Annotated in this window: 46 protein-coding genes, 1 tRNA gene and 1 pseudogene (1 of these 48 cut by a window edge); 29 read left to right on the forward strand and 19 right to left on the reverse strand. The window is 68.1% G+C overall.

Annotated features, from left to right (window positions below):
* The 6 genes from CFP71_RS33045 to CFP71_RS33070 all read left to right on the forward strand — a co-directional run.
* A protein-coding gene (locus CFP71_RS33045) for a uracil-DNA glycosylase (RefSeq protein WP_093937859.1) crosses the window boundary here: on the forward strand, positions 1 to 92 show its final stretch. It extends 601 nt beyond the left edge of the window; only the last 92 of its 693 coding nucleotides appear in the window; its start codon lies beyond the left edge, outside the window; it ends in the stop codon at positions 90 to 92.
* 84 nt (positions 93 to 176) lie between these two features.
* A complete protein-coding gene (locus CFP71_RS33050; RefSeq protein WP_093937860.1) occupies positions 177 to 1,505 on the forward strand; it encodes an NAD(P)/FAD-dependent oxidoreductase in 1,329 nt (442 codons plus the stop codon).
* A 76-nt stretch (positions 1,506 to 1,581) separates the two neighbouring features.
* Positions 1,582 to 1,761, forward strand: coding sequence for a hypothetical protein (locus CFP71_RS33055; RefSeq protein ID WP_093937861.1), 180 nt, complete (start codon positions 1,582 to 1,584; stop codon positions 1,759 to 1,761).
* A 38-nt stretch (positions 1,762 to 1,799) separates the two neighbouring features.
* Positions 1,800 to 1,876: transfer RNA gene (locus CFP71_RS33060), tRNA-Leu, on the forward strand.
* A gap of 60 nt (positions 1,877 to 1,936) precedes the next feature.
* Positions 1,937 to 3,184 (forward strand): sulfite oxidase, encoded by a 1,248-nt coding sequence (locus tag CFP71_RS33065; protein ID WP_244199938.1) that lies wholly within the window; start codon positions 1,937 to 1,939, stop codon positions 3,182 to 3,184.
* A 1-nt stretch (position 3,185) separates the two neighbouring features.
* Entirely contained in the window at positions 3,186 to 3,710 is a 525-nt protein-coding gene (locus CFP71_RS33070) for a winged helix-turn-helix domain-containing protein (RefSeq protein WP_093937863.1), read from the forward strand.
* Positions 3,711 to 3,941: 231 nt separating this feature from the next.
* Here CFP71_RS33070 and CFP71_RS33075 read toward each other — a convergent pair whose 3' ends face one another.
* Positions 3,942 to 4,643: an NUDIX hydrolase gene (locus CFP71_RS33075; protein WP_093937864.1), complete on the reverse strand. Its 702-nt coding sequence runs from the start codon at positions 4,641 to 4,643 to the stop codon at positions 3,942 to 3,944.
* A 101-nt stretch (positions 4,644 to 4,744) separates the two neighbouring features.
* Here CFP71_RS33075 and CFP71_RS33080 point away from each other — a divergent pair, with 101 nt between their 5' ends.
* The 4 genes from CFP71_RS33080 (at position 4,745) to CFP71_RS33095 (ending at position 9,584) form a co-directional block, all read left to right on the forward strand.
* Positions 4,745 to 5,824: a 5'-methylthioadenosine/S-adenosylhomocysteine nucleosidase family protein gene (locus CFP71_RS33080; protein WP_244199939.1), complete on the forward strand. Its 1,080-nt coding sequence runs from the start codon at positions 4,745 to 4,747 to the stop codon at positions 5,822 to 5,824.
* Between the two features lie 347 nt (positions 5,825 to 6,171).
* Positions 6,172 to 8,019, forward strand: coding sequence for a hypothetical protein (locus CFP71_RS33085; RefSeq protein ID WP_208636084.1), 1,848 nt, complete (start codon positions 6,172 to 6,174; stop codon positions 8,017 to 8,019).
* A gap of 98 nt (positions 8,020 to 8,117) precedes the next feature.
* Entirely contained in the window at positions 8,118 to 8,954 is an 837-nt protein-coding gene (locus CFP71_RS33090) for an alpha/beta fold hydrolase (RefSeq protein WP_093937866.1), read from the forward strand.
* Positions 8,955 to 8,999: 45 nt separating this feature from the next.
* The gene (locus tag CFP71_RS33095; RefSeq protein WP_093937867.1) at positions 9,000 to 9,584 is read left to right on the forward strand and encodes a DUF7010 family protein; all 585 of its coding nucleotides are present in this window, start codon (positions 9,000 to 9,002) and stop codon (positions 9,582 to 9,584) included.
* On the opposite strand, the gene CFP71_RS33100 is transcribed toward CFP71_RS33095, so the two are convergent.
* Both CFP71_RS33100 and CFP71_RS33105 read right to left on the reverse strand, forming a co-directional pair.
* A complete protein-coding gene (locus CFP71_RS33100) occupies positions 9,557 to 10,204 on the reverse strand; it encodes a response regulator (RefSeq protein WP_093937868.1) in 648 nt (215 codons plus the stop codon). The two genes, CFP71_RS33095 and CFP71_RS33100, sit on opposite strands and share 28 nt — an antisense overlap.
* A 30-nt stretch (positions 10,205 to 10,234) precedes the next feature.
* Positions 10,235 to 11,434 (reverse strand): sensor histidine kinase, encoded by a 1,200-nt coding sequence (locus CFP71_RS33105; protein ID WP_208636085.1) that lies wholly within the window; start codon positions 11,432 to 11,434, stop codon positions 10,235 to 10,237.
* A gap of 221 nt (positions 11,435 to 11,655) precedes the next feature.
* On the opposite strand from CFP71_RS33105, the gene CFP71_RS33110 reads away from it, so the two are divergent.
* Positions 11,656 to 12,207, forward strand: coding sequence for a DUF4190 domain-containing protein (locus CFP71_RS33110; RefSeq protein WP_093937911.1), 552 nt, complete (start codon positions 11,656 to 11,658; stop codon positions 12,205 to 12,207).
* Positions 12,208 to 12,340: 133 nt separating this feature from the next.
* On the opposite strand, the gene CFP71_RS33115 is transcribed toward CFP71_RS33110, so the two are convergent.
* Positions 12,341 to 12,739, reverse strand: coding sequence for a heavy metal-responsive transcriptional regulator (locus CFP71_RS33115; RefSeq protein ID WP_244199940.1), 399 nt, complete (start codon positions 12,737 to 12,739; stop codon positions 12,341 to 12,343).
* A gap of 170 nt (positions 12,740 to 12,909) precedes the next feature.
* Between CFP71_RS33115 and CFP71_RS33120 the strand changes: the two genes are divergently transcribed.
* The gene (locus CFP71_RS33120) at positions 12,910 to 13,707 is read left to right on the forward strand and encodes a TIGR03084 family metal-binding protein (RefSeq protein ID WP_093937869.1); all 798 of its coding nucleotides are present in this window, start codon (positions 12,910 to 12,912) and stop codon (positions 13,705 to 13,707) included.
* A 99-nt stretch (positions 13,708 to 13,806) separates the two neighbouring features.
* Positions 13,807 to 14,448 (forward strand): histidine phosphatase family protein, encoded by a 642-nt coding sequence (locus CFP71_RS33125; RefSeq protein WP_093937870.1) that lies wholly within the window; start codon positions 13,807 to 13,809, stop codon positions 14,446 to 14,448.
* On the opposite strand, the gene CFP71_RS33130 is transcribed toward CFP71_RS33125, so the two are convergent.
* The 4 genes from CFP71_RS33130 to CFP71_RS33145 form a co-directional block, all read right to left on the reverse strand.
* Positions 14,445 to 15,650, reverse strand: coding sequence for a cytochrome P450 (locus tag CFP71_RS33130; RefSeq protein WP_093937871.1), 1,206 nt, complete (start codon positions 15,648 to 15,650; stop codon positions 14,445 to 14,447). The two genes, CFP71_RS33125 and CFP71_RS33130, sit on opposite strands and share 4 nt — an antisense overlap.
* A 37-nt stretch (positions 15,651 to 15,687) precedes the next feature.
* Complete coding sequence (locus tag CFP71_RS33135) at positions 15,688 to 16,392, reverse strand: TetR/AcrR family transcriptional regulator (protein ID WP_093937872.1); 705 nt, start codon at positions 16,390 to 16,392, stop codon at positions 15,688 to 15,690.
* Between the two features lie 108 nt (positions 16,393 to 16,500).
* Positions 16,501 to 17,439, reverse strand: a complete 939-nt coding sequence (locus CFP71_RS33140) for a CE1 family esterase (RefSeq protein ID WP_093937873.1) — start codon at positions 17,437 to 17,439, stop codon at positions 16,501 to 16,503.
* Positions 17,440 to 17,589: 150 nt separating this feature from the next.
* Entirely contained in the window at positions 17,590 to 18,831 is a 1,242-nt protein-coding gene (locus CFP71_RS33145) for a glycoside hydrolase family 3 N-terminal domain-containing protein (RefSeq protein WP_093937874.1), read from the reverse strand.
* A 243-nt stretch (positions 18,832 to 19,074) separates the two neighbouring features.
* Between CFP71_RS33145 and CFP71_RS33150 the strand changes: the two genes are divergently transcribed.
* The 3 genes from CFP71_RS33150 to CFP71_RS33160 are packed head-to-tail and all read left to right on the forward strand — an operon-like array spanning position 19,075 to position 20,521.
* Positions 19,075 to 19,425 carry an ArsR/SmtB family transcription factor gene (locus tag CFP71_RS33150; protein WP_093937875.1) on the forward strand — a complete coding sequence of 117 codons (351 nt, stop codon included), beginning with the start codon at positions 19,075 to 19,077 and terminating at the stop codon, positions 19,423 to 19,425.
* Positions 19,426 to 19,454: 29 nt separating this feature from the next.
* On the forward strand, positions 19,455 to 19,940 hold the full coding sequence (locus CFP71_RS33155; RefSeq protein ID WP_093937876.1) for an SRPBCC family protein: 486 nt from the start codon (positions 19,455 to 19,457) through the stop codon (positions 19,938 to 19,940).
* 5 nt (positions 19,941 to 19,945) lie between these two features.
* Positions 19,946 to 20,521 carry a TIGR03086 family metal-binding protein gene (locus CFP71_RS33160; protein WP_093937912.1) on the forward strand — a complete coding sequence of 192 codons (576 nt, stop codon included), beginning with the start codon at positions 19,946 to 19,948 and terminating at the stop codon, positions 20,519 to 20,521.
* A gap of 6 nt (positions 20,522 to 20,527) precedes the next feature.
* On the opposite strand, the gene CFP71_RS33165 is transcribed toward CFP71_RS33160, so the two are convergent.
* Complete coding sequence (locus tag CFP71_RS33165; protein WP_093937877.1) at positions 20,528 to 21,010, reverse strand: MerR family transcriptional regulator; 483 nt, start codon at positions 21,008 to 21,010, stop codon at positions 20,528 to 20,530.
* Between CFP71_RS33165 and CFP71_RS33170 the strand changes: the two genes are divergently transcribed.
* Entirely contained in the window at positions 21,009 to 22,103 is a 1,095-nt protein-coding gene (locus tag CFP71_RS33170) for an alkene reductase (protein ID WP_093937878.1), read from the forward strand. The two genes, CFP71_RS33165 and CFP71_RS33170, sit on opposite strands and share 2 nt — an antisense overlap.
* A gap of 28 nt (positions 22,104 to 22,131) precedes the next feature.
* The gene (locus CFP71_RS33175) at positions 22,132 to 23,457 is read left to right on the forward strand and encodes an amidase (protein WP_093937879.1); all 1,326 of its coding nucleotides are present in this window, start codon (positions 22,132 to 22,134) and stop codon (positions 23,455 to 23,457) included.
* Between the two features lie 85 nt (positions 23,458 to 23,542).
* On the opposite strand, the gene CFP71_RS33180 is transcribed toward CFP71_RS33175, so the two are convergent.
* The 4 genes from CFP71_RS33180 to CFP71_RS33195 form a co-directional block, all read right to left on the reverse strand.
* On the reverse strand, positions 23,543 to 24,682 hold the full coding sequence (locus CFP71_RS33180; RefSeq protein ID WP_093937880.1) for a coiled-coil domain-containing protein: 1,140 nt from the start codon (positions 24,680 to 24,682) through the stop codon (positions 23,543 to 23,545).
* A gap of 118 nt (positions 24,683 to 24,800) precedes the next feature.
* Entirely contained in the window at positions 24,801 to 26,792 is a 1,992-nt protein-coding gene (locus CFP71_RS33185) for an SDR family oxidoreductase (RefSeq protein ID WP_093937881.1), read from the reverse strand.
* Positions 26,793 to 26,892: 100 nt separating this feature from the next.
* Positions 26,893 to 27,576: a class F sortase gene (locus CFP71_RS33190; RefSeq protein WP_093937882.1), complete on the reverse strand. Its 684-nt coding sequence runs from the start codon at positions 27,574 to 27,576 to the stop codon at positions 26,893 to 26,895.
* A 13-nt stretch (positions 27,577 to 27,589) separates the two neighbouring features.
* Complete coding sequence (locus CFP71_RS33195; protein WP_093937883.1) at positions 27,590 to 29,059, reverse strand: SpaA isopeptide-forming pilin-related protein; 1,470 nt, start codon at positions 29,057 to 29,059, stop codon at positions 27,590 to 27,592.
* A gap of 313 nt (positions 29,060 to 29,372) precedes the next feature.
* On the opposite strand from CFP71_RS33195, the gene CFP71_RS33200 reads away from it, so the two are divergent.
* From CFP71_RS33200 to CFP71_RS33220, 5 genes are all read left to right on the forward strand, one after another.
* Positions 29,373 to 30,209 (forward strand): Bax inhibitor-1/YccA family protein, encoded by an 837-nt coding sequence (locus CFP71_RS33200; RefSeq protein ID WP_093937884.1) that lies wholly within the window; start codon positions 29,373 to 29,375, stop codon positions 30,207 to 30,209.
* Positions 30,210 to 30,282: 73 nt separating this feature from the next.
* Positions 30,283 to 30,816 (forward strand): LppU/SCO3897 family protein, encoded by a 534-nt coding sequence (locus CFP71_RS33205; RefSeq protein WP_093937885.1) that lies wholly within the window; start codon positions 30,283 to 30,285, stop codon positions 30,814 to 30,816.
* A gap of 144 nt (positions 30,817 to 30,960) precedes the next feature.
* Positions 30,961 to 31,521 carry an LppU/SCO3897 family protein gene (locus CFP71_RS33210; RefSeq protein WP_093937886.1) on the forward strand — a complete coding sequence of 187 codons (561 nt, stop codon included), beginning with the start codon at positions 30,961 to 30,963 and terminating at the stop codon, positions 31,519 to 31,521.
* Between the two features lie 221 nt (positions 31,522 to 31,742).
* Positions 31,743 to 33,011 (forward strand): YeeE/YedE family protein, encoded by a 1,269-nt coding sequence (locus tag CFP71_RS33215; protein ID WP_093937913.1) that lies wholly within the window; start codon positions 31,743 to 31,745, stop codon positions 33,009 to 33,011.
* A 223-nt stretch (positions 33,012 to 33,234) separates the two neighbouring features.
* Entirely contained in the window at positions 33,235 to 34,767 is a 1,533-nt protein-coding gene (locus CFP71_RS33220; protein ID WP_093937887.1) for a DHA2 family efflux MFS transporter permease subunit, read from the forward strand.
* A gap of 103 nt (positions 34,768 to 34,870) precedes the next feature.
* Here CFP71_RS33220 and CFP71_RS33225 read toward each other — a convergent pair whose 3' ends face one another.
* On the reverse strand, positions 34,871 to 36,091 hold the full coding sequence (locus CFP71_RS33225) for an acetyl-CoA C-acetyltransferase (RefSeq protein ID WP_093937888.1): 1,221 nt from the start codon (positions 36,089 to 36,091) through the stop codon (positions 34,871 to 34,873).
* 181 nt (positions 36,092 to 36,272) lie between these two features.
* Between CFP71_RS33225 and CFP71_RS33230 the strand changes: the two genes are divergently transcribed.
* The 6 genes from CFP71_RS33230 (at position 36,273) to CFP71_RS33255 (ending at position 42,344) form a co-directional block, all read left to right on the forward strand.
* Positions 36,273 to 37,643 carry a cystathionine beta-synthase gene (locus CFP71_RS33230; protein WP_093937889.1) on the forward strand — a complete coding sequence of 457 codons (1,371 nt, stop codon included), beginning with the start codon at positions 36,273 to 36,275 and terminating at the stop codon, positions 37,641 to 37,643.
* A 233-nt stretch (positions 37,644 to 37,876) separates the two neighbouring features.
* The gene (locus CFP71_RS33235; RefSeq protein ID WP_093937890.1) at positions 37,877 to 39,268 is read left to right on the forward strand and encodes a hypothetical protein; all 1,392 of its coding nucleotides are present in this window, start codon (positions 37,877 to 37,879) and stop codon (positions 39,266 to 39,268) included.
* Positions 39,269 to 39,420: 152 nt separating this feature from the next.
* Positions 39,421 to 39,978 (forward strand): hypothetical protein, encoded by a 558-nt coding sequence (locus CFP71_RS33240; protein WP_093937891.1) that lies wholly within the window; start codon positions 39,421 to 39,423, stop codon positions 39,976 to 39,978.
* A 35-nt stretch (positions 39,979 to 40,013) separates the two neighbouring features.
* On the forward strand, positions 40,014 to 40,484 hold the full coding sequence (locus CFP71_RS33245; RefSeq protein ID WP_167406357.1) for a hypothetical protein: 471 nt from the start codon (positions 40,014 to 40,016) through the stop codon (positions 40,482 to 40,484).
* Between the two features lie 42 nt (positions 40,485 to 40,526).
* Positions 40,527 to 41,135, forward strand: coding sequence for a hypothetical protein (locus CFP71_RS33250; protein ID WP_093937893.1), 609 nt, complete (start codon positions 40,527 to 40,529; stop codon positions 41,133 to 41,135).
* A gap of 51 nt (positions 41,136 to 41,186) precedes the next feature.
* The gene (locus CFP71_RS33255; RefSeq protein WP_093937894.1) at positions 41,187 to 42,344 is read left to right on the forward strand and encodes a cystathionine gamma-synthase; all 1,158 of its coding nucleotides are present in this window, start codon (positions 41,187 to 41,189) and stop codon (positions 42,342 to 42,344) included.
* A 128-nt stretch (positions 42,345 to 42,472) separates the two neighbouring features.
* On the opposite strand, the gene CFP71_RS33260 is transcribed toward CFP71_RS33255, so the two are convergent.
* The 5 genes and pseudogenes from CFP71_RS33260 to CFP71_RS33280 form a co-directional block, all read right to left on the reverse strand.
* Positions 42,473 to 42,751: a hypothetical protein gene (locus CFP71_RS33260; RefSeq protein ID WP_093937895.1), complete on the reverse strand. Its 279-nt coding sequence runs from the start codon at positions 42,749 to 42,751 to the stop codon at positions 42,473 to 42,475.
* Between the two features lie 130 nt (positions 42,752 to 42,881).
* The gene (locus CFP71_RS33265) at positions 42,882 to 43,748 is read right to left on the reverse strand and encodes a ferredoxin (protein WP_093937896.1); all 867 of its coding nucleotides are present in this window, start codon (positions 43,746 to 43,748) and stop codon (positions 42,882 to 42,884) included.
* Between the two features lie 20 nt (positions 43,749 to 43,768).
* Complete coding sequence (locus CFP71_RS33270) at positions 43,769 to 44,212, reverse strand: hypothetical protein (RefSeq protein WP_093937897.1); 444 nt, start codon at positions 44,210 to 44,212, stop codon at positions 43,769 to 43,771.
* Complete coding sequence (locus tag CFP71_RS33275; protein ID WP_244199941.1) at positions 44,212 to 44,658, reverse strand: hypothetical protein; 447 nt, start codon at positions 44,656 to 44,658, stop codon at positions 44,212 to 44,214. Before CFP71_RS33275 ends, CFP71_RS33270 begins: the two co-directional genes overlap by 1 nt.
* Positions 44,642 to 47,542, reverse strand: a pseudogene (locus CFP71_RS33280) (hypothetical protein); the annotation flags it as partial. The pseudogene CFP71_RS33280 and the gene CFP71_RS33275, both read right to left, overlap by 17 nt.

The raw sequence follows: 47,542 nt of genomic DNA on the forward strand, positions 1-47,542 counted from the left end.
TGTCGCAGCGCAATGTCCAGACCGGCAGGCTGACGCTTGACATGGTGTGCGACGTCCTGGCCTCCGCGACCTCGGCGGCTGGCCTGAACTGAATCGGTGCGGAAACCGTGGCGACGCTGGTCACAGCGGGATGGGGTACACGAGCGATCTCAGCTGATGGGTGCGACTATAGAAATATGGCTGGTGTTAAGTCGGAACCGACACGGATCCTCGTCCTCGGTGGTGGGTACGTCGGGCTCTACACGGCGTACGGGCTCCAAAAGATGCTCCGGGCCAACGAAGCGTCCGTGACGGTCGTTGATCCGCAGCCGCACATGACCTATGCCCCCTTCCTGCCCGAGGCGGCGGCCGGTGCGATCGAACCGCGGCACGTGGTCGTGCCGCTGAGGCGCGTGCTCAAGCGCTGCCACGTGCTCACCGCGCGCGTGACGAAGATCGAGCACGAGCGCAAGGCCATCACGGTCGAGGCCGCCGACGGGCACGTCGAGCAGCTGAACTACGACGTCCTCGTGGTCGCCCTCGGGGCCGTGGCGCGCATCCTGCCGATCCCGGGCCTGGTCGAGGAAGGCATCGCCTTCAAGACCATCGGTGAGGCGATCTACCTGCGCAACCACGTCATGACGAAGCTGGACGAGGCCGCCAGCACGCTCGACCCCGAGCAGCGCAAACGCCTGCTGACGTTCACCGTCGTCGGTGGTGGGTTCGCCGGTATCGAGGCGCTCGCCGAGCTCGAGGACATGACCCGGTTCGCGGTGGAGAACTACTACCCGAACCTCAAGGTCGAGGACATCCGCTGGGTGCTCGTCGAGGCGGCCGGGCGGATCCTCCCCGAGGTGCGCGAGACGCTCGGTGTGTACACCGTCGAGCAGCTCGAGAAGCGCGGCATCGAAGTCTATTTGTCGACAGCGGCGAAGTCGTTCGAGAACGGCCACGTCGTGCTCTCGGACGGCACCGAGTTCGACACCGACACGATCATCTGGACCGCCGGTGTGAAGGCGAACCCGGTGCTCGCCAGCTCGGACCTGCCGCTGGACAAGCGCGGCCGCGTCGAGGCCACCGCCGCGATGCAGGTCGTCGGGCACCCCGACGTCTGGACCGCCGGTGACAACGCCGCCGTGCCGGACCTCTCGCGGACCGAGCAGGACCCGACCGCGACCTGCCCGCCGAACGCGCAGCACGCCGTTCGCCAGGCGCGCCTGCTGTCGAAGAACATCATCAAGGTGATCCGCGGCGGCAAGCCGAAGGACTACTACCACAAGAACCTGGGTGCGGTGGCCAGCCTCGGTCTGCACAAGGGTGTCGCCGACGCGCTGAACCTGAAGATCAAGGGCTTCCCGGCCTGGCTCTTCCACCGCGCGTACCACCTCAAGGCGATGCCGACGTGGAACCGCAAGATCCGCATCCTGTTCGACTGGATGCTCGGTGGCCTGTTCCGGCGCGAGGTCATCTCGCTCGGCCAGATCAACAACCCGCGCGAGGAGTTCGACAGGCTGTCGAAGTCCTGAGGCGGTAGCTCCGTGAAGGCCTCCTTCCCTACCTTGAGCGTAGGGAAGGAGGCCTTCACCGCGTCTAGGGTGTTCGGTGCAGGCATTCCGGAAGCTGAAGCCGCCCATCCGATCCGCCCTGCCCCGGCCAGGACTGACCCCGCTCGAACTGGCCCACGATCTCGTGGAGCGGATCAGGTTCGACCAGTACCAGGCGATCTGGGACCTCGTCGGCAACAGCTGGCTGAAGTATCGCCAAGCCGGCAAAGCGAACTAGGTCATCACCGGTCGAGGGCATCGCCTAGGCTGACCCGTGCCCCGGTAGCCCAACTGGCAGAGGCAGTCGACTTAAAATCGACACAGTGCGGGTTCGATCCCCGTCCGGGGCACCACATGTTCCGCACTGTGGACGTGCTGGTCCGGGTGGACGGCCGCTGCCGACAATGACCGGCATGACCGACGAAGCCACCTATGACCGCACCCGGCTCGCGCAGTGGCGTGCGGGTGAAGCGCGAGCCGACGGGATATCGCGGCGCGGGATGCTTCGGCTGGCCGCCGGTGGCTCGCTCGCGCTGACGGCGCTCGGAACGTTCCCGGCCGGGACGGCGTCGGCCGCGACACCGATCGTGAAGCCGCTGCCGCCGGAGATCTTCGAGGTCTACGGCACCAACGCGGAGACGCGCTGGGAGGCGTTGAGCGGGCAGGGATACCTGACACCGGTCGAGCGGTTCTTCGTGCGGAACCACACCGCCACCCCGTCGATCGACACCGGCGCCTGGCGTTTGAAGCTGTTCGGAACCGGGTTGCGCGGTGCGCCGACAGCGGACAGGCCCGTCGAGTTCACCTATCACGATCTACGCCGATTGCCTGCGGAGACGATCACCTCCGCCATCGAATGCGCGGGCAACGGCCGGAGCTACTTCACCAGCCAACAAGGGCAGACGGTGTCCGGCACGGCCTGGAAGCTCGGCGCGATCGGGGTCGCGCGCTGGCGCGGTGTCCGGCTGTCCACGGTGCTGGCCAAGGCGGGACTGACCCGGCACGCGGTGGACGTCCTGCCCGAGGGCCTGGACGCCGACTACGTCACCGGCGGGGTCAACCTGGGGAAGGTACGGCGCCCGCTGCCGATCGCGAAAGCGCTTCAGGACGTCTTGCTGGCTTACGAGATGAACGGGCGCCCGCTCCCGCCGGACCACGGCCATCCGGTCCGGCTCGTCGTGCCGTCCTGGATCGGGATCTCGTCGATCAAATGGCTCGGACGGATCGAAGTCTCGGAGACGCCGCTGGTGTCGCCGTGGAACACGCAGTACTACCGGCTGCTCGGGCCGGACTATCCGGCGGAGGGCACGGTCGTGACCCGGCAGGTGGTCAAGAGCGCGTTCGAGCTGCCTTGGAACGCCGAGTTCGCGGCCGGTGGCAGGCACGTGCTGCGCGGCCGGTCGTGGTCGGGCAACGGCCGGATCCGACGGGTCGAAGTCGACGCGGGAGACGGCTGGCGGCAGGCGAAGTTCGTGGGCGCGGCAGCGGATCGCGGATGGCAGCGCTGGGAAATCCCTTGGCGCGCCGGTGTTCCCGGCGCCCGCACCCTGCGTGCGCGGGCCACGGACATCACCGGGGTCACCCAGCCTGAGGTCACTCCGCTCAACACCCAGGGCTACCTGTTCGACGCCGTCGTCCGGCATCCGGTCAGGGTGGTGTGAGATGACCCAGTCGGTCGCGGTGAGCGGGGAGCCGACCGTCGAGCTGACCCTGGCGTTACGGGTGAGCACCGACTCAGAGCACGCCGCCGCGATCGCCGCGCGCCTGCTCGAGTCCTTTGAGGACACCGTCGGGGTGACGCTGACGGCGCGGACTTTCCAGGCAGGTGAAGCGAATTCCGGTCAGGTCGTCGAACTCGCCGGCCGACGCCGCCGGCTCGGCGAGTCCGCGCAGCCACTGCGGATCGAGCCGGATTCGCGGCGAGTGCTGCTGCGCGGCGAGGTGCTGGAGTTCACCAGGCTGGAGTTCGACCTCCTGCTGTTCCTGAGCCGGAATCCGGACCGGGTCTTCGACCGCGTCACGTTGATGGCGCAGGTGTGGGGGCTGTCCGGCGGCAACGGCCGGACCGTGGACGTCCACATCCGGAAGATCCGGGGGAAGCTGGAGCCCGCGCTGACGCCGATCACGACGGTGCGCGGGGTCGGCTACCGGTTCGACGGGACGGCCGAGGTGTTCATCGCGGACTGAGTGTGGTCGTGGTTTTCTGGCGTGGAAGAGCTTCGGGCCTGGTCATGGCTGCAGCCGGACACAATCATGCCGCAGGCGATACCGCTGACGAACGTCAAGCCGACCACTCGTGCGGCAGATCTGAGTGTCGATCGAATCTCCATCGCAGCCCCTTTTCGTCAGAATGACGATTATGGCTCCCAGGGTATCGCCGACTGCAAGTTAACGTCAAGGTGACGGTAAAGGGGGTGATCAGGTTCGCAGCATTGCGGGATGGAGGATCGTGGCCGGTCCGCGGCGGTAGAGGGCGGCCGGGCGGCCCGCTTGCCTGGTGACACGTCCGCCGGTGGGGGTCAGGAAGCCCGGCACGCTGGTGATCTTGCGATGGAAGTTGCGGGGGTCGAGCCTCTCGCCCCAGACGATCTCGTAGACCTGCCTCAGGTCGGTGATCGTGAACTCCGGAGCGCAGAAGGTGGCGCCCAGTGTCGTGTACTCGAGCTTGTTCCGGGCGCGTTCCACGGCGTCGGCGACGATCTCCTTGTGGTCGAAGGCCATCGTCACCTGTGGTCGTAGCACGTCGTCGACAGGAGTCAAGATCACCTCGCGTGCATCGCCGCCGGCCGCGGGGGCGGGGAGGTTCGGGGTGAAGGCCACGTAGCACACGCTCACCACCCGGCCGCGTGGATCGCGACCCAGGCCTCCATAGGTTTTCAGCTGTTCCAGATGCAGGTCTTCCGCGCGCAGGCCGGTCTCTTCCGTGAGTTCACGGGCGGCCGCGGAGTCCAGGTCCTCGGCCGTGGATTCCAGGAAGCCGCCTGGCAGTGCGAGCTCGTCCTCGAACGGCGGGATGCCCCGTTTCACGAGCATGATCTGCAGGGAGCCTGCTTTCACCGTGAGGATCGCGAGGTCGACCGCCACTGTGATCTCGGGAATCGTCCAGTCGTCGTCGGTCATCCTGCCGCCTTCCGTCGGGGTTTCGGCGACGAGCGTGGGCGAGGTTTTGTGTCCACCTGGGACAGTCTAGCCTCGCCGTAGTAATCGTCTAATTGACGAGAATGACAGTACTCGGCTACCGTGCAGGCTGCACCAAGCACTCCCGCCTCACGGTCGCCCGCCCCGTCGTCTTGGCGGGCGACCGCGTCTTCGCCATGTCCGGCTACATCGCGTCGTTGTCATCGACGCGGCCTGTGAGAGGAAAGCATTGTGGTGAAAAGAATCGGCGTGGTCTCATGATCGTCATTCTGACCGCGTTGGAGACCGAGTACGCCGCGGTTCGTGTTCGGTTGAAAGGATTGGTACATCATCGGCATTCCGCCGGAACCCTGTTCGAAATCGGGGAACTTCCCGGTCGTCCCGGCAGCAAGGTCGCCACGGCCGTGGTGGGTATGGGCAACTTGTCGGCGGCCCCGCTTACCGAAAGGGCGATCGCGGAGTTCAAACCGTCGACCGTGATCTTCTCCGGTGTCGCGGGAGGACTGCGAGACTGGCTGCGACTGGGTGATGTCGTCGTGGCCACGAAGGTCTATGCCTACCAAGGGGGACGTAGCGAAGACGCGGAGTTTCTCGCGCGGCCACGTGCCTGGGAGATTCCGCACGGGGTGGATCAGATCGCCCGTTTCCTTGCCAGGGACGAACAGTGGATCCGATCGGAGGAAGGAAGAGGCGACGAATCATCGGTGCCGAAGGTCTGGTTCGAGCCGATTGCGGCGGGTGATGTCGTGCTCAACTCGCGAACCTCGGACCTGGCACACCAACTTAGGCGCAACTACAACGACGCGATCGCGATCGAGATGGAAAGCGCGGGGTTCGCCTCCGCCGGTCAACTGAACGAACGCGTTCCCACTGTCACGATTCGCGGTATCAGTGATCTCGCGGGTGGTGCCAAGGATCGGACGGATGCCGAAGGCTGGCAGGACGTCGCCGCGGCCAACGCGGCGGCATTCGCCATCGCCGTGGCCACCGAACTCGCCGATGGACATGAAGACGGCCAAGAGAAGCGGAATTCGTCGATGCGGCCGCAGGCGCCGTCATCACACAAGTTCGTCGCGCGTGACAACGCGAGAGTGGGGCAGCAGATCGGAACGAATCACGGCGACGTCACCATCGATCTAGGTGATTCCGGGAGGTCTCGATGACCCCGCCGCAGTGGCAGTACGGGCCGGGGCCGAACGGGCCACACCCCGAGTTCGTCGCGTCCGGCAACTCGACCGTCGGTCAGCAGATCGGCGTGAACTATGGATCGACGACCTTCCATCGACACGAGAACACCTATCACGTCACCCCGGAAGATCCTCCGGAACGAAAACTCAAAGTGGCGAAGAATCACCTCGAAGGCGGCAACGCCCGCATGGCGCAGGAGATCTTCCGTGACGTCATGAAGCAAGGCCAGATCACCTCCGCTGAATTCGCGTACTACTACGCACTGGCCGTGTTCAGCGGGCGTTCGCTCGGCGAGATGAACGACGAGGTGCACGACGCCTTCTTGGACGCGATCGCCTTGGCCGCAGGTTTCGGGTCCGGGGAATGGCGCAGCGCGCTCGATGTCGTGTCGGATCTTGTCACTTGCGTATGGGGACAGCAGATCGGGAGCACGTTCGACCCGCAGGCGATGAAGGTCGCGTTGAAGAACTTCGGTGATCTGCCGCCGCAACGTCAGCGGGAGATCACCCGCCATCTCAACATGATCCTCAGTGGCGCGGTCCAAGACAGCCTTGATGTCGTCTACGCGAAGACGGTCGCCGAGGACAGGTTGGCGCAGAACAGGGCCGGCCGCGCGTGGAAGTTCTTCGAGCCCGATCCCGCGCCACCGCGCATTCGGAAGATCGTGCCGACCCCGGCGGGTGCCGGCGCTTGGGTCAAACTTGTTTCGGGGGTTTTCGCTCTTCTTCTCGGTCTGTTCTCCGCCGTCGGAGGCTTCGTGGACGGGAGTGTCACCCTCGGCCTGCTCGGCCTGCTCTCGGTGGGCACAGGAGGTTTCGGCGCTTTCCGCTGGGGACTGGAGTTGGAAGTCGCGAAGAGGCGGCTGGCGAGCAAGAACCGCGAATACGGGATCCCGCCTCAAATCGTGCAGCCGATTTCACCCGGGCATTGGGTCTCGACTCGCTTCGTTGAGCGGATCCATCAGTTGGTCGACCTGAGCTTCGCCGAGGCGAGACCTCACATTCGAGGGAATTGGGATACCGAAACCTTCGGTATCCGCCAGTATCTCAAGACTCGTTTCGTCGCACTGTACGGGAACGCCCAGGTGGAACCGGACAGCGTCCTGTGGCTCATGCGCTGGCACGTGCGCCAGGTCGCGGATCAGTGGCGTGCAGGAACTCTGTTCGCCTACAGGGATTCGATGCGGCCGACAGGGAGTGTGCCCACCTTGTTCAAGGCCAGTGTGGGCGGTTGCGTCGCCGGATCGCTGTTCCTGCTCTTCGCAGGGGGCGGTTTCGTGGCCGTCGCGTTCTTCTTCGCGATCGGAGGCTTTCTAGCCGTCAAGGGCGCCGTCCATGTCCTGGCGACGCAAAAGGACGAGATTCTGGAGCGTGCCGCGGCGCAGGCGACCTACGACGCCGAGCAGCGGGCGTACTCGGAGTGGCGGCAATTTCTCGCTGACAGGCCGAGCGACGCGGAGATGGCGCGCTGGCTTGACCTCGACAAGAACCATCTCAAGACCGAGGCACTCAGACGGGCTTCCTTGGTGAACCGCGATCTCGTCGCCCACGTCGTCCTGACCGAAGGCACCCCCGACGCGCAGCGGGCACGCGTTCCACGTGGTCCGCTCAGGTACTCCAAGTACGCGGTGCTGGTCTTCATGCTGACGAAGAGCGGGGTGCGCGAGATCGAGGTCCAGCTGAACTTCCTCACCGGTGACGTGCACAACGAACAGCGAAAGTCGTTCCGCTACGACGCGCTGGCTTCCGCCCATGTCGTCGAGGTCGGTATCCGTTTCGCGGACAACCGGAGATACGTCGTTCGCGGTGACGATCCGGCACACCTCGGCGCTGTAAGTGTGCGGAGCCGTGAGTTCCGGTTGTCCCTGCTCAGTAGCGAGGACATCACCGTTCTGGTGGAGGGTGCGGGTGGCCTGACCGACGTGACCATGGAAGACGAGTCGGTGGTCCTTCAGACCTCGCTGATGGCGTCCGGCATAGCGGGTGCGTTGCATGTCCTGGAAGCGGTCGCGGCGGAGGGACGCGACTGGATCGTCCGCGAACAGGAACGCCGGCGTCGCCGTTCACAGGATTGGCGGACAGGCAGCCGTCAGATCGGCTTTCTCGAGAAGGGTGACATTTCCTTCCTCGGTCATGAGCCCGAATCTCATCCGGAGGGTGAGGAATCCTGAGCAGGGTGTCGCGAGCGGACGAGGGGGCCGCTCGCGACACCCTTCCGAACGCAATCCATGCCGGGTCCGGGCAAAGCCGGGATGTCAGGATACGAACCGTGACTCCCACCTACGTCTTCGTTCACGGCTCCAGCAGCAACTCGTTCACCTGGAACCCGCTGCAACGCGAACTCGCCCTGCTCGGCCACCGCACGCTGGCCGTCGACCTTCCCGGGCACGGGTTCGAAGCCGGTTTCCACGCGGCTTACCAGGCTCCTCAGGACCTGGGAGCGCTGGCCACGGCGCCGTCGAACCAGGCCGGTGTCACCTCCGCCGAAGTCGTCGAGCGGGTGGTGGACGTCGTGCGCAAGGCCGCCGCGCACGGGCCGGTCATCCTGGTCGGGCACAGCCGCGGCGGGGTCCCGCTCACCGGGGCGGGCAACGCCGTCCCGGACCTGATCGACCGGCTCGTCTACATCTCCGCGTGGTGCTGCGTCGACGCGACACTGGGCGAGTACATGCAGGCGCCCGAGAACGCGAGCAGTGCGCTCAACGACGTCGGCGGTGTCGTCCTCGCCGACCCCGCCGCGCTCGGCGCGCTCCGGATGAACTGGCGCACCGCTGATCCCGCGCTGCTGGCCGCGTTGAAGATCGCGATCCTCGACGACGGCACCGACCAGGAGTTCTTCGCCTACCTCAACACCCTCGAACCGGACGAGAGTCTCGACGTGGGCACCGAACGCGCCGAGGCCGCCACCTGGGGCCGGATTCCGCGCACCTACATCAGGCTCACGGGAGACCGGTCTATCCCGCTCGCGCTCCAGGACCGCTTCATCAAAGAGGCGGACGCGCTCACCCCGGAGAACCCGACCGACGTGCGTTCGCTCGAGAGCAGCCATGTCCGCTTCCTCATGCACCCGCAGGAGGCGGCCACCATCCTCGCCGGGCTCGCGTAGTCCCCGGGTACTGTTCCGCCGGGGGGAGGAGGAGACCCGGAAGCGATGACAGACGGACAGTTCACCAAGGGGCACTTGATCACGTTGCTGATCAGTTCCGCGATCGGAGTGGGATTCGGGGCCGCCTGGTGGTTCTTTGGCGCCTCCTCCGTCTCCGGCGGCTCGACGGCGCTGGTCGTCGTGGGTGTGGCCGCGGTGGTGGCGCTGGTGGCCTGGCTCGTGCTGACAGCCCGCCGAGGTGCCGGGCTGCCCGCGGGCGGCGGCCGGGAGGAAAGCCCGTTCGGCAAGCAGTACGGGATCGCGGTGCTGCTCATGCTGGTCGGGATCTTCGCCGGGGCGCGAGTGCTGTCGGCGGTCTTCGACCTTCCGGAGGCCGTGCCCGCGTGGGTGCTCTTCGTGGTCGGCCTGCACTTCCTGCCGTTCGCGAAGTTGTTCGGCTCGCGGCGTTTTCTGGTGCTGAGCGCCTTGCTGTGCGTCGTCGCCGTGCTGGCCGCCGTGCTCGCGGTCGCGGGCTGGACGGCGGCCTGGCAGCTCGTGCCGGGCTTCGGCGGTGCCGTCGTGCTCTGGGCGACTGTCGTCGCCGGGTTGCTCGGGACGGACCGTCAGGGAGCGACCAGCCCCGCTTCGTAGGCGAAAATCGTCAGCTGGACCCGGTTGGTCGCGTCGAGTTTCGCGAAGATCCGGGTGATATGGGTCTTCACCGTCGCTTCGCTCAGATGCAGTTCCGCGCCGATCTCGGCGTTGGTCCAGCCCTGGGCGACGGCGGTGACGATCTCCCGTTCCCGTTCGGTCAGGGTGCTCAGCCCGGCCCGTGCCCGATGACGCCGCGGGCTCACCCGGGCCGCGACGAAATGCCCGATGAGTTTCCGCGTCGTCCGCGGCGACAACATCGCCTCACCCGCCGCGACGACGCGCACCGCGTCGATGATCTCCTGCGGCGAGCCCTCCTTCAGCAGGAACCCGCTGGCGCCCGCGCCGAGCGCGTCGAAGACGTACTCGTCGAGGTCGTAGGTGGTCAGCACGAGGACCTTCGGCGGATTGGGCAGGGAGGTGACGGCCGCGGTCGCGGCGAGGCCGTTCATCCGCCGCATCCTTATGTCCATCAGCACGATGTCGGGAGCGTGCATGGTCACCTTCGGCACGGCTTCGTCCCCGTCGCCCGCTTCCGCGACGACCCGGATGTCGTCCGTGCTGGACAGGATCATCGACAGGCCGGTTCGCACGAGCGGGTCGTCGTCGACGAGCAGCACTCGCAGTGGGCGCTGGTTCACCCGGACAGGTTAGTGGTGTCCCCACGGTAGCCAAGCCCGGACGGCGAATGTGCGTTCTTCGGTGGGGCCGGTGCTGACGTTTCCGCCGATCAGGGTGACGCGTTCGCCGATTCCGGTCAGCCCGGTTCCCCCGCCTGGCGGCTTCCCCGCGGTGGGTGTCGCGGGCAGCGGATTGACGACTTCGACGGTCAGCCCGTTGCCCGGCCCGCCGCGGACCGAAACCTCGGCCGCCGCACCCGGCGCGTGTTTCAGGATGTTGGTCATCGACTCCTGGACGATCCGGTACGCGGTCGTGCCGAGCAGCACCGGGGCACCGCCCGCGTCGTCGAGCAGGATCGTCACGTTGACCCCCAGCCCGGCCCGGCGGGCGTTGGCGACCAGTTCGGGGATGTCCGCCAACGTCGGTTGCGGCGGTTCGGGATGGGTGCCGTTCTCGCCGTTTTCGCCGAAGCCCTGGCCGTCGCGGAGGACACCGATGACCTGCCGCAGGTCTTCCAAGGACTGGCGCGCGGTCGTCCGGACGGTCTTCGCCGCTTCCGTCGTCGCGGGTCCCTTGCTGACCTCGAGCGCGCCGGCTTGCAAGGACAGCAGGGAAAGCCGGTGCCCGAGGACGTCGTGCATCTCGCGCGCGATCCGGGTGCGTTCCGCCCGGCGGGTCATCTCGGCGCGGAGTTCCTCCTCCTTGGCCTCACGGATCGCGAGCGTGTCCTGCATCCCGCGGACCACCCCGACGGTGAGCGGCACGGCCGTCATCACGACGGCGACCGTCAGCGTCCCCATCAGTTGCACGGCGGAGAACTGCTTGCCGACGATCTGCCCCGCGACGGTCACGTCGGGATGGCGGTTGGCGTCACCGAACAACGCCCACGCCGTGGCGACGTAGACGAGCGCGGAACCGATCCACAAGAGACTGTCGCGCCGGCGCGCGGCCAAGGCGGCGAGGGCGACCAGCGCGGCCAGCGCGTCGGACCGGAAACAAAGCGGTGGCACGAGCGCGATGCCGAGGACGAGTTCCGGCCATTTGTGCCGCCAGCAGAGCATGACGGCCGCCGCGATCCCGGTGAAGAACCCGAGTGTCGACCACCAGGTCGGATCGAACGATTTCGTCGCCGGAAGGTAACCCTGGGCGCTGAAGACGAAAATGCTGCTGATCACGCACGCCGCGACCGCCACCACGGTGAGCACCACCCCGAGCACACGTCTTGCCATGCGCCGAGCGTACGCAAGCGGGCCAGGTCGTCCGCATCAGCGGAACCGATTCTTCGAAGAACGCGAATTACGACTTTCGTCGTAACGGGTTCACGCGCCGAGGACGACGCGGAGGCCTCGCGATCGCTGGTTGTATGCCGCGTCGTTCATCCCTTTGGAAAGGAAAACCCGTGACCCAGCAAACCCCCTACACGCCGGCCCCGCAAGCCCCCGGCGGCCCGATGCCACCCCGTAACGGCATCGGCGTCACGGGCTTCGTCCTCGGCCTGGTGGGGCTGGTCTTCTCCCCGATCCCGTTCATCGGCGTCATCGCCTGGCCGTTGGTGATCCTCGGCCTGATCTTCTCGATCATCGGGCTGATCCGCGTCAAGAACGGAAAAGCCTCGAACAAGGGGCTCTCCATCACCGGTATCGCGTTGTCCGCGCTCGGGCTCGTGGTCTGCGTGGTGTGGATCTTCGTGTTCAACGCGGCCGTCAACGAGGTCAACAACGAGCTCAACCGCACCGCGAAGGTGTCCTACGAGATCACCGGCGACGCCACGAACGTCGAGGTCATCTACGGCGAGGTGCTGAACCCCCTCACCGAAACGGTTCCGGCGCTGCCCTGGAACAAGGAAGTCGAAAACAAGGGCGTCTACAAGGGCGGGACGCTCACGGTCACGACGGGCGAGACCGGCGGATCCGTCACCTGCAAGATCACCGTCGACGGCGCGATGGTCTCCACCAAGACCGCTTCCGGGGAATTCGCCACGGCCGCCTGCACCGGAGTGTGACGGCGGGACGGTGAAAGGCCTCCTTCGCCATTCTCGGGGTGGCGGGGAGGCCTTCGCGACCCGGCGGGCGCGGCCCGCTCCCGCCGAAGCGGGTCAGCAGCAGCCAGTGCCGCAGCAGTCACAGTCACACATGTCATCCACCTCCTTCCCCAGGGGCACGGTCGGGTGGGCACCAGGTGCCGGGAAGCGGATCGGCGCAGTCCTCGCCGGACATCCCGGACAGCAGGGAAGTGAGCTCGGCGCGCAATTCGCCGAGTCGCGCCATTTCCGCGTCGATCTCGGCGAGATGGCGTTCCATCATGGTTTCGGCGGGTTCGCACGGGCACACCCCGGTATCGCGCACGCTCAGCAGGTCGGCGATCTCCGCCAACGTCAGCCCGAGCCGTTGGGTGCCGCGGATGAATCGCAGCCTTTCGATGACATCCTCGTCGTAGCGCCGGTGCGCCCCGCTCGTCCGCGCGGGGACGGGCAGGAGGCCGATGCGCTCGTAGTAGCGCACGGTGTCCGGCCGGACCCCGGCGCGCGAGGTCACCTAGAACATCGTCAACGCCGTCGTCGCCGCTTCGATTCGCATGTCCCGAGCGTAGAACTTGGACCCGGCTCCAGAATCAAGTCCGAATCCGACGGGACTCGCGAGGAGAAGACGACGGGCCGGCGCGTCCGCATCATTCGAGAGGGTGGAAACGGCGAGAGGACGGCACGGTGACTGACTTCCGGTACGTGATCAGGGACCTCACCACGGAGGGTGAACAGGTCGACGCCCTGGTGGCCGACCTGGACGACGCGGGTTGGGATCTGCCCACGCCCGCGGCCGGCTGGTCGATCAAGCACCAGATCGCTCACCTCTCCTTCATCTTCAAGATCGCCGGGTTGTCCGCGGCCGAGCCGCGGAAGTTCGCCGAACTCGCGAAGACGTCGATGGCGCGCGGTTTCGACGCCGCCGTCAACGCGGCCCTCGACGACTACCTCGGCGACCCCAACGAGGTGCTGCTGAGCCGATGGCGCGCCGAACGCGACGCCGGTATCAAGGCGCTCGCGGCGGTCCCGGCGGACCAGGTCGTGCCGTGGCTGGTCAACCCGCTGCCGCCGGCCATCCTCGCCTGCGCCGGGATGATGGAACTGTTCGCCCACGGCCAGGACGTCGCCGACGCGCTGGGCGTGCGGCCGGAGCGGACCGACCGGCTCGCGTACCTCGTCGGGTTCGCCGTCCGCGTGCGGGACTTCGGATACGAGGCACGGGGCCTGACCCCGCCGGAGCAGGAGTTCCGCTTCGAGGTCACCTCGCCCTCCGGTCAGCTGTGGACGTTCGGGCCCGAGGACTCACGGCAGCGGGTCACCGGCAGCGCGGAGGACTTCTGCCTCCTGGTCACGCGGCGCCGTCACCGCGACGACGTCGACGTCCGTGCCGAAGGCGCGCTCGCGGACCACTGGCTGGACATCGCGCAGGCGTACCGCGGTCCCGCGGGAGAGGGTCGCGCGCCGGGGCAGTTCGACAGCTGAGAACCGCGTCGCTTCCGTGACGAATCAGGGCATCCTGGAAGTCGCGATCAACTCCGCCCGGTGCGATCGTCGAGGGCACACGGGGTCTAGGAGGCGATCGTGGCACGGGTGTGGCTGATCAGGCACGGGGAAAGCGAGAGCAACGCGGGCCTTCCCGGCGGCGAGCCGGGGGCGTCGGCACTGACCGGACTGGGCAGACGGCAAGCCCTCGAAGTCGCGGGAGCACTGGCCGAACCACCCCGGTTGATCGTGACGTCGCCGTTCCTGAGGGCGAGGCAGACCGCTGAGCCGACGATCGAGCGGTATCCCGGCGCGGACTGTGAGGAGTGGCCTGTCCAGGAGTTCACCTTTCTCGGCGAACTCCATGGACAGGTCACCACCACCGCGATCCGTAAGCCGTATACGGAGGCCTACTGGGAGCGGGCCGATCCACACCACGCGGTGAACGGCGCGGAATCCTTCGCCGGTCTCTTCACCCGGACCCAGGAATTCCTGACCCGGCTGGGAGAACGGGAGCCCGGGCCGATCGCCGTCTTCACGCACGGGCTCTTCATCCGCGCGGTCATGTGGTCGCTGCTGACCGGGATCACCATCCCGGACAGCGAGGCCATGCGCGGTTTCCGCACGTTCGCCGACACCTACCTCGTGCCGAACGGCAACATCACCGAACTTCGGTACACGCCCGGGAAACGGATTCCGCGAGTGGTGGTCCCGCTCGCCTCCCGGTTCGCCGGCCGTTAGGGCTTCAGAAGCAGCTGGAGCCCGTTCACCCCGGTCATGTGCGGGCTGGGGATGAACGACGGCGGCACGGCCGGATCGGTGCGCAGATCAGGGAACCGGTCCAGCAGGATGTTGAGCGCCGTCTTGCCTTCCAGCCTGGCGAGCGGGGCGCCGATGCAGAAATGGATCCCGCGGCCGAAGGCCAGATGTGGGTTGTGCTTCCTCGCCGGGTCGAACTTGCCCGGATCCGTGAACGTGCGCGGATCCCGGTTCGCCGCCGCGACCCAGGTGAACAGCATGCTGTCCGCCGGGATCTTCTGTCCGCCCAGTTCGACCTCGGTCGTCGTGGCGCGGGCGACGAGTGCGAACGGGCTGAGGAAACGCAGTGATTCCTCGATGGTGGCGGGCAGCAGCGAACGGTCCTCGCGGACGCGCCGGTACTCGTCCGGGTGGGAATCCAGGCAGAGCACCGTGTTCCCGAGCAGCATCGTGGTGGTGATGTGCCCGGCCAGCAGCAGCACGTTCGCGAAATTGACGACTTCGTTCTGCGTGAGTTTCGTGCCGTCGACCTCGGCCTCGACGAGCTTGGTCAGCAGGTCCTCACGCGGGTTCTTCCGTCGATCCTCGACGTGTTCGCCCAGATAGCCGACGAGGTTGTTCAGCTGTTCCTGCGTCTCCTCGGCGGCCTTCCTGTCCTCCTCGGTCTGCTCGGTCAGCGACCGTTGCTGGCTGTTCCGCAGCAACGTGTCGACCCATTCCTTGAACAGGTCGCGGTCGCTCGCCGGGATGCCGAGCAGTTCCGCGATGACGATCACCGGCAGCGGATAAGCCAGGTGTGTCACCAATTCCATCGAGTCCGCGCCGTCGACGGCGTCGAGGAGTTCGTTCGTCAGCGTGGCGATCCGTGGTTCGAGGTCCGCGACGACCTTCGGCGTGAAGGCGTGGCTGACCAGCGTACGCAGCTTCTTGTGGTCCGGCGGATCCATCTGGAGCAAGTTGCCCTCGATGAACTGATCCTTTTTCGGCGACATCTCTTTGGGGATCAGGCGGGCGGTGTCGGAGGAGAACACCTTGGGATCACTCAAGGTTTGCAGTGCTTCGGCGTGACCGTAGACATTCCACGCGCCCGTCGCGGGTTCGAAACCGACCGGGTCGGCCGGGAATTCACCTCGAAGCCAGAACTGGGCTTCGTGGACGCCCCAGTTTTCGGCGATCGTGGTCATGGCTTGCCCCCTTCTTCTCGTGGTGGAGGAGCCCGGATCAGCCGGGCTCCCCGGTACCGTCCTTTCGGTAGATCCAGGCGCCATAGGACGAGATCAGATCCCGGAACGCTTCGATCACTTCGGCCGCTGCGTCGGCCAGATTCGCCGTGGACGGTGGCTCCGGCGGCTCGAAGGCCGTCCGGATGATGTGCGCGAGAGCGTCGGCCTTCTCCTCGGGTGTGAGGCCGGTGCCGTCGCCGGTGAAGCTGTCCATCAGGTAGAACCCCAACGCCGAGGCGCGCAGGGAAAAGAGCAGATTCGGGATGTCGTCGCGCAGCAGACCCCGGTCGGTCATCGTCTTCAGATACCGCTCGGTGACGACGGTGTCCTGATCCTGCAAGGGATGTCGCTTCAACCGGCCCAGCAGTTCGGTGTTGCCGGTGATGAGCGCGCCGAGCAACGGATTGCGCTGGGTGAACAGGAACGCGGCCCGCTGGAACCGATGCGGGACGACCTCCGCCGGATCCTTGTCCAACCGATCGAGAAGATTCGCGGCGGCCCGGAGGGATTCGCGCAGGAGCAACGCGTGGAAAAGGGTTTCCTTGGTGGGCCAGTGCAGGTAGATCGTGCCTTTCCCGATGCCCGCCTGACTCGCGATGTCCTCGATGGTCACCTTGCGATAGCCCAGCCGTGACAGCAGGACGCCGGCCGCGTCGAGGATGCGATCGGCGCGGCCGGCGGTGCGGTCCGGACGTTCTGCCACGTGCGCTCCCAGTCTCTGACTTCATGACCAGATTTGCTCATCTGGTCATCCGGTCAAGTTCGACGGTAGCGCCGGAGGGGCGGGTCCGGCAAGGAAATCGACGGGTTCTTAACGCAGACGGTGGGCGAGCAGGAAGTTCCAGATGACCGGCGTCGCGTTGATGACGGTCGGGGTGGCGGAGTCGTTGTTCGGCGCCGTGCTCGGCCAGACGTGCCCGGCGCCTTCGACCCGGTAGTGCTGGAGCGAGCAACCGAGCCAGCGCTGGACGGTGACGTCGGTCTTCGGCGAGTACTCGATCGGACGAGAGAAGCAGCCGTTCCGGTCCGCCCACGCGGCGAGCCAGTCCGGCAGCGTCGGCAAGCCCTTCGCGGGATTGCCGGTGTAGGGGATCGTCTTGTCGGCCGTTCCGTGGAAGTCGAGAATCGGAGCGGGGCGCGACGGGTGGCACTCGCCGCCTTGCGGATAGAACGCGCCGGCGACCGGGGCGAACGCCGCGATCCGGCCCGGCATCCGGCAGGCGAGAACGCCGACGAAACCGCCGCCGTTCGACTTGCCCGTCGCGTAGATCCGGCGGGAGTCGACGCACAGTTCCCGCTGGAGCGTGTTCAGCAGATCGCTGGTGAAGAGCACGTCGTCGGCGGCCGCCGAATACGGCGCGCCCGTCCACGCGGACTCGCCGTCGGTACCGACAAGTCCTTGCGGGTAGACGGAAATCGCGTCATACGCGGAAAACCCGGATAGTTCCTCCTGATACCCCGACGTCCGCTTGTGGCCGTGGAACGACAACACCAGCGGGTACGGCCGTGCGGGCTGGTAGCGCGCTGGAACGTGCACGGTGTACTCGCGGACCAGGCCGCCGGAGGTCAAAGTCCGCAGCGTCGTCGTCCCGGCGGGAACCGGGGACGGACGGTGACAGCCGGTGGTCCGCACCGGATGGTCGATCGACGACGGCGCGGCCGACGCCATCGGTACGGTGAGCAGGCTCAGTCCGGCAGTGGCGGCTGTCGCCAGGGCGAGACGGCGCAGGAACTTCGTGGGACCAGGCACGCGATCCTCCTTGATCGGGCGGCGGGGCGGTGATCAGGGTCACCCTCGGCTCGAGCCTGGTCAGCATTGTGTTCATTGAGTTTTCGGACCGCTTCTCCTGTCACCCCGCCGGGCGGCCCGTCCGGCCGCCTCGCCGGGGCTCGCCGTCGGTCAGCCGCAAGCCTGTTTCGCCGCGAGCACCCGGGCCAGGGCCTCATCGACCCGGGCGGTCGGGAGATCGCCGGACGCAAGCGCTTGCTCCAGTGTGTTCAGCACCGTGCCGACGTTGCCTCCGGAGGACCACAGCGCCTGATCCGCTCCTGCCTGCAAGGCCTTGAGTACCGCCGTCGGCAGCGGGTACTGCGACGTGATCGCCTTCATCGCCCCGAGATCGTCCGTGATCACCGGGCCGTCGAACGCGTAGTCCTTTCGCAGCAGCCGGTACGCCGGCGCCGACAGGGTCGACGGCGTACCGCCGGTCAGATCGGGCACGTCCAGATGCCCGACCATGACACCGACCTCGCCGTACTCGCCGAGGTCGCGGTACGGCACCAGGTCGACCTTCCGCAGCGATGCCAGCGGCGGCGTCCGCACCAGCCCCTTGTGGGAGTCCCCGGCGGCGTGCCCGTGGCCGGGGAAATGCTTCAGCACCGGCTGCACCCCGGCGTCCCGCAGTCCCTGCGCGAACGCCAGGACGTACTTGCGCGCGACCTCGGGGTCCGCGCTGAACGACCGGTCACCGACGATGTCGCGATCCGGCTGGTCGGTGATGTCGGCGTCGGGCGCGTAGTCCACGGTGACGCCGCGAGCCCGCATCTGCCGACCTCGGTCGGCGGCCTTCGCGCGCACCTGGTCCGGGGTCATGGTCTTGGCCATCTTCCGGGCGCTGGGCATTTCGCCGTCGAGGGCGTCGATCCGCTGGACGCGGCCGCCTTCCTCGTCGATCGCCACCGACACGGGCACCTTCGCGGCCTTCTGTACTTCGTCCAGCGCGCGGTTCTGCAGCAGGGCCGTCTCGTTGCCGCCGAGGAAGATCCCGCCGACCTGCTGATCGCGCACCAGCTTCACCGCCGCTTGCGGATCGCCGGCGTTCACGCCGACCACCACGAGCTGGGCCAGTCGCTGCCGGGGGCTCATCCCGGCGATGACGGCCTCGCAACCCGGATCAGGGGACTGCTCCGCCCTCGGTGACGGCGAGGGCGCGGGTGTGCCGGAGCCGGACGGGCTCGAAGCGGTGCCGAGTCGTGGTGGGGGTGTGGTCCCCGCGGGCTGCGCCGATCCGCCTTCTTCGGTCGTCGTGCCGCATTGCACGCTGGTGAGCAGTATGGTGGCCGCCCCCAGGATGACGGTCAACCATCGCTTCGTCGTCTTCGGTCGCCCGGAGTTCATCGGCTCGTTTCGTTCGTCGTCCATGCCGATGTCGACGGTAACCCCAGTTGCCCTTTAGTACGCGATCGCGTGCTCTTTTGCGCGTGCCCGCACCGGGCCCACCTCCTTCCTCTTTCGTGTTCCCGCTGGTCGGACTTGACAGGCCGACCCGATGCGATCTACATTACCACATGGTTATGGAACCGCAAGGTTATCCACGGCGTCGACGGGTGCCGCTGGAGTAGGACGTGAGAACTCGAACTCGTGAGAACTGAAAGGCGGGCGACCGTGACACAGGATCTGCTCGACGTCACCTTCGCCGCGCTCGCCGACCCCACCCGTCGCGCGATCCTCGCGCGGCTCGCGCACGGCGAGGCCACTGTGACGGAGCTGGCCGAGCCGTTCGCGATGAGCCAGCCCGCCATCTCCAAGCATCTGAAGGTGCTGGAGCGGGCCGGGCTGGTGGCGAGGGGACGTGATGCCCAGCGTCGTCCCTGCCGGCTGGTGGCCGAGCCGCTGAAAGACGCCACCGAATGGCTCGGCGGGTACCGCCGCTACTGGGACGGGGCCTTCTCGAAGCTGGACGCCGTCCTCGAAGGAGAACTGCGACACCCGGAGAGTCAGGGCGAGACCGACTGACCACCGCACGATCGGAAAGGAGCACCACGATGGGACGCAGTCTCAGCGTGACGAAATCCGGCGATCTCGAGATCGTCATGACGAGGTCCTTCGACGCGCCGAGGACGCTGGTGTTCGACGCGTGGACCAAACCGGAGCTGGTACGCCGCTGGTTCGGTCCGCACGGCTGCGAAGTCGTCGAGTGCGAGATCGACCTGCGGGTCGGCGGCAGATGGCGTTACCGGCTGCTTCACAACGGCGGGAGGGAGATGGTGCTACAGGGCGTCTACCAGGAGATCAGCCGTCCGGAAAGGCTCGTTTCCCTCGAGACGAACGAGGACTGCGAGGCCTCGGAAGGCGATGCCTTGGCGACTCTGACCTTGACCGAGCACGGCGGAGTCACCACCTTGACCCAGGTGGTGCGGTACGGCTCGAAAAGGATCCGGGACGCCGTGCTCGAATCCGGGATGGAGCGGGGAGTCGGCGAGGGCTTCGACAGGCTGGCCGAGGTCGTGGCCGTCCCGGCGAGGGCGTGAGCTCGATGAACGCCATCGCGAACCGTTATCGCGTCCGGGCCGACGCCTTCGAGCGCAAGGTCGCCGCCGTCGGAGCCGGGCAATGGGAGAGCAAGTCGCCGTGCGCGGAGTGGAACGCCAGGGATGTCGTCGGGCACATCGTCGACATGCACGGCGCGATGCTGCGCCCTTTCGGACGTGATCTGGGGCCGGCGCCTTCGACCGAGGAAGATCCGCTCGGCGCCTTCCGGGCGGCTCGGGCCGACGTCGAAGCCGTCCTCGCCGATCCGGTGCTCGCGGCCACGGAACACGAGACACCGGCGGGGAAGATGACCGCCGAACAGCACATCGACCAAGTCGTCAGTGCCGACATGGTCGTCCATGGCTGGGACCTGGCCCGTGCCACCGGTCAGGACGACACGATCGATCCGGACGAGGTCGCCCGGATGTGGCCCGGCGCCCAGGCGATCCCCGAGCAGATGAGGATCCCCGGTGCTTTCGGGCCCGGCGTCGTCGTCTTCGGTCCCGAGGTGAAGGTGCCCGAAGACGCGCCCTTGCAGGACAGGCTGCTCGGGCTGCTGGGCCGAAACCCGAACGCCTGATCCGCGTCAGACGTGGATCCCTCGGTGCCGCCGGGCCGGCCGGGAAGGAACCGGTACCTCGGCGGTATCGGTCCCTTTGGCCGCGGCCAGGACACGCTCCAGAACCGACAGAGAGGTGGTGAGCAAAGCGATCTGGTTCTGGATCCGAGCCTTGGCGATCTCCAGTTCGCCGGTCATCCCCGGCGAAGGCACCAAGTGGGTGTGGTCCCCGGAAACACAGGGAAGGAGTTCCGCGATCTTGCCGCTGCACAACCCGGCCGAATAGAAGAGCTGGATCTGCAGAACCCGGGCTATGTCGTCTTCGGTGAAGGTCCGGTAGCCGTTGCCGCGTCGATCGGGACGCAGCAGGCCTTCCGTCTCGTAGTACCGCAACGAACGGACGCTCACCCCTGTCCGCTCCGCCAGTTCGCCGATCCGCATGAGTCCACAGTAGCCGCGGAAACCGAGGTTGACCGTGACGCCGGTGTCAGGGTTTAGCTTCGCGTCCATGAGGTTGCTCGAAGCATTCCGCGGCACCGCGATCCAGCTGCCGAACCGCATCGCGATGGCCCCGATGACCAGGGGACGTGCCGATGACACGACAGGTGTGCCACATCCGATGACGGCCGAGTACTACGCGCAACGCGCGAGCGCCGGTTTGATCGTGAGCGAAGGTGTCTGGATCGACCAGGCCGGCAAGAGCGGCCCCGGGATCCCAGGGCTGGTGACAGCGCAGCATGCAGAGGCATGGCGTCAAGTGACGGAGGCCGTGCACGAGAAAGGCGGCCGCATCTTCGCGCAGCTCTGGCACGCGGGCAGGGTCGCCCATCCCGGCGTGACGGGCCGGACGCCGGTGGCGCCATCGGCGGTCCGGCAGGCCGGGCGGATCTTCTCTGCCGAAGGCTGGACGGACACGGTCGAGCCCCGCGCCCTCGGCGAGGAAGAGGTCGGCGAGGTCGTCCGGGACTTCGCCGGGGCGGCACGCCGGGCTGTCGAGGCGGGATTCGACGGCGTGGAACTCCACGGTGCCAACGGGTACCTGATCCAGCAGTTCCTCGCCGGCAACACCAACCGCAGAGAGGACAGGTACGGCGGCTCCGTCGCCGCGCGGCTCGCCTTCCCGCTCGAGGTGGTGGCGGCCGTGGTCGAACAGGTCGGCGCGGCCAAGGTCGCTCTGCGGATTTCGCCGGGCAATCCGGAGAACGACATCGTGGAAGACGATGGAAAGGAGGTGTACTCACGACTGCTCGCGGAACTACGCCGGTACGAGCTCGCGTACCTGCATGTCATCGACACTCCCGACACCGAAGCGCTGTCCTACCTGCGGCCGTTGTGGCCTGGGACCCTCGTGGCGAACCTGCGTTCCGAGGAGCCGACGTCCCGGGAGGAGGGTGAGCTCCTGATCGGCTCCGGGCTGGCCGACGTGGTCGCCTTCGGCAGGTTGTTCATCGCGAACCCGGACCTGCCCACCCGATTCGCGCTCGATGCCCCGCTCGCCCGAGCGGACCACGACGTCTACTACGGCGCTCGGCTCGACGGCTACACCGACTTCCCGGCGTTCGACCCGGACCCGGCGAAGTTCGCCTGTTCGGCGCGCAGCTGATCTTCGCCGCCCGATCTACAGTGCGGGGATGGTCAAGACGGCAGTGGAAATCGCGGCGGCTGTGCGCGCCAAGGAACTCGACCCGGTCGAGGTGACGCGTGAGGCGTTGGCCCGGATCGCGGCGGCGGACGGAGTGGTCGGTGCGTTCCGCCGGGTCAGGGCCGAGGAGGCGCTCGCCGAGGCCGCCGCCGTCGCCGAACGCGCGGACTTGGCCGACCTGCCGTTGGCCGGTGTGCCGGTCGCGGTCAAGGACGTCGCGCCGGTCGAGGGCGAGTATGCCTCGTGGGGGTCGCGCGCGGGTTCGTCGACGGTGTCCACAGAGGACGGTGAGATAGCCCGGCGGCTGCGCGCGGCCGGCGCGGTGATCGTCGGCCTGACCCGGGTACCGGAGCTGTGCATCTGGCCGTCGAGCGACGATCCGGACGGGACGGCGCGTAACCCCCGCAACCCGTCCTACGCTGCGGGTGGTTCGTCGGGCGGGAGTGCCGCGGCCGTCGCGGCCGGGCTGGTGCCCATCGCGCACGGAACGGACGGCTTGGGCTCGATCCGGCTGCCGTCCGCGATGTGCGGCATCGTCGGGCTCAAACCCGGCAAGGGCGTGGTCCGCGTACCGGGGGAGGACGGCTGGTTCGGCCTGTCCACGCACGGTCCGATGACGACCACCGTCGCCGACGCGGCCGTGCTGATGTCGGTCCTCGCCGAACAGCCCGGCCTGGCGGACCTCATCGAGCCGAAGCGGTCTCGTATCGCCCTATCCACTCAGGTCCCGTTGACGAGGGCGCCCTTGCCACGCGCTTTCAGCCGGGCCGTCGCGCGGGCAGGCGAGCTGTTCAGCGCGGCTGGGCACACCGTCGCGCCCGGAACACCCCGGTACAACGCCGGTGCGATCGGTGGCCTTCTCGCGCGCTGGGTGGCGGGCCCGGCCGAACAAGCGGCGGAGTTCGACCTCGCCGCACTTCAGCCCCGCACACGTACGCACGTCCGGCTCGGGCGGCTGATGGCCAAACGAGTCCGGGAAAGCACCCGAGAGCACTGGCTGGAGCGCGCCGAAGAGTTCTTCGCAGACCACGACGTCCTGGTCACACCCGTGATCGCGACCCTCCCGCTCAAGGCCCGCAGGTGGCACGAAAGCCGGTGGATCGCCAACGTGCTGCCGTCGGTGCGCGTGGCAGGTTTCGCCGGTCTGTGGAATCTCGCGGGCTATCCGGCGATGTCGGTGCCGGTCGGCGTGCACCCTTCGGGCATCCCCGCCTGCGTCCAGCTCGTCGCCGCGCCCGGCGGGGAAGCGCTCCTCCTCGGCCTCGCCGCCCAGCTCGAAACGGCCAATCCCTGGCCCCGCACCACCGTCTCCTGACCCGAGTCGAAAAGAGAGCAAGGGACCTTTGCTATCGCTCTCCAAAAGAGAGTGACAGCAAAGGTCCCTTGCTACTTCGCGCTGGTCAGGAGCCGGTTTTGGCCGGTGAGGGCTTCTGTCCGTTGGCCTTGGGGCCGTTCTGCTCGCTCTGTCCGTTCTTCGGCGCAGCGGCGGCAGGCGCCGAAGAAGCGGGCTTGGCGGGAGCGGGCTTGGCAGGCGTCGAAGCGGGCGCCTGAGCCGGAGCGGCGGCCTTCGACGCGGGCGCTTCGGCGGGCTTGCTCGCGGGCTTCGTCTCCTCGGCCTTGCTGTCGCCGCCGACGAGCTTCGAAGCGTGCGGGATCACCGACTCCTCGGGCAGCGCCGCGAGCATCGCTTCGCTTCCCTTCAGGACCTCGTCGGCTTGCAGCAGGCTCTTGCGGGCCTGCTCGCGGATCTCCGCCAGCCGCTCGACCTTCCGCTGGGCGGCTGTCGTGCGCTGAGCGGCGGTCGTCGTGGCCTCGTCGAGCCGGCGCTTGGCCTCGCTCGTCGCCTCGTCGATGCGGCGCTTGGCCTCCGCGGTGGCCTCCGCGATCCGGCGTTCGGCCTGGTTCTTGCTGGCCGTCTGCTGGTCGGCGATGTGCTTCTCGTGCGAAGCGCGCTGGGCCGAAATCGTCGCATCGAACTCGCGCTCGATCTTCCGGCGCTTGCGTTCGGCCTCGTTGTCCAGCAGTTCCCGGCGCTGGGCGGCCTCGACGGTCAGCCGCTGGACCTCGGCCCGGGTCTCGGCGAGCGCGGACTCGTGCTCCGAGTGCAGCGCGTCCGCCTGCTTGTCCAGCTCGGCGACGAGCCGCGTGTAGCGCTCACGGAGCTTCTTCGAGGCTTCGCTCGACGACGCCCAGTGCTTCTCGGCCGCGACTTCGGCACGCTTGGTGACCTCTTCCGCGCGCGCCTGCGCGAGCGTGACTGTGCGCTGCATCCGCTCGTCGAGGTCTTCGAGCCGCTCCGGTGGCTTCTTCAGTTCCTCGATCCTGGCGTTCAGCTTCGCCACCTCGTGGCGCACGGTTTCGAGTTCGCGCGTGGCCGAGGTCGCCTGCGCGATCGCGGCGTCGCGGTCGGTGATCACGCGATGCAGCTGGGCTTCGAGATGATCCAGATACTGGCGCACTTCGTTCCGGTCGAAGCCATGCCAGGCCTGGGTGTATTCGCGCCGCAGGGGCAACAGGCCGTTGTCTCGCTCGGGAACCATGGCCACGACGGTACCTGCGTACCCGGCGTCGCCGTGGCCAGGCTTGGTGATTCACCGACGTGTGTCGGCTCTCAGCTGCGTTCCCTCACCTGAACGGCCGCCACCCGTGTGCGCAGTGTCACCAATGGAAGCCGCGGCTGAGCCGGGCGAGGGCCATCGCCGCCCGGGACAGATGCTGCTCACCCTTGCCGATTTTGAGTCCGCCGCCACCACCCGCGGCCGCGGAATCCGGGAACACGCGGAATCCTTGGTAGGCCACGGCATCCGTGAGGCCTGGGGTGAGCGTGTAAGCGAGCCCGATTGCTTGCCCGGCGGGCGTGCCGATGTGCTTCGGGCGCTCCTTCAGCGCCTTCATCACCATGTCCGCGGCCTGATCCGGGGATTTCGTCGGGAACGCGTCGTAGATCTTCGTCGGCCGGATCATCGGTGTGCGCACGAGTGGCATGTGGATGGTCGTGAAGGTGATTCCGTCACCGTGGGTTTCGGTCGCGGCGATCCGGGAGAAATAGTCCAAAGCCGCCTTCGACGCCGCGTACGCCGAAAAGCGCGGCGCGATTCCCTGCACGCCGATCGACGAGACGTTGACGACATGCCCGAATTTGCGCTCGGACATATGCGGCAGGACCGCGAGGATCAGCCGCACCGCGCCGAAGTAGTTGATCGCCATCGCGCGTTCGTAGTCGTGGAACCGGTCGTACGACAGTTTGATCGACCGCCGGATCGACCGGCCGGCGTTGTTCACGAGCATGTCGATCCGGCCGTGCTCGGCGAGCATGGCGTCGACGGCCTTGTGCACCGATTCCTCGTCGGTCAGGTCGGCCGGGTACACCGACGCCGTGCCGCCCGCGGCGATGATCTCGTCCCGCACCTCTTCGAGCTCGTGCTGCCGCCGCGCCACGAGCAGCGGCACCCCACCCGCGGCCGCGACCTTGATCGCGGTCGCCCGTCCGATGCCCGAGGACGCGCCGGTGATGATCACGCGGCGGCCGTCCAGCTCGCCGCGCGGGCCGTGCTTGCGGGCGCGGAACGGGTCCAGGTGCTCACGCCAGTAGCGCCACAGGGTGGGCGCGTAATCCTCGATCCGCGGCACCTCGACGCCCGAGCCGATGAGGGCCTTGCGCGTCGACGCCGACGAGAACACCGACGGGAACGCCATGGTCTCCAGCAGCACCGGCGGGATGCCGAGCCGCTCCATCACGGCGTCGCGCGCGATCGTGAAGCCGGGGATGTGCTCGCTCAGCTTCACCAGGTTGACGATGCCCTTGGACACGCGTTCGTTGAGCTGGACGGAGATCGTCGGCGCGCCCGCCGCTTTCGCGAAGGCGTTGTAGACCGAGACGACCGGCTGAGGCTCGGGGTTGACCAGGTGGAACGCGCGACCGTCGAGGCCCTTGGTGGTGATCAGGGCGTTCAGCGACTCGGCGACATAGTCGACCGGGACGACGTTGGTGTCGCCGAGGTCGGGGCCGACGATCGGCACGTCGGGCAGCCCGGCCAGCCTGCTGATCGCGGGGAACAGGTAGTACGGGCCGTCGATCTTGTCCATCTCGCCGGTTTCGGAGTTCCCGACGACGACCGCGGGCCGGTACACCCGCCACGGCACGTCGTGCTGCTCGCGCACGAGGCGCTCCGCCTCGAACTTCGTGCGGTGGTACGGCGTGACGAGCCGCTGGCCGACGTCGAACATCTCCTCGGTGAACATGCCCTCGTGGTCACCGGCGACGGCGACCGAGGACACGTGGTGCAGGCAGCCCGCGTTCAGGTCGGCGGCGAGCGCGATCACCTGCGCGGTGCCTTCGACGTTGGCCTTGATGCTGGCTTCGTCGTCGGCGGTGAGGTCGTAGAGGGCGGCGAGGTGCACGACGTGATCGACACCGCGAAGCTTCTCCCGGTCTTCTTCACCGACGCCGAGCAGCGGCTCGCCGAGATCACCGGTGACGAGGGTGACGCGCTCCGGATGCGGCCAGGCGTTCACGAGTTTCGCGAGTTTGTCCCGTGAGGACGCTCGGACGACGAGCGCGACCTTGTCGACGTCCTCCCTGGCGAGCAGCAGCCGGGTGAACTGGCGCCCGATCAGTCCGGTCGCCCCGGTCACCAGAAAAGTCGCCATCCGCCTCACCCTTCACCGTGCTCGCCCGCGTCCACAGGCATTGTGCTGCATCATCACGGTGAGGACCACCGTCGCGTCCCGTGAAGTTACTCACGGGTAACTAGGCGGGGTCGGCGATGACGACCCGGTTCTCGGCGTAGCCGGTCTCTCCGCCGACCCAGCGGCCGCCGCAGGTGACGAGGACTATCCGATGTGGACCGGACTGGCCGAACAGCTCGTCCGCGCGCTGCGGCAGTTCGTTCTTCTTCAGCGTGATCAACTGGGAAACCTTGTACCGCCAGGACTTCCCGGCCTTGTCGACCACGGTGACGGCGCCGCCGATCCGCTCGGTCCACAGTTCCGCGAACGGACCCGTCGCGCCCTTCCAGTTCACGTGCCCGGCGAAGACGCTCGCCCCGGTCGCCGAACTCAGCTCGGCGCCCCACCAGGTCACCTCGCCGAGGTTCTCCGGCACCGGAAGCTCCGCGCCCGGCCCGAGCTCCTTGCGGATCAGCTTCGCGCCCCCGCCGGCTGGCAGCCGGATCGTCCCCGGCCCCTGCGGTTTCGGGGCCTCGGGTTCCTTCGAAGGCGGCGGAGCCGAGGGCGGTGTCGTGGGGACGATTTCCGGCGGAGGCGGCACCTCCTGCTGGGCGGGCGCCGCCGGGGCACCGCCCGCGACGGAGACGGAGACGGCCTGAGCCGTCCCCGTCACCACGGTCGTCGGCGGCCAGATGAGCAAGGCCGCGACGAGGTCCGCGCACAGGACCGTGACGGCTCCCAGCGCGAACCCACGTCGTAATGACATTCCCGAAACCTCTTTAGCGTCGCGAGGACCGCCGCGCGGCCACGCCCACCATCACCGAACCGAGCAGCGCGAGCGCGCCGACGCCGAGGATCCCGGCGGTCGACGCCGTGTTCTCGACGGTGCCCTGCATCATCGCCACCGGCCGGTCACCGGCGGGGATGGTGCGCGGTACCTCGTTGGGCGTGTTGGCGACCTTGAGCGCCAGCGTCTCACCCGGCTTGACCTCACCGCAGGCGGACGGCGGATTCTTCGGGTCGAACGCGTTGGTGTAGCCCGGCGGCGCGTTGACCTCGACCACGCAGATCTCCTGCGGGCTCCGCAGATTCTCGACGGTGACCGTCCCGTTCTCACCCTCGGTGGTGACGACGGCGGGCTTGCCGTCGGCGCCGTTGAGCGGCTTGCCGTCCTGGCCGAGAGCGGCGGCTGTCTTGTCCTTGGCGGTGATCCGCAGCGCGGCGCCCGCGATGCCCTTGCCGGTCTTCGCGTCGACCTTGGTCACCTGGACCTTGCCCGGCTTCGAGACGACCGCGACACCCTGTGCCTTCAGTTCCTTCTCGCCACCGGTCGAGACGACCTTCTGCACCCCGGTCTCGACCGGGAACTGCACGTACGGCCGGTCCGCGGGTGCCGAAAGGGCGCTGGACAGCTTCGGCTGGTCACCGGTCGGCGTGACCTTGACCGTGACGGTGCCGTCCTCGCCCGTCTTCACCGTGGTGGCTTTCTCGGCCTTGGCGTTCGAGGTCGACGCGGCCTTCGTGGCCTCGCCGTCCTCGACGGTCGCGTTCGACGGCGTGAGCCGCACGGGCACCCCGGAGACGCCCTTGCCCTTGGCGTTCTTGACGCTGATCGTCCACTCGCCCGCGGTGCCGATGTGCTGGTCTTCCTTCGGCGGCGCGATCGCGGTGGTCCACGGACCCCGGTTGGCCTCGGCGTCCTTGGTCAGCTTCTCGACGGCCGCGGCGGCGTCGGAATGCTGCGCCTGCAGCTTGCCGAGGTGGCTTTTGACGTCGTAGCCGATCTTCTCCGGAGGAAGGTTCGGCTTGAGGTCCTCGTCGGAGCGCGGCTTCGAAGTCCACGAGTGCAGCAGGTGCGCGAGCGCCGCGGCTTCGGCGTTGTCCTTGGTGCCGCCGTAGCGCAGCAGCAGGTAGGAGATGTTGGCGGCGGTGTCCTCGGGAAGCTTCGCGCCCCACTTGTCGAGGAGTTCGTCACCGGGCTGGTACTTCTCGTTCGTGTCCGGCGCCTTGAGCTGGAAGGAGACGCAGAACACGTGCTTGCCGTTGACGACGTACGAGCCGAGCCAGTCCCGTTCTCTGGGCTTGCTGTCGACGGTCTGGCCGGGCGTGACCTGGTAGCCGACGCCCTCCTCCTTGGCCGCCGAAGCAGGTGTCGCCGCGACGGTGGCGGACAGCGCGCCGAGCAGGCACGTCGCGATCAGGCTGGTCAAGGCGCGCGAACGCACGCTCGGGCGTGTGGTCCACCCCATGGTGTGTTGACTCCTTTGGCCGTGCTCTGCCCCGACGCATTTACGTTGACGCAGGTCACACGATCGATAGGTTCCCCGACACGCCTTCGGTGAGTATCCGAACACGCAACGTGCAGGGTGTCCTGTGAGCAGCGGTTTTGGCAATAGGTCATCAGGTGGGGTATCGGTGAACGGTCGTGATCTCCGCCGCATACGGTGTGGGGGATGGGCTCCGGGTCGAATGTGAGTAAAGTCGTCTTTACTTCGACGGGAACCGGGCGGCCCCCGCGGTCGTTGAACCCGATGCAGGTGCCAGTAGATCCAGGAGGATCAGGTGCGATCCAGTAGCAACCCGGCGTTCCGGAACCTGCCGCGTGGCGCGGCGCAGTACGGACCCAACGTAGGCTTCAACCAACCCCAGGGCGGCGTGCCCGGCTACGGCCCTCCGCAGACCTCCGCCGGTGCCGACGACCGTCCGATGACCGTTGACGACGTCGTCATCAAGACGGCGCTGAGCCTCGGCACCGCGCTGGTGACCGGTGTGCTCACCGCGATCTGGGCCATCAGCCAGATCTCGACCTCGGCTTCGGGCAAGGTCACCGCCATCCCGGGCGCCGTGATCGGCGCGCTCGTCGGCGGCATGATCGTCGGCCTCGTGATCTCGCTCGTCATCATCTTCAAGCAGAAGCCGAGCGGCCCGCTCACGCTCGCGTACTCGGCTGCCGAGGGTGTCTTCCTCGGTGCGATCAGCGGTCTGTTCGAACTGCTCTACCCGGGCATCGCGATCCAGGCGATCATCGGTACCGCGGGTGTGTTCATCGCGATGCTGGTCGTCTACAAGACCGGGGCGGTCAAGGTCACCCCGAAGCTGACCAAGTGGATCATCGGCGCCGTCGTCGGTGTCGCGATCCTGATGCTGGTCAACCTCATCACCAGCTTCTTCGGCTTCAACCCGCTGCGTGACGGCGGGCCGATCGCGATCATCTTCAGCCTCGTGGTGATCGGTGTCGCGGCGTTCAGCTTCCTGCTCGACTTCGACCAGGCCGACCGGATGATCCGCGAAGGCATGCCGTCGAAGTGGGCGTGGTTCGCCGCCTTCGGCCTGATGACCACGCTGGTCTGGCTGTACCTCGAGATCCTGCGACTGCTGTCGTATTTCCAAAACGATTGACGCGGGTTCTCCACGGAAGGGCGCTCCGAGCGATCGGGGCGCCCTTTTCCGTTCCCGTGAATACTCTGACCCCATGACCGAGCACAGTGGCGAACCCGCCAGGCCGAGGCGATCCAAGTGGTTCTGGGTGGGCATCCTGGTGCCGGTCGCGATCGTGGTGCTCAGCGCGTCGTCGTGGATCGTCGGGTACCTCTCGAACACCGACGACGTCCAGGTGGGCGACTGCTACGCGATCACCACGTTCGGCGACGTCGACGCCGATCCGGCCAAGGCGGACTGCGGTTCGAACGAGGCCAACGCGAAGGCCGGGGCGAAAGTCGACGCCGGCGGCGCGTGCCCGGCGGGCGAGTACGACCAGCTCGTCGTCGACAAGACGTTCGCGTCGTACAAGCTCTGCATGATGATCAACGCGAAGCAGGGCGACTGCCTCGAGAACTTCCTGGCCGACAGCGTGGCTTATCAAAAGGTCGCCTGCTCGGAGCCGACGAAGGACGCGGAGGTCGTGAAGGTCGTCGACAGTGTCGCGACCTGTGATGACACCGAGGCGACCCATCTCAAGAGCTACTCGACGCCGCCTTCGACGGTCTGCGTCAAGAGCACCAAATAGCGACCTCGACCAGGGGCTTTCACCCGTTTGGGGGGTCGGTTTATGGGGTTGATCACGTTCAGTGTTTGATACCGGGGTTCTCATTCCTCTTTACACCTGTGAGGTTTCTCGGTGACCACTTCCCAGCCGGCCCCTGGGGGCCAAATGCCGGTTGGACAGCCCGACGCTTTCGGTCCGCCGCCCGGCGGTCAGCCGACGGCGCCCAAGCGCTCCAAGATCGGTTGGCTGCGCTTCGCCGTTCCGGTGCTCGTCGTCGTGATCGGCGGCGGCCTGTTCCTCTTCAACCACTTCACCGGGACGGGCAGTGCCCAGGCCGGTGACTGCTTGAGCGTGACCGAGTTCTCGCGGAAGGCCGACGACCCGAAGAAGATCGATTGCGGGGCGCCGGAGGCGAACGTCAAGATCGGCGCCCGCGTGGCCGGCGACGAGTCCTGCCCGGAAGGTGACTACGACACCATCTCGATGACCGGCCGGATGTCGTACAAGCTGTGCCTGGTCATCAACGTCAAACAGGGCGACTGCCTCAAGGGCCTCAAGTCGGACACCGCCGGCTACCAGAAGGTGTCCTGCACCGACCCCGCCAAGGACGCGGAGGTGGTGAAGGTCGCCGGTGTCGCGGACAAGGCGTCCTGTGAGGGCACCGAAGCCACGGGTGCGGCGACGTACTCGACGCCGCCGACGACGCTCTGCTTCAAGACGGCGTAGCCAGCCCGAGTTCAAGCGCGTGAAGGCCCCCTTCCCTCTGCTCAGCCGAGGGAAGGGGGCCTTCACGCGCATCGGGGGAGCAAGGGACCTTTGGTATCGCCGCCGCCATCCGGCCGTGTGCGAGCCGCCGTTCGTCGCACAGTGTGGGACGGGCTGCGACCGGACGGTCACCGGTCCTAACGTTGCTCGTCCCCAACCCGCCGATCGATCTGGAGTCCCTGGTGGCGACGACGGAAACCCAAGCCGGTGAGAAGAAGCTCCTCGACTTCCCGACCTCCTGCGCCGCCCCGGTCCCGCGACCGGAGGAGCCGGTCAAGATCGTTCCGCTCGCGGTCGCGGGTGCCCTCGCGGTCGGACTGACCTGGTACGTCTGGGCGGCGCACGGGGCGAAGTTCGGTGTCCTGCTCGTCCTCGGCCTGCTGCTCGGCCTCGCGCTTTTCCACTCCCGATTCGGGTTCACCTCGGCCTGGCGCCAGCTGATCGCGGTCGGAAACGGTCAGGGCCTGCGGGCGCACACGCTGCTGCTCGGCACGGCCGCGACGTTGATCGCGCTGATCGTCGGCACGGGATCCGGCCTCTTCGGCAGCAAACCGAACCCGACCGCGGGAGGGCTGGGGCTCGCGCTGTTCGTCGGCGCGACGATCTTCGCCATCGGTATGCAGCTGGGCGGCGCGTGCGCTTCGGGAACGTTGTTCGCGGTCGGTTCCGGGCAGTCGACGATCGTGCTGACCCTCGGCGGGTTCATCACCGGCTCCGTCCTCTACACGTGGGCGTATCCGCTGCTTTCGGGCTGGCCCGAGTTCAAGGGGATCCTGCTCGCCGACCACGTCGGCTGGTTCGGTTCGTGGGCGATCACGATCGCCGTCCTCGCCGCGATCGTGCTGGGCACCCGGTTCGTGCAGAAGCGCCGTAACCCGCCGCCGGTCGACGTCGTCCCGACCGCGCGCGGTTTCGCCCGGATCTACCGCGGCTCCTGGCCGATCCTCGTCGGCGCCGTCGTCCTCGGGGTACTCGCGGGTGCGGTGTTCCTGGTGTCCGGCGGGATCTGGGGCGTCACGAGCGCGTTCAGCCTGTGGGGCGCCAAGATCCTTCAGGTGTTCGGCCTGCACCCCGAAACCTGGGAGTTCTGGCGGCTCAAGGCGAACGCGGCTTCGCTGGCCGGGCCGATCTGGAAGGACAAGAACAGTCTCACCGACATCGGCATCATGATCGGCGCGGGGGTCGCGGCCGCGGCGGCGGGCGCGTGGAAGATCCACAGCTCGATCCCGTGGCGGACGGCTCTCGCCGCCGTGCTCGGCGGGATCCTGATGGGTGTCGGCGCGCGGATGGCGGGCGGCTGCAACATCGGCGCCTACCTCGGCGGTATCTCGGTCGGCAGCCTGCACGGCTGGCTGTGGGGTGTCTTCGCGCTCGGCGGCACCTGGATCGGGCTCAAGCTGCGGCCGCTGTTCGGGCTCGGCAACCCGGCCCCAACGGACAGCGTCTGCTGATCACTCTTTGTGACATCCCGTATGCGGGCTTGCCCTTTCGGCCCGCGTACGGGGAAAAAGTTGGCATGTAAAACCTGTGTTCGGCTACCCTCGGCTACATGCCTGAGCTTGCGCATTAATGCACAAGCTCGGTTGGGGAAGGCCCGGCGCGTGCCGGGCGTCGACTTCGTAGTCGCGACCACGGGGGTTGTCGCGTCCACTGAACATCAGGGACGGATTCTTCATGTCAACGCAAAGCCCGGCCGCACCGGGCGGCGACAAACTCGACGCGGGCGTGCTCAAGGTCGCCGGCGTCGTCATCCTCGGCGCGATCATGGCGATCCTCGACACGACCGTCGTCAACGTCGCGCTCCAGAAACTGACCATCGAGTTCCAGACGTCGTTCGACACCATCCAGTGGATCGCGACCGGTTACATGCTGGCGCTGGCCACGGTCATCCCGGTCACCGGCTGGGCATCCGACCGGTTCGGCACCAAGCGGCTCTACATGACCGCGATCGGGCTGTTCCTGATCGGATCGATGCTCGCCGGAATGGCCTGGGACGTCGAATCGCTGATCATCTTCCGGGTCCTGCAAGGCTTCGGCGGCGGCATGCTGATGCCCGCCGGAATGACGATCCTGACCAGGGCCGCCGGACCGCACCGGATCGGGCGCGTGATGGGCGTGCTCGGGGTGCCGATGCTGCTCGGCCCGATCGGCGGCCCGATCCTCGGCGGCTGGCTGGTCGACGCGGTGAGCTGGCGCTGGATCTTCTACATCAACGTGCCGATCGGCCTGATCACCATGGCGATGGCCTGGCGCCTGCTGCCGAAGGACCGGCCGGAGCCCAGCGAGCGGTTCGACTTCATCGGCATGCTGATGGTGTCGCCGGGCCTGGCGGCGCTGATCTTCGGCGTTTCGAACATCCCGGCCGCGGGCGGTGTCGGCGCTGTCGACGTCTGGCTGCCCGCGCTGGCCGGGATCGCGTTGCTGGTGGCGTTCGTGGTCCGGGCGAACCGCGTCGCGAACCCGCTGCTCGACCTGAAGTTGTTCAAGAACCGGTCGTTCACCGTCGCCATGGTGACGATGACCTTCTTCTGCGTCGCGTTCTTCGGCGCGATGCTGCTCCTGCCGACGTATTTCGTGCTGGCGCGTGGTGAATCGGCGATGAACGCCGGTCTTCTGCTCGCCCCGCAGGGGGTCGGCGCGATGCTGACCATGCCGATCGCGGGCCGGTTCGCGGACAAGATCGGCGCGCGGAAGATCGTGCTGCCCGGTCTCGTGCTGATGCTCGCCGGGCTGATCGCCTTCACCCAGCTCACCGCGACGACGCCGTACTGGCTGCTGCTTTCGGCGCTGTTCGTGATGGGGCTCGGCATGGGCGCGACGATGATGCCGATCACCTCGGCCGCGTTGCAGACGCTCAAGCCGCAGGACATGGCGAAGGCGTCGACAGCGACGAACATCCTGCAGCAGACCGCGGGGGCGATCGGCGCCGCGGTGCTGTCGATCATCCTGGCGGCGCTGCTGGCCGGGAAGTTCGGCGTGCCGACCGCGCAGGGGCAGCTGGCCGCGACCGCCGCGGTGATGAACCCGGCGACGCACGAGGCGGCTTCGGGGCTGACCGCGGACTCGTTCTCGACGACGTTCCTGTGGTCGATGATCCTGCTCGCGCTGTGCCTGATCCCGGCGGCGTTCCTGCCGAAGACCAAGCCGGCGCTGCCGGAGGGCGTCGACGGTGAGGTCGCCGCGGCCCCGCCGATCATGACCCACTAGGGCCGGGGAAGTAGCAAGGGACCTTTGCTCACGTCAGTTAGCGTGCTAACGAACGTGAGCAAAGGTCCCTTGCTCTCTTTTCGCAGGTCAGGAGGTCAGGAGGTCAGGAGAGGCGCTCCAGCACCATCGCCATGCCCTGGCCGCCGCCGACGCACATCGTCTCGAGGCCGAACTGCTTGTCGTGGTGCCGCAGCGAGTTGATCAGCGTGGAGGTGATCCGCGCGCCGGTCATCCCGAACGGGTGGCCGACGGCGATCGCGCCGCCGTTGACGTTCAGCTTGTCGAGGTCGATCCCGAGGTCCTTGTACGACGGGATGACCTGCGCGGCGAACGCTTCGTTGATCTCGACGAGGTCGATGTCGCCGATCGACATCCCGGCGCGCGCGAGGGCACGCTTCGACGCTTCGACCGGGCCGTAGCCCATGATCTCCGGCGACAGCCCGGAAACACCGGTCGAGACGACGCGGGCCAGCGGCGTGAGGCCGAGTTCCTTCGCCTTGGTGTCGGACATGACGATCAGCGCCGCGGCACCGTCGTTGAGCGCGCAGCAGTTGCCCGCGGTGATCCGGCCGTCGGGGCGGAAGACCGGCTTGAGGCCGGAGACGCCTTCGAGGGTGACACCGGCGCGCGGGCCGTCGTCCTTCGAGACCACGGTGCCGTCCGGCAGGGTCACCGGGGTGATGTCGTTGGCCCAGAAGCCGTCCGCGATCGCCTTCTCGGCGAGGTTCTGCGAACGGACGCCGAACTCGTCCATCTCCTCACGGGACACGTTCTTCAACCGCGCCAGGTTCTCGGCGGTCTGGCCCATCGCGATGTAGACGTCGGGAAGCACGCCGTTCTCGCGCGGGTCGGTCCAGCTGTCGGCGCCCTCGGCCGCCACCTGCGCGGTGCGGGCCTCGGCGTCGGCGAACAGCGGGTTGTGCGTGTTCGGCCAGGAGTCCGAGCTGCCGTTGGCGAAGCGCGAAACGGTCTCGACACCGGCGGAGATGAACACGTCGCCTTCGCCCGCCTTGATCGCGTGCAGCGCCATGCGGGTGGTCTGGAGGCTGGAGGAGCAGTACCGCGTGATCGTGCAGCCGGGCAGGTGGTCGTAGCCGAGTTCGACGGCGACCGCGCGGCCCATGTTGAAGCCCTGCTCGCCACCGGGGAGACCACAGCCCAGCATGAGGTCTTCGATCTGCGTCGGGTCGAGCTCGGGGACCTTGTCGAGCGCGGCGCGGACCATCTGCGCGGTGAGATCGTCCGGGCGGATGCTCACCAGCGATCCCTTGCCGGCGCGGCCGATCGGGGATCGGGCGGTGGAGACGATGACGGCTTCGGGCATGGAACGACACTCCCTTGTTCTCGATCCAGACACGCGCTAAGCGGTTGCTCACCTCGCATCCTCCACCGGAGGGAGGTGCGGGTCAAAGGCGAACGCGATCCACGCCACTCTTTCCGACATGACCCGTGGCCCCGGCCGGTTGAGTGGACATATCGCGACCTGCGGCGTTTAGGCTGTCAGCGTGGAATACGTCGAGCACATCGTGGACCTCGTGGGCAACACCCCTCTGGTCAAGCTGAACGCACTGGCCGAGGGGCTGCAGCCGCTCATCCTGGCCAAGGTCGAGTACGTCAACCCCGGCGGCAGCGTCAAGGACCGCATCGCGCTGCGGATGATCGAAGCCGCGGAGCGCTCCGGCGAGCTGAAGCCCGGCGGCACCATCGTCGAACCGACCTCCGGCAACACCGGTGTCGGGCTCGCCATGGTGGCGCAGCGCAAGGGATACAAGTGCGTGTTCGTCTGCCCGGACAAGGTCAGCGAGGACAAGCGCAACGTGCTCAAGGCCTACGGCGCCCGTGTCGTGGTCTGCCCGACGGCGGTGGCGCCGGAGCACCCGGACTCCTACTACAACGTCTCCGACCGCCTCGTGCGCGAGATCGAGGGCGCCTGGAAGCCGAACCAGTACGCCAACCCGGAGAACCCGGCCAGCCACTACCACTCGACCGGCCCGGAACTCTGGCGCCAGACCGAGGGCAAGATCACGCATTTCGTCGCGGGCGTCGGCACGGGCGGCACCATCTCCGGCACCGGCAAGTACCTCAAGGAGGTCAGCGACGGCCGCGTCCAGGTCATCGGCGCGGACCCCGAGGGCTCGGTGTACTCCGGCGGGACCGGGCGGCCGTACTTGGTCGAGGGCGTCGGTGAGGACTTCTGGCCGGAGACCTACGACCGGGACGTCGCCGACCAGATCATCGCGGTGTCGGACGCGCACTCCTTCGACATCACCCGCCGCCTCGCGCTCGAAGAAGGACTGCTCGTCGGCGGCTCGTGCGGTATGGCCGTCGCCGCCGCGCTCAAGCTCGCCGAGGGCCTCGGCCCGGACGACGTCGTCGTCGTGCTCCTGCCCGACGGCGGCCGCGGCTACCTCACCAAGGTGTTCAACGACAGCTGGATGTCTTCGTACGGCTTCCTGCCGCCGGACTCCAGCGGCGCGACCGTCGGCGACGTCCTGATGAAGAAGAGCGGCTCGCTGCCCAGCCTGGTGCACAGTCACCCGAACGAGACCGTCGCCGAAGCGGTGGCGATCCTCTCCGAGTTCGGCGTCAGCCAGATGCCCGTCGTCTCCGCGGAACCGCCGGTCATGGCGGCCGAGGTCGTCGGCGCGGTCAACGAGCGCGATCTGCTCGAAGCGCTCTTCACCGGCAAGGCGCAGCTGGCCGACAGGCTCGAACAGCACATGTCGCCGCCGCTGCCGACCATCGGCGCCGGCGAACAGGTGAGTTCGGCGATGAACGCGCTCTCGGGCGCGGACGGCGCGTTGGTGCTGGTCGACGGCAAACCGGCGGGGGTCGTCACCCGGCACGACCTGCTCGCGTTTCTCGCGGGACGGTAAAGAAGCATTTCATCGGATGGTCGGGCCGGGGCGTTACGAGCGGCCCACCCGGCTATCCGATAGCGTGTCGGTTGAGTTGAACTTTTATGTCCTCGTCAAGGGGGTTCAAGACCCAAATGAGTGCTCCGCAGCCACCGAATCAGCCTTGGGGTGGCGCCCAGCCACCGCAGGGACCCCCGAGTGGCCCTCAGCCGCAGCAAGACAACCCGTTCGGTTCCCCGGAACCGACCCAGGTGGTGCAGCCCGGCCAGCCGCCGGCCCAGCCCGACTACGGGCAACCGCAGTACGGGCAGCAGCCCACCTATGAGCAGCCCCAGGGTGGCGGGTTCGGCGACACGCCGGAGCCCACGCAGGTAGTGCAGCCGGTCCAGCCGGGTTCCGGCGACGCGAACGCGACGCAGGTCGTGCAGCCGGTGAGCTCGGGCGGGGAGACCCCCGCCAGCGAGTCCACCCAGCTCGTGCCGCCTGGTTCGCAGCCGCCCGCCATCCCGTACGCCCCGCCGCCGAGCGCGGCCGACAACCCCGCCGCCGGTGCCTACGGCGCGCAGGGTGGCGGTTTCGGTCAGCAGCAGGGCTTCGGCGGTCCCCCGCAGGGTGGGTTCGACCCGTCGCAGGGCCAGCCGCAGCCCGGTTTCGGCCAGCCGCAGCAGGGCTTCGGCGGACCGCCCCAGGGCGGATTCGGCCAGCAGCCCGGTTTCGGCGGACCGCAGGGCTACAGCCCCGCTCCCGCCGGTGGTGGCGGCGGGAACCCGCTGTTCGGCTTCATCGCCGGTGGCCTCGTCGGTCTTCTCGGTCTGCTCGCGCTGATCTTCAGCTTCGTCTACTTCGGCGACGCGAGCGAGTACTCCGAAGGCATCGACGCCCAGTCATCCAAGCTCGGCGAAGAGGCTGTCAACAAGCTTCTCGACCAGTTCGGCCTGGCTTCGCCCGGCACCGTCTGGCTCTACGTGATCCTGCTTCTGGTCGCTTCGCTCATCGCGACGGCGGCCGGTGCCGGCCTCGCCCTGGCGGGCAAGCTCCCGGCCTCGATCAAGAAGATCGTGCCGATCGCGGTCACCGCGGGCGGCGCGCTGCTGCTCCTCTTCGGCATCCTGCTCCTGGGTGCCACCACCGCTTCGGGCGACCGCGTCCCGAGCGGCGCCAGCATCGGGATCGGCTTGCCGCACCTGATCTTCGGCATCCTGATCGTGATCGTGGGCGTGGTGGGTCTCATCCCGGCGACCGCGCAGTTCGTCGGTCTCGGCGGTGGCGGTTCGGTGCTCGGCGCGCCGCAGGGCGGCCAGCCCGGCGGTTTCGGCGGCCCGCCGCAGGGTGGCTTCGGCCAGCCGGGGCAGCCCGGTCCGTACGGTCAGCCGCAGCCGGGTCCCTACGGACAGCCCGGACAGCCTGGCCCGCCTTCGGGTGGTTTCCCGCAGCAGGGCCAGCCCGGCGGTTTCGGGCAGCAGCCCGGACAGGCCGGTCCGCCCAGCGGTGGTTTCGGGCAGCCGGGTCAGCCGCCGCAGGGTGGGTTCGGCCAGCCGCAGCAGCCCGGTGGTTTCGGGCAGCAGCCCGGACAGCAGGGTCCGCCCAGCGGCGGATTCGGCCAGCCGGGTCAGCAGCCCGGTCAGCCCCCGCAGCAGTGGTGATTCGCCACCACTGAACGGTTTCTCCCGGAACGCCCCCGGCCTGTCGGCCGGGGGCGTTCTGTTTTCGCGGATGTCTTCGGATTCACCTGCCGCGGCCAGGTTCACCGGGCTAGGGTGAGCGCCGTTAACCCAGACCGGCCGATGGGGGCGACGTGAGCGGTCCGTACGGATATCCCGGACAGCCCGGCCCTCCCGGATTCGGCTATCACCCGCCGCAGGCCCGGCCGAACGGGGCGACGGCGATCATCGCGGGGTTCCTCGGGCTGATCGCCGCGGGTACCTCGGGGTACCTCCCGGTCTACTTCTTCCTCGAACTGCCACCCGGGTTCAGCATCGGCGACATGCCCGGTCTCGTGCTGACCGCGCTGGGGCTGTACCTGCTGGCCGCGCTGCTCCTGTTGATCGGGGCGCTGTCGGCGTTCTTCCGCTCGGTCGCCGGAGCGGTGCTGCTGACGCTCGGTTCGCTGATGGTGATCGCCGCAGTCCTGCTGGAACCGTTGGCGTTCAACGCTTCCTACGGTCTGTACTTCCGCCTGCAGTTCGAGTTCGAGTCGTTCGCCGCCATCGCGCGGGTGGCCCTGTTCGTGGTCGCCCCGTTCACGCTGATCTTCGCGGTCATCCCGCCGACGCTGAAGTACCTGCGCTGGCGGCCGACGCCGGCGCAGCCCTACCGGCCGCGGAATCAGCTTCCCCAGCCACGCGGTTGGTGAGATCGTGGACCCTTCAGCTCGGCTTGGGGGAGTTCATGAGTACTGATCAGTCTTCGGGGACCGCCATCGGCGCGGCCGTCCTCGCCTTCCTGTGCGGCATGCGGTACCTGTCCGAAGCGGGAGCCTTCGTCATGCAGCTCGCGGTTTTCGAACCGGAGCCGCGGTATTTCGTGGGGGTCGCCTGGAACGGGCTGCTCGTGGCCACCCTGTTCCTGGGCGGTGTCCTGCTGCTCATGCGGAAGTTCCTCGGCCGCACCCTCGTGGTCGTCGGGGCGGCGCTCGCGCTGGCGGCCTCCGTCCTCGCGAACGGCGACATCCGGCCCTATTTCTTCGCCGAGGTGGACGGGGAACCGTTGATCACGAGCGACTTCGCCACCTTCCTGTTGTTCGGGATGGCCGTCGCAGCCTTGGTGCTCTCGGTGGTCCGGTCGACTTCGGATTGGCTCGAAGGACGGCGGGGCCCCGAGGAAGAGCCTTCGAAGCAGGATCGGCTTCCCGGCTGGTAGCCGGGCTGACAGGATGAGCCGAAGAGTTCGACAGGGGGAGCGATGACGTTTCAGCAGTACCCGCCGCAGGGTGGATATCCGCCACCCGGTGCTTATCCGCCGCCGGGAACGGCACGGCGACCGAGCGGTGCCACCGGGATGATCGCCGGGATCTTCGCGATCCTCGGTGGGCTCTGGTTCCTCGCCGGAGTCGCCTTCCACGTCATCGAGCTCGTCGATTTCACCGTCGATTTCCTCGTCATCGGCGCGGTGCTCGACTTCGTCACCGCGGCCTTGCTCCTGAGCGGCGGGATCCTGCTGCTTCTGGGCAAAGGCGCCGGACGGATACTCACCGTGATCGGAGCCGGGATCGCGCTCGTCTGCGTGGCACTGGCCTTCGTGTTCCGGGCGACCGGCTCGTTCTTTTTCTTCTCCTACAGCGGGGTACTCCTGCACTTCGGTTTCGGCTGGCTTCTCATCCTGGTGCTGATACCGGCGATCCCGACCCTCGTGCTCGCGCTGATCCCACCGACGGGGCGCTGGATCGCGGCCAAGAAGCAGCCCGCGACCGCCATGCCGCCGAACTTCGGATATCCGCCCGGGTATCCACCAGCCGGACCTCCTCCGGTTCCCGGTCCCCAGCAGCAGGCCCCGCCACCCGGCCAGTGGTGAGTTCGATCCCAGACGATGGGATCTCGAGGGTGTGGTCGTACCCTGGACCGTATGGCCGACGACTACTCTCTGCTGGGCTTCGAGACACGCGCGATCCACGCCGGGCAGACCCCTGACCCCCGGACCGGCGCGGTCATCGTGCCGATCTACCAGACCTCGACTTACGCGCAGGACGGCGTCGGCGGAACGCGCGAAGGCGACTACGAGTACTCCCGCACCGCCAACCCCACGCGCACCGCGCTGGAGGTCGCGCTCGCGGCGCTCGAAGGAGCCCGGCACGGTCTGGCCTACGCGTCCGGGATGGCGGCCAGTGACGTCCTGCTGCGGGCGACCCTGCGGCCCGGTGACCACCTCGTGCTCGGCAACGACGCGTACGGCGGCACCTTCCGGCTGATCGACAAGGTGCTCAGCCTGTGGGGCGTCGAGCACACGGTCGCCGACCTGGGGAACATCGCCGAGGTCCGCGCCGCGATCCGGCCGGAGACGAAGCTGATCTGGTGCGAGTCGCCGACGAACCCGATGCTGGGGATCGCCGACATCGCCGCGCTGGCCGAGGTCGCGCACGGCGCCGGCGCCCGCCTGGTCGTCGACAACACCTTCGCCACCCCGTACCTGCAGAACCCGCTTTCGCTGGGTGCCGACGTCGTCCTGCACTCGACGACCAAGTACCTCGGCGGGCACTCCGACGTCGTCGGCGGCGCGATCCTGACGAACGAGGACGAGCTCCGCGAGCAGCTGTTCTACCTGCGCAACGCGGCGGGCGCGGTGCCCGGCCCGTTCGACGCGTGGCTGACCCTGCGCGGGATCAAGACGCTCGCGCTGCGGATGGAGCGGCACAGCGACAACGCCGAGCTGATCGCCCGGATGCTGCTGAAGCACCCGAAGGTCGAGCGCGTCTACTACCCCGGCCTGCCGGAGCACCCCGGCCACGAAGTCGCGTCGAAGCAGATGCGGCGGTTCGGCGGGATGATCTCGTTCACCCACGTCGACGGTGAGCAGGCCGCGCTCGAGGTCGCGTCGAAGACGAAGCTTTTCATCCTCGCCGAGTCGCTGGGCGGCATCGAATCGCTCATCGAGCACCCGGGCCGGATGACCCACGCGAGCACCGCCGGGTCGACCCTGGAGGTGCCGGACAACCTGCTGCGCCTGTCCGTCGGCATCGAGGACGGCAGCGACCTGGTCGACGATCTGGCCAAGGCCCTGGGCTGACCGCCGCCGGGCCCAGGGCGGAAGCAAGGGACCTTTGCTCTCGTTGGTTAGCACGCTAACGAACGTGAGCAAAGGTCCCTTGCTCTGTTCGCGCTGGTCAGCGCGGTGTGGTGGGAGGAAGCGCCCGGTTACGGGCGGAAGTTGCCGGGTGTCGCGCCGCTCTTCGCGTCCGCCTCGTGCGAGGTCCACTGCGGGGCGGCGGGCAGTTCGGCGCCGTCCACGCAGCCGCCGACGAGTTCGATGTGGTTGTCGTGCCGGATGTACTGGCCCGGGTCCACGCATCCGGCGCGATCGACCGTGTACACGGCGGCGCCGGTCAGCAGGGCGGCCGAAGTGAGCGCCAGCACGACCGGGAGCAACCCGGCGGAGCGGGTCGTCCGGACCCTGCCGATGTTCCCCCGTGCCATGTGTGCTCCCTGGTCGCCTTCGCCGCCGACGTCAAGAGTACCCGGATGGCGAAGTTGTCACGTGACGTATCCGCCCGGTGGCATGATCCGGACGCCGAGCGGTCCGGATCACCGGCCGGATCGATGAGTCCTAAGTGGACGATTGTCCGGTGATGGCGGCGACCGCGAGTTCGCGTTCGGGCTCGCCGACCTCGGGCAAGGTGAAGCGCGACGCCCGGATGTGACCGAGCAGTTCGGGATCGGGGGCCACGTCGTGCTCGCGCAGGTAGTAGGCGACCGCGCCCGGCCAGTACCAGCGGCCGTCCGTCCGGAAGTTCAACGGCACCAACGGTTCCCGGTCGGGTTCGAACGCGTCGGCGTCGTAGCTCCGCGACGCCAGCACAACCGGAGCGCCGTCGAGGTACTCCAGCACGCGGTCCCGTTCGGCCGGGGACAGCGGCTCACGGTTCACCACCGGACGGCCCGACTCGTCGAGAGCGTCGTAGACGCGTGGTGAGCGCAAGTCCTCCGGGGTTTCGGCGGCGGGGGTGGCCACCGGCGCCCCGGCGGGCGGAGCGACGTCGAGACCGATGCGCTGCCGCAGCCACGGCGGGATGTTCTGCTCCGCCCGCGGGAAGAACCGGAGTTCGTCCTGGAACCCGATCGGCGGCGGCGCCTGCCGCCACGGCGGCTCGACGTCGGCGAGGAAGTCGGTGCTGAGCACGGTCGCCGAGCCGTAGACCAGGATGGCGCTCAGCCAGGTGCCCCGGCCGGGCTGGTACATCCCCGCCCGCAGGTTCCCGAGCAGCTGCACCGCTTCCGGACTCGGCTGGACCGGGCGCGGCAGCCCGTCCTGACCGGTGACGAGCAGGTCGGCCTCGACGTGCCTGCCCGCCGCCCGGTACTCGACGCGCATCTGCTGCCAGCCGGGCGGCAGCGGCGTCGCGAGGGCATGACCGATCTGCCAGACGAGCTGCTGTTGCTGCTGCTGGTTCAACGGCGCCTGTGGCCGGCTCATGTCCCCTCACTCACCGATGATCAGTCCGCCTGGCCGGCGGCACGTCGCTGAAGCCACTCCGCGCGCTCGCCGGTACGCGGGTAGCGCTCCAGTTCCTGAGCGAAGAACCGGGCTGGCGGGACGTGATCCCAATCGGGTTCGCCGTCCCAGTCGTACTTCACGGAGTACCCGCCGGGATGCACCATGTGGTAGCGGACGGAGGTCCAAGCCCCCTCGCCCGGTTGCGCCATGCTGTCCCGTAGCTGCACGAAGAATTCCTCGACGCCTGCTGGCGGCGTCCACGGCGTGCTCGTCCCCATCACGGTCAGCACGTTGGCGGAGATCTCGACGTAGTCGCCCACGGAACGGAAGACGAGGAACAGCTGCTCGTAATCCGAGGGTACGGAATGCACCATCCAGGTGGTGAACTCCTTGAACAGCTGATTGGCCTGTGCCGCGCTCGTGGGCACAACGGGCATGGGCATCAGTTCCGCTCCTTGTCTTCCGCCGCCGCGAGCTTCTCGCCGAGCCAAGCCGGGATGTGGTCAGGATCCCTGGGGAACATCTTCAGGTCTTCGACGTAGTGTTCCGGCTCCATCGGCGGAGTGAGCACCGGTTCGTAGTCGTTGTTGTAGTTGTAGAAGATCGCCCCCGGCGGGTTCATCGAGATCCGGGCGGAGAACCAGGTGCCGCGGCCGCGCTGGTACAGCAGCGTGCGCAGCTTCGCCAGGATCACGTTCAGCTCGTGCGGCGGCGCGATCTCCGGCCGGGAACCGTCGTCCATGATCACGGTGAGGCCGAGGTCCTGCGCCGGTACCGTCATCGCGCTGACCAGGTCGATGCGCCGCCAGCCTTCCACGGGGACGAGATTCAGCAGCGCGGTGCCGAGCTGCTGGATCAGGTCCTCGTGACTCTCACCCCCGGAAGTCACGGGGCCAGAGTGGGTCGTTGTGGTCATTGGGGAAGCTCCTGACGATTACCGAGATCCGGCCTTCGGCGTCCGGACCGTAGGCACGGTATTGGCGGGTGTGCGAGTCGTTGACGCCGGGATCCCGGAGCTCGAAGACATCTTCGTTCTCCAACGTACCGGCGAGGCCGCTGTCGTCCCGATCCCGCTCCATCTGGTACCAGCTGTCCTTGGGGTCGTAGATCCCTTCGACCTCCTTGGCGCCCGCGTTGCTGTTGTCCACGCGGCCTTGCGTGCCTTGGTTGTTCCCTTCGCCGGAGCCGCCGACGGACGTGCCGCGGTGGTGGCCGCCGTCGTCGATGTTCTTCCCCGACGCGTCCTTCCCGCCTTCCGCGCCGACCGTGGACTGCGCCGTGCCGTCGCGCCGGATATTGCTGGCGCCACCGGGATCCGGCGGTGCGGAGGTCACCACCGAGTTGCCCCGCTCGTCGGTGCGGTGGATCTCGCCCGGTGAACGACGGTTCAACGGGTTGCCGTCCTTGTCATGCATTTCCAGGCCGTGATCGACGCGGATAGTCGCGTTGGGCGGCGGATAGTTCAGATCCGGGTTGAACGGCTGCCCGGTGTGCAGGTGGGTGATCTTGCCGTCCGGCCCGGTCTGGAACGAGCCGTAGGGCAGGCCGTCCTTGTCCACCACGTGGATACGCGTGTTGGGCGGCAGGTTGTCGCGGCCCGCGATCGGATCCTTGGCGGCGATCTTGTCGCTGATCGCCTTTCGCTCGGCGTCGCTGATCGCGTCCGGGTCGCCGTCGACGAATCCGCGCGGATCCTTGCTCCCCGGCGGCGGCTGATGCGAGTAGGTGAGCTCGCGATCGGGAGCGGGCCAGGAATCTTGGACCTTGCTGGCGTTCTTGGTGCCGTAATGACCGTCCTGGGTGATGTCCGCGCCCTCGGCGGCCCCCACCTCGGAGTTCGTCCGGCCGCGTTGGCCACTGGTGGTGTCGACGTGGGTGATGCGCCCCGTGTCGTCGGTGTAGAAGTCGCCGCGCGGATGCCCGTACTCGTCGGTCGGCTGGTGCACGCTGTTCGGCTTGAGCGTGGGATTGCCGTCCGCGTCGAGCTTCGGGCTGCCGTCCTCGTTGGCGTGGAGGCGGTTGAAGGGCTGGTCCTGCCGGACCGCGTTCGGGTGCGGGACCGAATCGCCCGGTGACGGCGGGTTGAACTCCTGGCCGTGTTCCGGCCGCCCGTCCGGCCCGACGTGGTACTCCTCGTGAAGCGGCCCCCGGTCGATCCGGTAGTTGCTGTCGGGCAGCGGTTCCCGGAGTTCGGGGTTCGGCCGGTCCGGTGTGCTTTCGGGGGTTTCGACCCACCTGACCTTGCGGTCGCCGTCGGTCTGGAAGCTGCCGCGGGGGTTCCCGTCGGCGTCCGTGACGTGGTAGCGGGTGTTCGGTTCGAGGTCGGTGCGCCGGCTGAACGCGTCGTTCGCGCCGGGCGCCCGCGGGTCGTCGGCCTCGATCCGCACCTGGTCACGGGGCTTCGGCGGCGACTCGATGTGGTCGATCCTGGTCACGTCCTGGCGGCCGTGCTGGGTCTTCACGTCGGTGTGCGTCACCGTCCGGACGTTGCCGTCCGCGTCGGTCGGGAAGGTGTCGTTCCGATGACCGACCTGCACGCGGTAGTCGGAGTTCGGCGCCGGGCGCATGATCTCCGGGTTGCCGGGGCCGTGCAGCTTGTTCGGCGCGACGGCGTCGACGTGCGTGACGTTGCCGTTCGCGTCGGTGTAGACCCGGCTGCGCACGTTGCCGTCCGCGTCGGTGACGTCGTACCGGGTGTTCGCGTCGAGCTTGCGCGGAGGCGTCGTCGGGTCGAAGAACGACTGGTCGCCGCCCAGCTGGACGGGGCGCGCGGGCGGGGTGAAGTCGGGCTCTTCCCAGCGTCCCTCGATCTGGTGCTGGGGGTTGTGGTCGTCGCCCTGGCCGCGGTCGCGGGCGCTGTCGGCGTCCACGTCGTGCTTGTCCGCGTGCGAGGTGTCCGGGGTGAAGCCGTCGTCGCTCGCCCGGCGGGCGGTGCCGTCGGGGCTGTGGACGTCCCATTCGCCGTTCGGCGGGATCTTGGGCCGGGGGCGGCCGTCGGGGCCGATCTCGTAGTCGGACGAGAAGACGCGCCCGTTCGAGTCGGTCCACGCCGGTTTGCTCGGCGCCATGACCTCGGTGTCGAGTTCCCGCGACAGACGGCGCGCGAAGTCGTTCGAGCCCGCGTCACAGCCGATCAACCGGATCGGGCGGCCGTCGTAGTCCCCGTTGCGGCGCAGGATGTCCGCGAATTCCTCCGGGGTGTAGGTGCGGTTGCCGATGCGGGCGTGCCCGTCCGGGGTGACGTGCACGTCGACGGTGTAGCGGCCGTCCGGATCCGGCTGGACCCGGTGCGGGAGGTCGCCCATGTCCGGGTCGCCGCGGTGGTACGAGCTGCCCGCGGGGGTGCCCTCGGAGTGCCGCTGGTTGACCTCGTCCGGCGTCAGCGGACGATCCGGCTCGCCGTCGGGACCGCGGTCGTGCGGTGAACCGTCGGGGTGGCCGTTCGGGTCCTGACGCGGACCGTGCCCGTCGGGGCCGTGACCGTCCGGCGAATGCGGCGGCCCGGAGTGGCCCCCGGGGCCTCGGCCGCCCGGCCCCGTGTTGCCGGGACCGGTGTTGCCGGGCCGGTTGCCGGGGCCGTGCGTGCCCGGTGAACCGGGCGTGCCGGTGTGCGGCTGTACGCCGGGGCCGAAGTCGTTGCCGCGGGCGACCGGCTGCGGCTGATGCGGCTGGTTCGGCCGTCCACCCGGGCCTGTCTGGCCAGGGCCGCGGCTGGGACCGGTGTGAGTGTCGGGAGTACGCGGACCGTGCGTGTCCGGCGTGCGCGGCGAACC

The sequence above is a fragment of the Amycolatopsis thailandensis genome (genome assembly GCF_002234405.1).
Classification (GTDB): domain Bacteria; phylum Actinomycetota; class Actinomycetes; order Mycobacteriales; family Pseudonocardiaceae; genus Amycolatopsis; species Amycolatopsis thailandensis.

Bases quoted from the DNA above. Each gene is read 5' to 3' on its own strand.
- CFP71_RS33155 (WP_093937876.1), top strand. From the start codon at position 19,455: ATGGGACGCAGTCTCAGCGTGACGAAATCCGGCGATCTCGAGATCGTC.
- CFP71_RS33265 (WP_093937896.1), bottom strand. From the start codon at position 43,748: ATGAGCCGGCCACAGGCGCCGTTGAACCAGCAGCAGCAACAGCAGCTC.
- CFP71_RS33190 (WP_093937882.1), bottom strand. From the start codon at position 27,576: ATGTCATTACGACGTGGGTTCGCGCTGGGAGCCGTCACGGTCCTGTGC.
- CFP71_RS33065 (WP_244199938.1), top strand. From the start codon at position 1,937: ATGACCGACGAAGCCACCTATGACCGCACCCGGCTCGCGCAGTGGCGT.
- CFP71_RS33260 (WP_093937895.1), bottom strand. From the start codon at position 42,751: ATGGCACGGGGGAACATCGGCAGGGTCCGGACGACCCGCTCCGCCGGG.
- CFP71_RS33095 (WP_093937867.1), top strand. From the start codon at position 9,000: ATGACAGACGGACAGTTCACCAAGGGGCACTTGATCACGTTGCTGATC.
- CFP71_RS33160 (WP_093937912.1), top strand. From the start codon at position 19,946: ATGAACGCCATCGCGAACCGTTATCGCGTCCGGGCCGACGCCTTCGAG.
- CFP71_RS33170 (WP_093937878.1), top strand. From the start codon at position 21,009: ATGAGGTTGCTCGAAGCATTCCGCGGCACCGCGATCCAGCTGCCGAAC.
- CFP71_RS33145 (WP_093937874.1), bottom strand. From the start codon at position 18,831: ATGGACGACGAACGAAACGAGCCGATGAACTCCGGGCGACCGAAGACG.
- CFP71_RS33075 (WP_093937864.1), bottom strand. From the start codon at position 4,643: ATGACCGACGACGACTGGACGATTCCCGAGATCACAGTGGCGGTCGAC.
- CFP71_RS33070 (WP_093937863.1), top strand. From the start codon at position 3,186: ATGACCCAGTCGGTCGCGGTGAGCGGGGAGCCGACCGTCGAGCTGACC.
- CFP71_RS33245 (WP_167406357.1), top strand. From the start codon at position 40,014: ATGAGTACTGATCAGTCTTCGGGGACCGCCATCGGCGCGGCCGTCCTC.
- CFP71_RS33080 (WP_244199939.1), top strand. From the start codon at position 4,745: ATGACAGTACTCGGCTACCGTGCAGGCTGCACCAAGCACTCCCGCCTC.
- CFP71_RS33195 (WP_093937883.1), bottom strand. From the start codon at position 29,059: ATGGGGTGGACCACACGCCCGAGCGTGCGTTCGCGCGCCTTGACCAGC.
- CFP71_RS33105 (WP_208636085.1), bottom strand. From the start codon at position 11,434: ATGGCAAGACGTGTGCTCGGGGTGGTGCTCACCGTGGTGGCGGTCGCG.
- CFP71_RS33220 (WP_093937887.1), top strand. From the start codon at position 33,235: ATGTCAACGCAAAGCCCGGCCGCACCGGGCGGCGACAAACTCGACGCG.
- CFP71_RS33180 (WP_093937880.1), bottom strand. From the start codon at position 24,682: ATGGTTCCCGAGCGAGACAACGGCCTGTTGCCCCTGCGGCGCGAATAC.
- CFP71_RS33050 (WP_093937860.1), top strand. From the start codon at position 177: ATGGCTGGTGTTAAGTCGGAACCGACACGGATCCTCGTCCTCGGTGGT.
- CFP71_RS33250 (WP_093937893.1), top strand. From the start codon at position 40,527: ATGACGTTTCAGCAGTACCCGCCGCAGGGTGGATATCCGCCACCCGGT.
- CFP71_RS33210 (WP_093937886.1), top strand. From the start codon at position 30,961: ATGCCGGTTGGACAGCCCGACGCTTTCGGTCCGCCGCCCGGCGGTCAG.
- CFP71_RS33270 (WP_093937897.1), bottom strand. From the start codon at position 44,212: ATGCCCATGCCCGTTGTGCCCACGAGCGCGGCACAGGCCAATCAGCTG.
- CFP71_RS33165 (WP_093937877.1), bottom strand. From the start codon at position 21,010: ATGGACGCGAAGCTAAACCCTGACACCGGCGTCACGGTCAACCTCGGT.
- CFP71_RS33185 (WP_093937881.1), bottom strand. From the start codon at position 26,792: ATGGCGACTTTTCTGGTGACCGGGGCGACCGGACTGATCGGGCGCCAG.
- CFP71_RS33205 (WP_093937885.1), top strand. From the start codon at position 30,283: ATGACCGAGCACAGTGGCGAACCCGCCAGGCCGAGGCGATCCAAGTGG.
- CFP71_RS33175 (WP_093937879.1), top strand. From the start codon at position 22,132: ATGGTCAAGACGGCAGTGGAAATCGCGGCGGCTGTGCGCGCCAAGGAA.
- CFP71_RS33225 (WP_093937888.1), bottom strand. From the start codon at position 36,091: ATGCCCGAAGCCGTCATCGTCTCCACCGCCCGATCCCCGATCGGCCGC.
- CFP71_RS33110 (WP_093937911.1), top strand. From the start codon at position 11,656: ATGCCACCCCGTAACGGCATCGGCGTCACGGGCTTCGTCCTCGGCCTG.
- CFP71_RS33130 (WP_093937871.1), bottom strand. From the start codon at position 15,650: ATGACCACGATCGCCGAAAACTGGGGCGTCCACGAAGCCCAGTTCTGG.
- CFP71_RS33255 (WP_093937894.1), top strand. From the start codon at position 41,187: ATGGCCGACGACTACTCTCTGCTGGGCTTCGAGACACGCGCGATCCAC.